At 42.1% G+C, this 57,671-nt stretch carries 55 protein-coding genes and 1 other annotated feature (1 of these 56 cut by a window edge); of the genes, 6 read left to right on the forward strand and 49 right to left on the reverse strand.

Annotated features, from left to right (window positions below; genetic code table 11):
• Window positions 1–1,572 carry the 3' portion of an Rqc2 family fibronectin-binding protein gene (locus ACIQXR_RS11990; RefSeq protein ID WP_402868224.1) on the forward strand. The gene continues 156 nt to the left of window position 1, outside the view, so 1,572 of the gene's 1,728 nt are visible here — the last part of the coding sequence; its start codon lies beyond the left edge, outside the window; its stop codon occupies window positions 1,570–1,572.
• 384 nt (window positions 1,573–1,956) lie between these two features.
• Window positions 1,957–2,706, forward strand: coding sequence for a hypothetical protein (locus ACIQXR_RS11995; RefSeq protein WP_402868222.1), 750 nt, complete (start codon window positions 1,957–1,959; stop codon window positions 2,704–2,706).
• Between the two features lie 283 nt (window positions 2,707–2,989).
• On the opposite strand, the gene pyrE is transcribed toward ACIQXR_RS11995, so the two are convergent.
• From pyrE to ACIQXR_RS12195, 40 genes are all read right to left on the reverse strand, one after another.
• A complete protein-coding gene (pyrE, locus tag ACIQXR_RS12000) occupies window positions 2,990–3,625 on the reverse strand; it encodes an orotate phosphoribosyltransferase (protein WP_402868221.1) in 636 nt (211 codons plus the stop codon).
• On the reverse strand, window positions 3,619–4,335 hold the full coding sequence (pyrF, locus tag ACIQXR_RS12005) for an orotidine-5'-phosphate decarboxylase (RefSeq protein WP_403080024.1): 717 nt from the start codon (window positions 4,333–4,335) through the stop codon (window positions 3,619–3,621). The genes pyrE and pyrF overlap by 7 nt, the downstream gene beginning before the upstream one ends.
• Window positions 4,307–5,248, reverse strand: a complete 942-nt coding sequence (locus tag ACIQXR_RS12010) for a dihydroorotate dehydrogenase (RefSeq protein ID WP_402868219.1) — start codon at window positions 5,246–5,248, stop codon at window positions 4,307–4,309. The genes pyrF and ACIQXR_RS12010 overlap by 29 nt, the downstream gene beginning before the upstream one ends.
• On the reverse strand, window positions 5,245–6,024 hold the full coding sequence (locus tag ACIQXR_RS12015; RefSeq protein ID WP_402868217.1) for a dihydroorotate dehydrogenase electron transfer subunit: 780 nt from the start codon (window positions 6,022–6,024) through the stop codon (window positions 5,245–5,247). Before ACIQXR_RS12015 ends, ACIQXR_RS12010 begins: the two co-directional genes overlap by 4 nt.
• Entirely contained in the window at window positions 6,021–9,227 is a 3,207-nt protein-coding gene (gene carB, locus ACIQXR_RS12020; RefSeq protein WP_403080025.1) for a carbamoyl-phosphate synthase large subunit, read from the reverse strand. Before carB ends, ACIQXR_RS12015 begins: the two co-directional genes overlap by 4 nt.
• On the reverse strand, window positions 9,206–10,312 hold the full coding sequence (locus ACIQXR_RS12025; protein ID WP_402868214.1) for a carbamoyl phosphate synthase small subunit: 1,107 nt from the start codon (window positions 10,310–10,312) through the stop codon (window positions 9,206–9,208). Before ACIQXR_RS12025 ends, carB begins: the two co-directional genes overlap by 22 nt.
• Window positions 10,309–11,595 (reverse strand): dihydroorotase, encoded by a 1,287-nt coding sequence (locus ACIQXR_RS12030; protein WP_403080026.1) that lies wholly within the window; start codon window positions 11,593–11,595, stop codon window positions 10,309–10,311. Before ACIQXR_RS12030 ends, ACIQXR_RS12025 begins: the two co-directional genes overlap by 4 nt.
• Window positions 11,558–12,493: an aspartate carbamoyltransferase catalytic subunit gene (locus tag ACIQXR_RS12035; protein WP_402868210.1), complete on the reverse strand. Its 936-nt coding sequence runs from the start codon at window positions 12,491–12,493 to the stop codon at window positions 11,558–11,560. Before ACIQXR_RS12035 ends, ACIQXR_RS12030 begins: the two co-directional genes overlap by 38 nt.
• A gap of 192 nt (window positions 12,494–12,685) precedes the next feature.
• Entirely contained in the window at window positions 12,686–13,996 is a 1,311-nt protein-coding gene (locus ACIQXR_RS12040) for a solute carrier family 23 protein (RefSeq protein WP_402868208.1), read from the reverse strand.
• A gap of 155 nt (window positions 13,997–14,151) precedes the next feature.
• The gene (gene pyrR / locus ACIQXR_RS12045) at window positions 14,152–14,694 is read right to left on the reverse strand and encodes a bifunctional pyr operon transcriptional regulator/uracil phosphoribosyltransferase PyrR (RefSeq protein ID WP_402868570.1); all 543 of its coding nucleotides are present in this window, start codon (window positions 14,692–14,694) and stop codon (window positions 14,152–14,154) included.
• A gap of 195 nt (window positions 14,695–14,889) precedes the next feature.
• Window positions 14,890–15,807 carry an RluA family pseudouridine synthase gene (locus ACIQXR_RS12050; RefSeq protein ID WP_402868207.1) on the reverse strand — a complete coding sequence of 306 codons (918 nt, stop codon included), beginning with the start codon at window positions 15,805–15,807 and terminating at the stop codon, window positions 14,890–14,892.
• Window positions 15,800–16,270 (reverse strand): signal peptidase II, encoded by a 471-nt coding sequence (gene lspA / locus ACIQXR_RS12055; RefSeq protein ID WP_402868205.1) that lies wholly within the window; start codon window positions 16,268–16,270, stop codon window positions 15,800–15,802. The genes ACIQXR_RS12050 and lspA overlap by 8 nt, the downstream gene beginning before the upstream one ends.
• Before the next feature lie 208 nt (window positions 16,271–16,478).
• A complete protein-coding gene (gene ileS / locus ACIQXR_RS12060; RefSeq protein ID WP_403080027.1) occupies window positions 16,479–19,244 on the reverse strand; it encodes an isoleucine--tRNA ligase in 2,766 nt (921 codons plus the stop codon).
• Between the two features lie 89 nt (window positions 19,245–19,333).
• Window positions 19,334–19,581 (reverse strand) — a binding site (T-box leader).
• A gap of 63 nt (window positions 19,582–19,644) precedes the next feature.
• The gene (locus tag ACIQXR_RS12065; protein ID WP_402868201.1) at window positions 19,645–20,160 is read right to left on the reverse strand and encodes a DivIVA domain-containing protein; all 516 of its coding nucleotides are present in this window, start codon (window positions 20,158–20,160) and stop codon (window positions 19,645–19,647) included.
• A gap of 85 nt (window positions 20,161–20,245) precedes the next feature.
• Window positions 20,246–21,019: a YlmH family RNA-binding protein gene (locus ACIQXR_RS12070; protein WP_403080029.1), complete on the reverse strand. Its 774-nt coding sequence runs from the start codon at window positions 21,017–21,019 to the stop codon at window positions 20,246–20,248.
• Window positions 21,020–21,171: 152 nt separating this feature from the next.
• Window positions 21,172–21,438, reverse strand: a complete 267-nt coding sequence (locus tag ACIQXR_RS12075) for a YggT family protein (RefSeq protein WP_402868199.1) — start codon at window positions 21,436–21,438, stop codon at window positions 21,172–21,174.
• Window positions 21,439–21,444: 6 nt separating this feature from the next.
• The gene (locus ACIQXR_RS12080) at window positions 21,445–21,912 is read right to left on the reverse strand and encodes a cell division protein SepF (RefSeq protein WP_402956212.1); all 468 of its coding nucleotides are present in this window, start codon (window positions 21,910–21,912) and stop codon (window positions 21,445–21,447) included.
• 15 nt (window positions 21,913–21,927) lie between these two features.
• Complete coding sequence (locus ACIQXR_RS12085) at window positions 21,928–22,605, reverse strand: YggS family pyridoxal phosphate-dependent enzyme (protein ID WP_402868195.1); 678 nt, start codon at window positions 22,603–22,605, stop codon at window positions 21,928–21,930.
• Window positions 22,602–23,435, reverse strand: coding sequence for a peptidoglycan editing factor PgeF (gene pgeF / locus ACIQXR_RS12090; protein ID WP_403080031.1), 834 nt, complete (start codon window positions 23,433–23,435; stop codon window positions 22,602–22,604). The genes ACIQXR_RS12085 and pgeF overlap by 4 nt, the downstream gene beginning before the upstream one ends.
• Window positions 23,436–23,504: 69 nt before the next feature.
• Window positions 23,505–23,774 carry a YlmC/YmxH family sporulation protein gene (locus ACIQXR_RS12095; RefSeq protein ID WP_402868193.1) on the reverse strand — a complete coding sequence of 90 codons (270 nt, stop codon included), beginning with the start codon at window positions 23,772–23,774 and terminating at the stop codon, window positions 23,505–23,507.
• 216 nt (window positions 23,775–23,990) lie between these two features.
• The gene (gene sigG / locus ACIQXR_RS12100; RefSeq protein ID WP_402868568.1) at window positions 23,991–24,812 is read right to left on the reverse strand and encodes an RNA polymerase sporulation sigma factor SigG; all 822 of its coding nucleotides are present in this window, start codon (window positions 24,810–24,812) and stop codon (window positions 23,991–23,993) included.
• A 109-nt stretch (window positions 24,813–24,921) separates the two neighbouring features.
• The gene (gene sigE / locus ACIQXR_RS12105; RefSeq protein WP_230158218.1) at window positions 24,922–25,641 is read right to left on the reverse strand and encodes an RNA polymerase sporulation sigma factor SigE; all 720 of its coding nucleotides are present in this window, start codon (window positions 25,639–25,641) and stop codon (window positions 24,922–24,924) included.
• Between the two features lie 57 nt (window positions 25,642–25,698).
• Complete coding sequence (spoIIGA, locus tag ACIQXR_RS12110; RefSeq protein WP_403080033.1) at window positions 25,699–26,625, reverse strand: sigma-E processing peptidase SpoIIGA; 927 nt, start codon at window positions 26,623–26,625, stop codon at window positions 25,699–25,701.
• Between the two features lie 491 nt (window positions 26,626–27,116).
• Window positions 27,117–28,280, reverse strand: a complete 1,164-nt coding sequence (gene ftsZ, locus ACIQXR_RS12115; RefSeq protein WP_402868187.1) for a cell division protein FtsZ — start codon at window positions 28,278–28,280, stop codon at window positions 27,117–27,119.
• 41 nt (window positions 28,281–28,321) lie between these two features.
• Window positions 28,322–29,620, reverse strand: coding sequence for a cell division protein FtsA (gene ftsA, locus ACIQXR_RS12120; RefSeq protein WP_402868185.1), 1,299 nt, complete (start codon window positions 29,618–29,620; stop codon window positions 28,322–28,324).
• Between the two features lie 225 nt (window positions 29,621–29,845).
• Complete coding sequence (locus ACIQXR_RS12125) at window positions 29,846–30,079, reverse strand: DUF1290 domain-containing protein (protein WP_403080066.1); 234 nt, start codon at window positions 30,077–30,079, stop codon at window positions 29,846–29,848.
• 377 nt (window positions 30,080–30,456) lie between these two features.
• A complete protein-coding gene (locus ACIQXR_RS12130; RefSeq protein ID WP_403080034.1) occupies window positions 30,457–31,233 on the reverse strand; it encodes a cell division protein FtsQ/DivIB in 777 nt (258 codons plus the stop codon).
• A gap of 113 nt (window positions 31,234–31,346) precedes the next feature.
• Entirely contained in the window at window positions 31,347–32,258 is a 912-nt protein-coding gene (gene murB, locus ACIQXR_RS12135; RefSeq protein WP_402956204.1) for a UDP-N-acetylmuramate dehydrogenase, read from the reverse strand.
• Window positions 32,259–32,620: 362 nt separating this feature from the next.
• Window positions 32,621–33,721: a stage V sporulation protein E gene (gene spoVE, locus ACIQXR_RS12140; protein ID WP_403080035.1), complete on the reverse strand. Its 1,101-nt coding sequence runs from the start codon at window positions 33,719–33,721 to the stop codon at window positions 32,621–32,623.
• Between the two features lie 168 nt (window positions 33,722–33,889).
• On the reverse strand, window positions 33,890–35,242 hold the full coding sequence (gene murD / locus ACIQXR_RS12145; RefSeq protein WP_403080037.1) for a UDP-N-acetylmuramoyl-L-alanine--D-glutamate ligase: 1,353 nt from the start codon (window positions 35,240–35,242) through the stop codon (window positions 33,890–33,892).
• Between the two features lies 1 nt (window position 35,243).
• The gene (gene mraY, locus ACIQXR_RS12150) at window positions 35,244–36,221 is read right to left on the reverse strand and encodes a phospho-N-acetylmuramoyl-pentapeptide-transferase (RefSeq protein WP_402868174.1); all 978 of its coding nucleotides are present in this window, start codon (window positions 36,219–36,221) and stop codon (window positions 35,244–35,246) included.
• Window positions 36,222–36,296: 75 nt separating this feature from the next.
• Window positions 36,297–37,769 carry a UDP-N-acetylmuramoyl-L-alanyl-D-glutamate--2,6-diaminopimelate ligase gene (locus tag ACIQXR_RS12155; protein WP_403080039.1) on the reverse strand — a complete coding sequence of 491 codons (1,473 nt, stop codon included), beginning with the start codon at window positions 37,767–37,769 and terminating at the stop codon, window positions 36,297–36,299.
• Between the two features lie 153 nt (window positions 37,770–37,922).
• Window positions 37,923–39,845 carry a stage V sporulation protein D gene (locus tag ACIQXR_RS12160; protein WP_402868170.1) on the reverse strand — a complete coding sequence of 641 codons (1,923 nt, stop codon included), beginning with the start codon at window positions 39,843–39,845 and terminating at the stop codon, window positions 37,923–37,925.
• A 120-nt stretch (window positions 39,846–39,965) separates the two neighbouring features.
• Entirely contained in the window at window positions 39,966–42,125 is a 2,160-nt protein-coding gene (locus ACIQXR_RS12165; RefSeq protein ID WP_403080041.1) for a penicillin-binding protein, read from the reverse strand.
• Window positions 42,125–42,481, reverse strand: coding sequence for a cell division protein FtsL (gene ftsL, locus ACIQXR_RS12170; RefSeq protein ID WP_403080043.1), 357 nt, complete (start codon window positions 42,479–42,481; stop codon window positions 42,125–42,127). Before ftsL ends, ACIQXR_RS12165 begins: the two co-directional genes overlap by 1 nt.
• Window positions 42,482–42,513: 32 nt before the next feature.
• Window positions 42,514–43,446 (reverse strand): 16S rRNA (cytosine(1402)-N(4))-methyltransferase RsmH, encoded by a 933-nt coding sequence (gene rsmH, locus ACIQXR_RS12175; RefSeq protein WP_402868164.1) that lies wholly within the window; start codon window positions 43,444–43,446, stop codon window positions 42,514–42,516.
• 50 nt (window positions 43,447–43,496) lie between these two features.
• Window positions 43,497–43,928 (reverse strand): division/cell wall cluster transcriptional repressor MraZ, encoded by a 432-nt coding sequence (gene mraZ, locus ACIQXR_RS12180; protein ID WP_402868162.1) that lies wholly within the window; start codon window positions 43,926–43,928, stop codon window positions 43,497–43,499.
• 277 nt (window positions 43,929–44,205) lie between these two features.
• The gene (bshC, locus tag ACIQXR_RS12185; RefSeq protein WP_403080045.1) at window positions 44,206–45,834 is read right to left on the reverse strand and encodes a bacillithiol biosynthesis cysteine-adding enzyme BshC; all 1,629 of its coding nucleotides are present in this window, start codon (window positions 45,832–45,834) and stop codon (window positions 44,206–44,208) included.
• A 109-nt stretch (window positions 45,835–45,943) separates the two neighbouring features.
• Window positions 45,944–46,336 (reverse strand): DUF3397 domain-containing protein, encoded by a 393-nt coding sequence (locus ACIQXR_RS12190; protein ID WP_402868159.1) that lies wholly within the window; start codon window positions 46,334–46,336, stop codon window positions 45,944–45,946.
• Window positions 46,337–46,340: 4 nt separating this feature from the next.
• Complete coding sequence (locus ACIQXR_RS12195; RefSeq protein WP_403080046.1) at window positions 46,341–47,222, reverse strand: 2-dehydropantoate 2-reductase; 882 nt, start codon at window positions 47,220–47,222, stop codon at window positions 46,341–46,343.
• Between the two features lie 453 nt (window positions 47,223–47,675).
• On the opposite strand from ACIQXR_RS12195, the gene ACIQXR_RS12200 reads away from it, so the two are divergent.
• The gene (locus tag ACIQXR_RS12200; protein WP_402868156.1) at window positions 47,676–48,161 is read left to right on the forward strand and encodes an N-acetyltransferase; all 486 of its coding nucleotides are present in this window, start codon (window positions 47,676–47,678) and stop codon (window positions 48,159–48,161) included.
• Window positions 48,162–48,198: 37 nt separating this feature from the next.
• On the opposite strand, the gene ACIQXR_RS12205 is transcribed toward ACIQXR_RS12200, so the two are convergent.
• From ACIQXR_RS12205 to ACIQXR_RS12220, 4 genes are all read right to left on the reverse strand, one after another.
• Complete coding sequence (locus ACIQXR_RS12205) at window positions 48,199–48,831, reverse strand: RsfA family transcriptional regulator (RefSeq protein ID WP_402868155.1); 633 nt, start codon at window positions 48,829–48,831, stop codon at window positions 48,199–48,201.
• Between the two features lie 79 nt (window positions 48,832–48,910).
• The gene (locus ACIQXR_RS12210) at window positions 48,911–49,669 is read right to left on the reverse strand and encodes an enoyl-CoA hydratase/isomerase family protein (RefSeq protein WP_402868153.1); all 759 of its coding nucleotides are present in this window, start codon (window positions 49,667–49,669) and stop codon (window positions 48,911–48,913) included.
• 140 nt (window positions 49,670–49,809) lie between these two features.
• Entirely contained in the window at window positions 49,810–49,983 is a 174-nt protein-coding gene (rpmF, locus tag ACIQXR_RS12215) for a 50S ribosomal protein L32 (protein ID WP_402868151.1), read from the reverse strand.
• Between the two features lie 65 nt (window positions 49,984–50,048).
• A complete protein-coding gene (locus tag ACIQXR_RS12220) occupies window positions 50,049–50,570 on the reverse strand; it encodes a YceD family protein (protein ID WP_402868149.1) in 522 nt (173 codons plus the stop codon).
• 217 nt (window positions 50,571–50,787) lie between these two features.
• Between ACIQXR_RS12220 and ACIQXR_RS12225 the strand changes: the two genes are divergently transcribed.
• Complete coding sequence (locus ACIQXR_RS12225; RefSeq protein ID WP_402868148.1) at window positions 50,788–52,011, forward strand: nucleotidyltransferase; 1,224 nt, start codon at window positions 50,788–50,790, stop codon at window positions 52,009–52,011.
• Between the two features lie 63 nt (window positions 52,012–52,074).
• Here ACIQXR_RS12225 and ACIQXR_RS12230 read toward each other — a convergent pair whose 3' ends face one another.
• Window positions 52,075–53,100: a SepM family pheromone-processing serine protease gene (locus ACIQXR_RS12230; RefSeq protein WP_402868146.1), complete on the reverse strand. Its 1,026-nt coding sequence runs from the start codon at window positions 53,098–53,100 to the stop codon at window positions 52,075–52,077.
• Window positions 53,090–53,887: a patatin-like phospholipase family protein gene (locus ACIQXR_RS12235; RefSeq protein WP_402868144.1), complete on the reverse strand. Its 798-nt coding sequence runs from the start codon at window positions 53,885–53,887 to the stop codon at window positions 53,090–53,092. Before ACIQXR_RS12235 ends, ACIQXR_RS12230 begins: the two co-directional genes overlap by 11 nt.
• 243 nt (window positions 53,888–54,130) lie before the next feature.
• Between ACIQXR_RS12235 and ylbJ the strand changes: the two genes are divergently transcribed.
• Window positions 54,131–55,360: a sporulation integral membrane protein YlbJ gene (gene ylbJ / locus ACIQXR_RS12240; protein ID WP_402868142.1), complete on the forward strand. Its 1,230-nt coding sequence runs from the start codon at window positions 54,131–54,133 to the stop codon at window positions 55,358–55,360.
• A gap of 39 nt (window positions 55,361–55,399) precedes the next feature.
• Here ylbJ and coaD read toward each other — a convergent pair whose 3' ends face one another.
• Entirely contained in the window at window positions 55,400–55,891 is a 492-nt protein-coding gene (gene coaD / locus ACIQXR_RS12245; RefSeq protein ID WP_402868140.1) for a pantetheine-phosphate adenylyltransferase, read from the reverse strand.
• A 12-nt stretch (window positions 55,892–55,903) separates the two neighbouring features.
• A complete protein-coding gene (gene rsmD / locus ACIQXR_RS12250) occupies window positions 55,904–56,467 on the reverse strand; it encodes a 16S rRNA (guanine(966)-N(2))-methyltransferase RsmD (protein ID WP_402868565.1) in 564 nt (187 codons plus the stop codon).
• Between the two features lie 468 nt (window positions 56,468–56,935).
• Here rsmD and ACIQXR_RS12255 point away from each other — a divergent pair, with 468 nt between their 5' ends.
• The gene (locus ACIQXR_RS12255) at window positions 56,936–57,325 is read left to right on the forward strand and encodes a DUF7147 family protein (RefSeq protein ID WP_402868138.1); all 390 of its coding nucleotides are present in this window, start codon (window positions 56,936–56,938) and stop codon (window positions 57,323–57,325) included.
• 40 nt (window positions 57,326–57,365) lie between these two features.
• On the opposite strand, the gene ACIQXR_RS12260 is transcribed toward ACIQXR_RS12255, so the two are convergent.
• On the reverse strand, window positions 57,366–57,641 hold the full coding sequence (locus tag ACIQXR_RS12260) for a YlbG family protein (RefSeq protein ID WP_402868136.1): 276 nt from the start codon (window positions 57,639–57,641) through the stop codon (window positions 57,366–57,368).
• Window positions 57,642–57,671: the final 30 nt, after the last annotated feature.

A 57,671-nucleotide genomic window follows, 5' to 3' on the forward strand; every position in this document is an offset into this window, starting at 1 on the left:
CACCCGAGCTATTCAAGGGTACAGCTGACAGAAGAAAGCTATGAAAATCCGAAAGAGGCACCAATGTTCTGCATGCTGCTCAGGAAGCATCTGGAAGGATATACAATCGAGGACATCTATCAACATGAGCTAGATCGGATGATCATCCTCGAAGTGAAAGGTAGAAATGAACTGGGCGATGTTTCCCAGAAACAGCTAATCATCGAAATTATGGGTCGTCACAGCAATATCATCTTAGTTGATAAAGAGCGGAATATGATTTTAGACAGCATCAAACATGTATCACACGCTGTGAACAGCCACCGGGCGATATTACCTGGCCAGGAATACATTCTCCCCCCAGAACAGGAGAAGCAAAATCCATTTGACTCCACTGACGATGATATAAGGAAATCGCTGGACTTTAATGCTGGAAAGCTTGACCGTCAGCTAGTAGCCCATTTCTCAGGAGTTTCACCCCTAGCGGCTAAAGAGGCCGTTTACCGTGCTGGTTTGGCGAACAGTTCGACACTTCCACCTGCTTTCTCTAGCCTCATAAAAGAGATTGCAGATCGAGAGTATGTCCCGACCATCAAACAAGATGGCAGTAAAGAAGTTTTCTATATGCTTTCCCTGAATCACCTGACGGGTAAAGAAAGGTCATTTCCATCCTTAAGCGAGATGCTTGACCGCTATTACTTTGGGAAAGCCGAACGGGACCGCGTCAAGCAAAAGGGCCAGGATATAGAACGCTTCATTACGAATGAAATAGAAAAAAACTCAAAAAAAATCGGCAAATTGGAACGTACGCTAAAGGAAACGGAACGCGGGGAACAATACCAACTGTTCGGTGAATTGCTGACAGCCAACTTATATCAAATGAAAAAAGGCATGAAGGAAATCGAGGTCATCAATTATTACAATGAAGATCAAGAGACTGTCGTTATCCCGCTTAATCCATTAAAAAACCCATCTGATAATGCACAGAAGTACTTTTCAAAGTATCAAAAGTCCAAAAATGCGGTCGTTGTCGTCCAAGAGCAAATCGAAAAAGCCCAACTGGAATTGGCTTACTTTGAAGCCTTGCATCAGCAATTGCAGTCTGCCTCACCAAAAGATATCGAGGAAATACGCGAAGAACTACAAGAAGAAGGGTACATCCGCCAGAAAAAGAAAAAGGGCATGAAAAAACCTGCCAATGCCAAACCGCAGCTTGAGACTTATTACAGTAGTGATGGAGACCTCATATTTGTCGGGAAAAATAATAAGCAAAATGATTACTTGACGAATAAATTTGCCCGTCGTGATGAAATCTGGCTTCATACGAAGGATATTCCCGGCTCACATGTCGTGATTCGGAATGAATCACCAAGTGAAAATACGATAAAGGAAGCGGCCGCTTTAGCTGCATTCTTCAGCAAAGCCAAGCAATCAAGCTCGGTGCCTGTCGATTTCACCCAAGTTCGCCATGTGAAGAAACCAAATGGATCGAAACCTGGGTTTGTCATCTATGAACAACAGCAAACCGTTTATGTTACCCCTGATGCCGATACGGTCATTTCTTTAAAAGAAGTGACACACGTAAAAGGATAAGTATTAATAAAAACAATACCCTGTGAACTGCACCCCGCTTGTTAGACATGACCTAACAAGCGGGGTGCAGTTTTTATTTTGGTTGAAGCATCATCTTAGAGATGGTAAAAGTGAATAATATACTAATAGAAATCGTAAAGAGAAGGGCCCTTTTGTCTCATGAAAAAACGATGCCTTGAATGTCACCAGGTCGAAAGTCTTGTTAAATAGTAAAACAAAAAAATAAATACATATTTTAGAAATCAAGATAGAATAAATACCTATTCAAAGATCTATGCTTCTCTAGTCCATCATTTGTAAAGCACTGAAGGTTTGATTTTTTCAACCAAATCCTTAAAAACTATGGTAATATAGTTCCTGTTGTAAAAGGGAGGAATTATTTCAATGAAAAAAATATGGAGTATGAGTCTTTTGTTGGTGGTTTTACTATTGACTGCCTGTTCAGGTGAGGAACAAACTGTTTCAACTGAGAAAGGTTCTTCTACCAATACAAAAGCTGAACAAAAAGATAAAAAAGAAGCGAAAGTAGAAATAATGCAAGAAACATTCGGTGCTTGGAAAGATTCTATTGATTCTGTTTGGGTGAACTATTCTGCCGAAGTGAAAAATACCGGAAATGCCCCTGCTTCGTTAAGTGATATCCAAATTAATTTTGAAGGGGAAGACGGAAGCGTCCTTGGTACGGCCAGTATGATAACGGCTACACCTGATGTCATCATGCCAGGTGAAACGGCGTATATTGGTGAATCCACTATTTTAGATTCTGTGAAAGACCCTAAATTGGTCAATAAAGCGTATTCTAATATAGATTTCGATACAACAGATGAGGAACCAGCCTATTTAAAAACGGAAAATGTTAAGTTGAACGCTTTGAGCGGTGATTTTTCAGATAATCCTTATTCTGTCACAGGGAATGTGATAAATGACGGGGATGAAAAAGCGGATGACATTCGTTTGGCATCTGGTTTATATGATGGAGAAGGGAAATTGGTAGGCGTATTGAATGGTTCATTAGATATTGGGTTGAATGCAGGTGGAAAAACGGCATTCGAACTGAACTATCCAGAACTTCCACCTACCGTCAAAGGAAAAGCGAAAGAAGTAAAAACTGTTGCTTACAGTTGGAAGTGGTAATTTAATAGTATAAAAAAGGTATTTTTTTTAAAAAGTGATAACTAGAATGTTTCCACATGAAACAAACTTTGGTACACCGCTTGTATTAGTGGTGTGCTTTTTTATGTTAATACGAACCCTGATCACCCTCCTTTTTACTTCCACCATAGCCAAAACTGCAATGGCATAGTATATGTGTCATGGGGGTACGGTACCAAAAAAGTATAAACAACACCCCATATTCAGTAGAGAATACGTGGTGCTGTTTAAGCGTACCTATCAAACATCAACCCATTAGCTCTATTTATGCAGAAATCCAGGCGGAGTCTTCGGGATTTTCACGCCATTTTTTTAGCTTTTCCAGTTCCCCTGCAGTAATATAGCCTTTTTCATTAGCCACTTTAATCAATGAGGAATAATCACTTAAGGAGTAGTTCGTAATGTTTTCAGCAGTAAACTTTTCTTTTCCCTTTTCTAATTCGTATGTAAAGATGGAAACGACCCCAAGGACCTCGCATCCTGCTTTTCTAAGAGCGTCTACTGCCGTGATGACGCTACCGCCTGTAGATATTAAATCTTCAACGACAACCACTTTTTGACCTGACAAAGCACGCCCCTCAATTTGATTGCCCTTTCCGTGTTCCTTCGCTTTCGAGCGGACATAACACATCGACAAATCCATTTTATCACTCACCCAAGCGGCATGCGGTATTCCAGCCGTGGCGGTGCCAGCGATTAGCTCAGTATCCGGGAAGTTCTGTTCAATCAATCCTTTCAATCCCTCGGCGATTTCATTCCGAACCGCTGGATAGGAAAGGGTTAAACGATTATCGCAATAAATGGGTGACTTGATTCCAGATGCCCACGTGAATGGTTCATTTGGCTGTAGGAATACCGCTTTGATTTCTAAAAGTCGTTCTGCAATTAATTGGTTTAACATCGAATTCCCTCCCAAGATGCCTTCATGTCTAAATATGTTTGTAATGGATCTTTTGCAGATGTGATTGCTCTACCTACCACGATTGCATCGGACCCTATGATCCTTGCCTGCTCAGGAGTTGCTATTCTGTGTTGATCATGTGTTGGTCCACCTTCATTACGGATACCTGGCGTAACCGTCATAAATTGGTCGCTGATATGTTCATGGATCCTTCTAACTTCATGCGTCGAGCAGACAACACCATCAAGGCCGGCCTGGCCTGAGAGCTTTGCATAGTGCAGTACTGCATCTTCAAGTGTTCCGTTGATGTTTTGTTCGAGATTCATTTGTTCCTGTGACGTACTTGTCAGTTGGGTCACCCCTATGCATAATGGGCGTTTTTTTCCGGTAGCCGTTCCACTATCAAGGCCTTCAAGTGCCGCTTCCATCATTCTGCTTCCGCCGGCCGCATGGACATTCACCATATCCACATTCAATGTAGCAAGCCCCCTCATTGCCATTTTGACCGTATTAGGGATATCATGAAGCTTCAAATCCAGAAAAATATCATGCCCTTGTTCTTTTACAAATGAAATGATTCCCGGTCCGTTCTGATAAAACAACTCCATCCCGACTTTAACTGCTAGTTTCTCCGATTGAAAATGTTGTAAAAATTGCTTCGTTTGAATCAGGCTAGGAAAATCAAGCGCGATTATTAACGATTGCTTCATTCTGCTTCCAACTCCTTCCGGTACATTGCGAAATATGCTCAAATCCTAACTCATCCAATAATTTGGGCAATTCTTCAATAATCGTCGGGCACACAAAGGGATCCACAAAGTTTGCTGTTCCCACCGCAACTGCGCTTGCACCTGCATAGAAAAATTCAATGACATCCTCCGCAGAAGAGATGCCGCCCATACCAATGATTGGAATCGAAACTTGCTGACTCACTTCATAAATCATCCTAAGTGCGACTGGTTTAATGGCAGGACCAGACAATCCACCAGTCTTGTTTGAAAGGATCGGCTGACCCGTTTTTAAATCCAACCGCATGCCGACTAGCGTATTGATCATTGTCAGACCGTCGGCCCCTCCCTCTTCAACCGCTTTGGCCATGGCTACAATATCGCTGACATTGGGAGAAAGCTTCACATAAACAGGGACCGAGGAAACTTCCTTTACTGCCTTAGTTACTTCCTTTGCAACTTCGGGAATCGTCCCAAAAGCGATGCCGCCTTCTTTCACATTCGGGCAGGAGATATTCAATTCAAGTGCCACAACATTCTCTGCCTTGCTTATGTCCCGGGCAACTTTCACATAATCGGCTATATGGGATCCGGCAATGTTTGCGATGATCGGCACATCATATTTATCGAGCCACGCCAATTCTTCATTGATGACTTTATCCAGACCCGGGTTTTGCAATCCGATTGCATTCAGCATCCCTGAGGAGGTTTCGGCGACACGCGGTGTCGGATTGCCAAAACGAGGCTCTGGTGTGGTCGCTTTAATCATGATGGCTCCCAATATATCCAAATCAAAGAACTGGCTGTATTCACGCCCGAATCCAAAACAGCCCGAAGCTGGCATGACCGGATTTTTTAAGTGTAAACCGGGTAGTTCTACCGATAATCTGCTCATAGTACCACCTCTCCTGAACGAAATACGGGTCCGTCACTGCATACCTTCTTATAACTAAAGCCTTCCGGATCGTCTGCAGTGTGACATACGCAGGCAAAACAAGCACCGATGCCACACCCCATCCTTTCCTCTAGCGATAGATAAAGCTTCTTGTCGCTATACCCCGCTTCCAGCGCCTTCAACATCGGCGTTGGCCCGCAGGAAAAGACCGTTTCAAATTCCGCACCCAGCTTCTCGATTACCGTCGTAACGAATCCTTTTGTCCCATATGATCCATCCACCGTTGCAATATATGTATCTCCTAATTCACTAAACTCTTCTTCATAAAAAACGGCAGCCATCGTTTGGAAACCAAGCACATGAATAACCCGAACGCCTCTGGCAACCAGCATTTTTGAGAGCTGGAACAGGGGAGGGACGCCTATCCCCCCACCGACCAACAATGCAATCTCCCCAGCTTTCGCTTCATCAACCGGAAAGCCGTTGCCAAGTGGGCCGAGAATATCTACCCCTTCCATCTGCTTCCGCTGGGACAATAATGTTGTTCCCTTCCCTTCAGCCCGGTAAATCATCGTGAATTCCTTTTTGCTTTTATTGTAAGAAGAAATCGAAATCGGGCGTCTTAGCAGCGGCTCGGTACCTTCCGTCGGTTTAATTTGGACAAATTGCCCCGGCTGCTTCATTTCAGAAACTAACTCACCTTGTAGGGTTAGCTCAAAGATAGATGGAGCCAGCTCTTTATGTGTCAACACCTTCATTGTTTCCTTCTTGATCATGTATAGCTCACCTCACGACTTTTTTTCGTCTTTCCCATGGCTTCCGTCGAGAATGTCATGGATTCGATCACTCTTAAAATGGCTTCTGCTGTATCCAATGATGTCAAGCAGGTAACTCCATTTTCAACCGATTCACGTCGAATCCTGAACCCATCCCGCTCCGGTTGCTTCCCTTTTGTCAATGTATTGATGACGAACTGGGCTTCGCCATGACGGATGACATCCAACAGATTCCTGCCTTCTTCTCCGATTTTTCCTACGACAGCAGTTGGGATGCCCGACTCTTCCAGCATATTCGCCGTTCCACTTGTGGCAATTAGCTTGAAGCCGATGTTATGGAAGCGTCTGGCTAATTGAAGTGCTTCCTGCTTATCTTTATCCGATATGGTTAACAAGACCGTTCCATGGCTTTGTATGGTGAAGCCGGAAGCGACAAGTCCTTTGTATAGGGCCTTTTCAAGTGTGCTATCTTTCCCCATGACTTCCCCAGTCGATTTCATTTCAGGCCCGAGTGATATGTCCACTCCTCTCAATTTAGCAAAAGAGAAGACAGGCACTTTTACATAGACCCCGGTTTGTTCGGGAACCATTCCTGACTGATACCCATGACTTTCAAGGCTTTGTCCCAGAATCACCTTTGTTGCGAGGTTCGCCATGGGTACATTTGTAATTTTACTTAAGAATGGAACCGTACGACTTGAACGTGGATTCACTTCAATGACATACACTTCGTCATTACTGATGACATATTGGATGTTCAGCAAACCAATGATTTTCAATCCTTTTGCCAATCTGGTGGTGTAATCGATGATCACTTCTTTTTGCTTATCCGTCAGGCTTTGGGGCGGATAGACGGCAATCGAATCGCCCGAGTGAACCCCTGCCCGTTCGATGTGTTCCATGATTCCAGGGATGACCACGGTCTTGCCATCCGAAATGCCGTCGACCTCCACTTCTTTACCCGTTAGATACCGATCAATCAGTACCGGGTGTTCCGGATTGATTTTCACCGCATTTTTCATGTAATGAAGCAACTCTTCTTGTTTGTAGACAATTTCCATCGCCCTTCCTCCGAGTACATAGGAAGGCCTTACTAAAACCGGGTATCCGATATCTTCAGCAATGATGATCGCTTCTTCGACGGACGTGGCCGTTTTCCCTTTAGGCTGTGGAATGCCCATTTCTTGGAGAGCTGTCTCGAATTTGTTTCGATTTTCCGCACGGTCCAGGTCTTCTAAAGAGGTACCGAGTATTTTCACACCCCGATGAACTAACCCCTCTGCAAGATTGATGGCGGTCTGCCCGCCAAATTGGACGATGACCCCTTCTGGTTTCTCCAAGTCGATGACATGCATCACATCTTCAAGTGTCAACGGCTCGAAGTAAAGCTTATCGGAAATACTGAAATCTGTTGATACCGTTTCAGGATTATTATTGATGATGATTGCTTCATAGCCCGCTTCCTTAATGGCCCACACGGAATGTACGGTCGCATAGTCGAATTCAACACCTTGACCAATTCGGATCGGACCAGACCCCAGTACGATGACGCTTTTTTTATCCGTTACCACCGATTCGTTTTCCTCTTCATACGTTCCGTAAAAATACGGCGTTTCTGATTCGAATTCTGCGGCACACGTATCAACCATTTTATAAACTGGTATGATTCCATGCTGTTTTCGATATTCATATACATTGATTTCAGCGACTTCCCAGATTTCCGAAATGGTTTTGTCGGAAAAGCCAAGCTCTTTAGCCTTCTGCAGGACTTCCGTGTCATAAATATGAGTACGTAACTCTTGTTCAAAGTCGATGATTTTCTTCAGTTTATGAAGGAAGAATAAATCGATTTGACTCCATTCGTGAATGGTTTCTATCGTTTTTCCTCTTCTTAATGCCTCACCGATATAGAATAACCGTTCATCTCCCGCTTTCCGGATTCTTTTTTCAATTAATTCATCATTGAAATTCTCACTCAACTCGAGGTGATATACCCCGGCTTCAAGGGAACGAACAGCTTTAAGTATCGATTCCTCGAATGTTCGGCCAATCGCCATGACTTCTCCAGTTGCCTTCATTTGCGTGCCGAGTCTACGGTTGGCACTTTCAAATTTATCGAACGGCCACCGAGGGATTTTCGTGACGACATAATCTAGCGCCGGTTCGAAGCTCGCATACGTTTTGCCCGTAACCGGGTTCATCATTTCATCTAGCGTCAAACCGACTGCAATCTTAGCCGCAAGTTTGGCTATCGGGTATCCTGTCGCTTTCGATGCGAGTGCCGATGAACGGCTTACCCGTGGATTGACTTCAATCACATAGTATTGGTAGCTATCTGGGTCAAGGGCCAGCTGAACATTACAACCACCCTCGATTTTCAAGGCACGAATGATTTTCAATGAAGTGTTCCTAAGCATTTGGTACTCTCGGTCACTTAGCGTTTGACTTGGTGCCGCAACAATCGAATCACCTGTATGTACACCGACTGGATCGAAGTTCTCCATATTACATACGACTATCGCATTATCATTGGAGTCTCGCATCACTTCATATTCCACTTCTTTAAAACCGGCAATGCTTTTCTCAAGAAGGCATTGATGGACAGGGCTGCTTTTCAAGCCGCCTTCAACAATCTCAATCAATTGCTCTTCGTCTTCACAGATCCCGCCTCCTGTCCCCCCCAATGTGAACGCGGGACGAACGATGACTGGATAGCCGACTCGTTCCACGAACGCATAGGCCTCATCCAAATTATGTATAATGTCGCTATCCGGAACCGGCTCATCGAGTTCATTCATTAACGTGCGGAACAAATCCCTATCTTCCGCTTGTTGGATGGCAGAAAGTTTCGTGCCCAGAATCTGGACGTTGCATTCTTCCAATATCCCCGCATTGGCCAATTCTACGGCCATATTCAATCCCGTCTGTCCGCCCAAAGTCGGAAGCAAGGCATCCGGACGCTCTTTGCGGATGATTTTACTAACAAATTCCAGGGTGATCGGTTCGATATAAACCGCATCAGCCATTTCACTGTCGGTCATGATCGTCGCGGGGTTTGAGTTGATCAGAATTACCCGGTAGCCCTCTTCTTTTAATGCGATGCATGCTTGAGTTCCTGCATAATCGAACTCAGCGGCCTGGCCGATTACGATTGGACCAGAACCAATAACTAAGATGCTTTTTATATCTGTGCGTTTTGGCATGTTTCTTCCCCCTTTGTAGTGGCAACTTCAATGTTCCGTAAAAATTCATCGAAAAGATAATTGGCGTCTTCCGGTCCTGGTGACGCCTCCGGATGGTACTGAACCGTAAAGGCCGGGTAATGTTTATGGCGTAAACCTTCGATGGTATCATCATTCAAGGCAGTATGTGTAACGGTAAGGTCGGTATGTTCGATTGAATCCGTTTCGACTGTGTAACCGTGATTTTGCGAAGTAATGGACACTTTTCCCGTACGAAGATCCTTTACTGGATGGTTGGATCCGCGATGACCGAATTTTAGTTTGTCTGTATCTGCCCCGTTTGCAAGCGCGAACAGCTGATGGCCCAGGCAAATTCCGAATAGTGGGACTTCTTTCTGGATTGTCCGAATCATTTCTAACGTTTCCCGAACGCTTTTTGGGTCTCCAGGTCCATTGGACAGCATCACTCCATCCGGATGATAGTTCATGATCTCCTGTGCCGTGATGTTATAAGGAACGACCACGACGTCACACCCACGTTTCGTCAACTCTCGTAAAATACCATGCTTCATTCCGTAATCGACTAGAACCACTCGCGGTCCCCTACCTGGACTTGAGTAGGCCGTTTTAGTAGATACCTGTTTCACTTGAGTGGTCGGGAGTACCGTTGCTTTAAGCTGGGCAATAACCTCATCGGCCTTCTTATTCATATTACAGAGCGCCCCTTTAAGAGCACCTGTCTTTCTGATGATCCTTGTCAGCTTTCTCGTGTCAATCCCGGAGATTCCAGGGATATTCTTCATTTTCAAATAGTCATCAAGTGATAATTGGTTGCGCCAGTTAGAAGGAAATTCTGCAGTTTCCTTCACGACGAATCCCGCTATGGCTGGATTGATCGATTCAAAATCGTCTCGGTTGATTCCATAGTTCCCAATTAGCGGATATGTCAAAGTAACAATTTGACCACAATAAGATGGATCAGATAAAATTTCTTGATAGCCTGTCATCCCTGTGTTAAATACGACTTCCCCGATTTTCTCCACGTCTCCACCGAATGCTTCGCCAATGAAAACCGTACCATCTTCTAAAATAAGCTGTCTTTTCATCCCTGAACACGTCCTTTTTCCCAAGATAACTTTCCTTCTGAAATCGTCATGACCGGCCACCCCTGACATTTCTTGTCATGGAAAGGTGTGTTTTTTCCCTTTGAAGCGAATTCTTCTTTATTGATCGCCTGTTTTGCATTCAAATCGATTAACGTGATATCCGCCACAACCCCTTCTTTTAGCTGGCCGAATGGAAGCGAGAAGCAATCAGCTGGTTTGATGGTCAGGAAGTCTACCAACTGTTTCAGAGTGATGATTTCTTTTTTGACCAATTCCGTATAAAGCAGCGGGAAGGCCGTTTCTAGACCTACAATTCCGAATGGAGCAAGCTGCATGCTTTGCTCTTTTTCCTCAACGCTATGAGGGGCATGGTCTGTTGCGATAAAATCGATGGTTCCATCAAGCAAGCCTTCGATTAAAGCATCACGATCTTCGCGTCCCCTTAAAGGAGGGTTCATTTTATAATTCGTATCAAGCCCTGGTATATCATCTTCTGAAAGTAATAGATGATGTGGGGTCACTTCCGCAGTGACTTTGATACCGGCACGTTTAGCGTCTCTTACGGTTCTTACCGATTCTTTCGTTGATATATGGCAGACGTGGTAATGGCAGCCTGCCGCTTCCGCAAGCAATATGTCACGGGCAATATGTACAGCTTCGCATACAGAAGGAATTCCATTGATTCCATTTTCTTTGGAGAATCTCCCCTCATGAACGGAGCCTTTATTGATTAAGCTATTATCTTCACAATGGGCGACCACAGCCATATCAATGGCAGCTGCCCGCTTCATCGCTTCAAGCATCATTCCTGCCTCTTGAATGCCAACACCATCATCCGTAAAGGCGAATGCCCCTGTCTTCTTCAGTGCTGAAAAATCAGTCAGCTCCTTGCCAGCTTCTCTAATCGTGATCGAAGCATAGGGCAACACGCGAACATGTGCCGTTTCTTCAATTTTTTTATTCAACGCCCCAAGGTGCTCCACAGTATCAGGTACAGGTCTTGTATTGGGCATGGCTGCTACTGTCGTAAAGCCACCTCTGGCCGCCGCCAAGGTTCCCGTTTCAATGGTTTCTTTATGTTCTCCCCCCGGCTCACGTAAATGTACATGTAGATCTATGAATCCTGCTGTAACAAGCAGCCCATCAGCATCTACTACTTTACTATCTTCCGTAGCCAGGTTCTCCCCTATTTTCGTGATGAACCTTCCCTCTATTTCTATATCTGCTTTCTTGAATTGATTTTGATTATCTAGCAATACTCCATTTTTGATGACAGTTTTCATGAGTGTTTCCTCCCTTATTTTTTTCAAGCACATTTTTTAACACAGCCATTCTGATAAAAACGCCATTTTGCATTTGTTTGAAGATTCTTGAGCGGCTGCATTCGACCAAATCACTGTCAATCTCAACTCCGCGGTTAATGGGGGCTGGATGCATGATGATGGCACATGGTTTCATCGTTTTTTCACGAATCTTATTCAAGCCAAACCTTTTCAAATACTCCCCATTTTCCACGTCATATTTATCACTATGCCTTTCATGTTGGATTCGGAGCAACATGACCACATCCGCTGTCGCTACAGCTTGATCGATATCTTCGTATTTCGCCAATCCATTGTTTACGTCAAACCATTCGGGAGGACCTGAGAATACAACTTCTGCACCTAGGCGGGTGAGTGCGTCTGCATTGGATTTAGCCACACGGCTATGCCTCACATCTCCAATAATCGAAATTTTCAGACCTTTAAAACTAGTAAACTCTTGCTTTATCGTCAATAAATCGAGCAGAGACTGTGTCGGATGATTTCCGCAACCATCACCCGCATTGATGATGGGGATATGTAATTTGCCTCTCAACTCATCAAAATAGTTGTCCTGCTCATGACGGATGATGAGAGCTTTGACTCCAATCGATTCAAATGTTTTCGCTGTGTCGTATAAGGTTTCTCCTTTTAACACGGATGATGTCCCCGCATCAAAAGGAATGACCTCAAGTCCTAATTTCCTTTCAGCCATTTCAAAACTTGATTTGGTTCGCGTGCTTGGCTCAAAGAACAGATTGGCGACCATCGTCTGCTGCATAGGCATCCAGCTCGTTCCATTGGCAAACCCCTCTGCCTCGTATAAGATCGTTTCGATTTCAGTTAAAGATAGCTCATTCATCGTCAATAATTTTTTCATCATTCCTGCTCCTTTCACAATCTTTTTTTGTGATGCGGGGCATAAAAAAAGCCCCGTCATTTAAGGACAGGGTGAAGGTCATAAAGACTTGGAGTAATCGGGAAATTCCCCCTTTCCTTTCCTCTTCCGTCTTTACTGCAACACCCTTCTAAGTCTCTCTGGACTTCTTTTAAAAGGTGATTTATTTAATGTTTATTTTTCAAAGATGTTTCCGGTCACTTTTTCTCTGTCCGGCAATACCAAGTTAAGTACAATCCCCACTATTGCTGATAGCGCCATTCCGGATAAAGAAACATTTGCGGATAATTGTACGAATGCTCCACCAATCCCAATTACTAAGATGACCGAAGCAATCATCAAATTACGTTTTTTATCAAAATCCACTTTATTATCAATCAACATCCTTAAACCGCTTGAAGCGATGATACCAAAGAGAAGAATGGAAATCCCCCCCATGACGGCCGTTGGTATTGATCCGATCACCGCTGAAATCTTCCCGTTGAAACCGAAGATCATAGCAGTCAAAGCCGCACCACCGATGATGTAGACGCTAAATGCCTTTGTCATCGTCAGGACCCCGATATTTTCTCCATACGATGTAAGTGGCGGTCCCCCGATAATGGAACCGATCATGATGCCTGCGCCGTCACCAAGGATGGATCGATGTAAACCCGGCTTTTCCAAAAAGTTTCTACCTACCACTTTACTTAATACCATTTGGTGTCCGATATGTTCAGATAAGGTGACGATGGCGACCGGGACCATGATGGCGATGACTTCCCATGAAAAGGTGGGTGTATAGGTTATTCCAGGAATCATGAATTCCGGCATTTCCCACCATTTTGCCGTTTCAATCGGTCCATAATCGATAATGCCTGCAATTGCCGAGCAGCCATATCCGACTATGATCCCCATCAATATTGGAATCAGGTTAAGGAAGCCTTTAAAAAACACGTTACAGATAATCGTAGCTGCCAGGGTGATGAGTGCTATGATGATGTAAGTAACGCTGTACTTGTCTTGCGGATCATACATGGCCATGTCAACTGCTGTCCCAGCGAGGCTCAGCCCGATTACTATGATGACGGGACCGACGACCACCGGTGGCAATAGAACCATCAACCAGCGTAAACCGACTTTATGAATGACCAACGCCACTATTCCATATATGAGTCCTGCTACAAAACAGCCGATCATGGCCGCTTCCGGTCCACCAAGTGACTTGGCCGCGATTATGGGTGCTATGAAAGCAAATGATGAACCAAGATAAGCAGGGATTTGGCCTCTCGTAATCAATAAGTATGATAATGTCCCTACCCCACTGGAAACCAATGCTACTGCAGGGCTCAGACCGACCAGGAATGGCACTAGCACCGTTGAACCAAACATCGCAAACAAGTGCTGGATGCTTAATGTCACCCATTGACCAAACCTTGGTACGTCTTCCACGTCGAGGATGATGTCTTTTCTTTCGTCTTCCATTTCTTTTCCCCCTATGAACATTGCATCTAAGCCACAAAAAAAAACCTCTTTGCAGCATATACAAAGAGGGTTTCACGGATGGGCCTGCCCTATACCTGTCAGGCTAAGGTCCCTTTCCATTTCACTCCCTTTGCCGGCCTCTCTGGACCGTTTTTAAAAGGGCAATATTTAATTTATCATTTCGCTAGTATGGTGACTTGATCGAGCTCGTCAACTTCCGTTAAAGTGACCGTAATCTTCTCGGATTGTGAAGTTGGAATATTTTTACCGACATAATCGGCACGGATTGGAAGTTCCCTATGGCCTCTATCAACTAATACAGCAAGTTGGATTTGCGAAGGTCTTCCCATATCCACCAAAGCATCCATAGCAGCTCTTACGGTTCTTCCCGTAAATAGTACATCGTCCACTAAGATGATTTTCTTATCAGTTATTGGGACCGGAATGTCCGAGCCTTTTACAACCGGTTCACCATCGTTCGTCTTTTTCGATAAATCATCACGATAAAGCGTTATGTCTAATTCACCTAATTGAATTACTTTATTTTCTATTTCACCGATGCGCTTGGCAAGTCGATCAGCAAGGAAGATCCCCCGGGTCCTAATCCCGATTAAGACACAATCCTCAATCCCTTTATTCTTTTCAATAATCTCATGTGCAATTCTCGTCAAGGCTCTGCTGATGGCCTTTTCATCGAGCACGATTGCTTTCTCATTCAAATGGACCACCTCAATTTCTTTTGAACTGTGAGAGCTCTCCTTCAACAAAAAATCCTCACACCAAGAAGGTGTGAGGATTTTCCTACAAAAGGGTATATGTTCCCCTTTTGCTATCCGTTTCCTTCTCAGTCTCTCTGGACTGTGTTAAAGGTTCTCATTAAGTTAATATAATACTATCTCATAAAAATGGTCTTGTCAAATACTACTTCTACGTAGTTGTTCGATTAGCTCCGTAAATTCTTTAGGAGCTGGCGCTTCAAACTCCATATATTCATTCGTCCGTGGATGAACAAAACCAAGAAGACCTGCGTGTAACGCTTGTCCGTCCAATTTCAACGTCTTTTTAGGACCATATTTAGGATCTCCCGCAAGAGGGAATCCGATATATTTCATATGAACACGGATTTGATGGGTCCGTCCTGTTTCAAGCTGACACTCTACTAATGTAAACGCGGTGAAACGTTCAACCACACGGAAATGAGTTACCGCATTTTTAGAGTTTGAATCCGTAACCGTCATGCTCTGACGGTCTTTTTTATCACGGCCTATCGGGGCATCAACCGTTCCAAAATCATGGGGAATCACTCCATGGACCACAGCTTGATACTTACGGGTTACTGTTTTATCAACAAGTTGCTGAACAAGTTTCTCGTGTGCCATGTCATTTTTCGCGACCATCAATAAACCTGATGTATCCTTATCAATACGGTGGACAATACCTGGACGCATAACGCCATTGATTCCAGAAAGATCCTTACAATGGGCCATCAACCCATTAACAAGAGTACCTGTTACATGCCCCGGTGCAGGGTGGACAACCATACCACTCGGTTTATTGACAACCAGTACGTCTTCATCTTCGTAATAGATATCCAAATCCATTTCTTCTGCGACTGCATCCAATTCCACAAGTTCCGGAATCAGCACTTCAATTTCGTCACCTATGCTACATTTATAATTGGACTTAATGGCAGCCCCGTTCACTAACACATGATCATCTTTGATCCATTGTGCAACTTGAGTGCGTGACCATTCCTCATTTAAAGTAGATAGAGCCTTGTCAATCCTTGTACCTTTTAGTGTTTCGTCGATGCTGTATAGCTTTTTATCCATTATCTTTCTCCTTAGCGTTTTTTTCTTCCAAGAACATGTGAATCACGAGCAGCACGACACCAATCGAAAGGGCGGCATCGGCAATATTAAATACCGGGAAACTATAGCTGAAAATATAAGTATGGACAAAGTCGACTACTTCCTGGCGAGCAACACGGTCAATGAAGTTTCCTATTGCCCCACCTAGCATAAGACCTAGGGAAACTCCAAGCAGACGGCTGTTCTTCGCCATTTTCTGAATATAATAGACGACTCCAATAATGACAGCGATGGTGATGATGTAGAAAAACCACATTTGACCTTGTAGAATTCCCCATGCTGCCCCACGGTTACGATGCGAGGTAATATATAGAAGGTTTTCAATAATTTCAATGCTTTCTCCGTACTCCATTTTTTTCACAATCATCCATTTTGTCAGCTGATCGAAAGCTATGACCAAAAGGGCAATTAAGTAATAAAACACATTTCTTCCCCCAAACTAATCAAATCTTCACTTTTGAATTGTAGCATAAACTAGAAATAATGACTAATACCAAAAGCATTACATCTAGCAGTTGGTGAAGAATATTAGAATAGAAAGGAACTTTATTCCGGTCTTTATTCAAATACGCTCTCATTTCAAATAAAAAACCGGCTCCCATATTAACTGGGAACCGGTCGTTCTAAAATGATTAATTCGTATAATGCTCTTTCACGACTGTTGCACAGCGTGGGCAAAGTGTTGGATGTTCTTCCACTTGACCTACATCTTGAGAAACATTCCAGCAACGTTCACAAGTTTCTCCTTCTGCTTTAGTTACCAGGATGGCCATATCCTCAAGTTTGACAGCTTCGGATGGGGCACTGGCCACATCGCCCGCGATATCAAATTCGGATACGATGAATAACTGTTCAAAGCTCTCCTCGATACTATCAAGAAGATTCCTTGTCTCTTCGTTTACATAAACGGTCACTTTTGCGTTCAGTGATTTCCCGATTACTTTTTGGTTACGTGCTTCTTCCAATGCTTTCAGGACATTATCACGAACATGCATGAATGCCGTCCATTTTTCCTCAATCGCTTCGTCATTATCCACAGAGATTTCCTCAGGCATCAATGTCAACTGTACACTCTCTTCCGTTACACCCGGAATGAACGTCCATACTTCATCCGCAGTATGAGACAGGATTGGAGACACTAATTTCGTTAAGCTGATTAAGGACTCATAAAGGACAGTTTGGATTGCTAAACGGTCTTTCCCGTTTGGCGCTTCACAATAAAGAATGTCTTTAGCATAATCAAGATAGAACGAACTTAAATCCTGCGTACAGAAATTGTTGACCATATTATAAATGGTAGCAAATTCATAATTTTCATAGCCTTGTTTTGATTGAGTGATCAGCTTATTCAATCTTACTAGCATATATTGATCCACTTCACGCAAATCTTCTACCGCCACTTTATCCGTTTCCGGATTAAAGCCATCCAGATTTCCTAGTAGGAAGCGGAATGTATTACGGATTTTACGATACACTTCGGAAACTTGTTTTAAGATAGGATCTGAAACCCGAACGTCAGATTGATAATCAACAGAAGCAACCCAAAGACGTAAAATATCAGCACCAAGCTGGTTCATAACTTTAGATGGAAGGACCACGTTACCAATAGATTTACTCATTTTACGTCCTTCGCCGTCTAATGCGAACCCATGGCTAAGTACACCTTTATATGGTGCTTTTCCTGTCACGGCAACACCTGTTGAAAGTGATGAGTTGAACCAACCGCGATATTGATCGGACCCTTCAAGATAAAGGTCAGCCGGACGTTGAAGTTCTTCTCTTTCTTCAAGAACCGCTTGATGGGAAGAACCGGAGTCGAACCATACATCCATGATATCCGTTTCTTTAGTGAAGATACCGTTTGGACTTCCTTCATGTGTAAAGCCTTGTGGTAGAAGATCTTTTGCTTCTTTTTCAAACCAGATATTTGAACCGTGCTCACGGAATAATTCTGAAATATGATTGATTGTTTCGTCCGTGATGATTGGTTCGCCATTTTCTGCGTAAAATACTGGAATTGGCACACCCCATGCACGTTGTCGGGAGATACACCAATCTCCTCGGTCACGGACCATATTGAATAGGCGTGTTTCACCCCATGCCGGTACCCATTTCGTTTCTTCGACTGCCTTCAGCAAATCATCACGGAAGTCCTTGATTGAAGCGAACCACTGTGCAGTTGCACGGAAGATCGTCGGCTTCTTCGTCCGCCAGTCATGTGGGAATGAATGTGTGATGAATGTAAGATTCAACAGGGCTCCCACTTCAGTTAATTTTTCGGAAATCGCTTTATTTGCTTTATCATAGAATAATCCAGCAAACTCCCCTGCTTCTTCAGTCATGACACCTTTTTCATCGACTGGGCAAAGAACATCCAAGCCATATTTCTGACCGATGATAAAGTCATCTTCCCCGTGTCCTGGAGCTGTATGAACACAACCTGTTCCAGCTTCAGTCGTTACATGCTCACCTAACATCACTAGTGATTCACGATCATATAGAGGATGCTTCGCTACAGCACGATCCAACTCACTGCCTTTTACCGTTTTCACGATAGTTGGGTTTTCCCATCCAAGCGTTTCTTTAACAGATTCCAATAAGGCTTCTGCCACTAAGTATTTTTCATTTTCCACTGCAACAACCACATAATTCAATTGTGGATGTAGGGAAATTCCAAGGTTGGCCGGAATCGTCCATGGTGTTGTCGTCCAAATGATGATTTTTACACCTTCATCAATGACACCTTTACCATCAGTCACTTCAAATGCTACATAGATTGAAGCCGAACGTTTATCTTGGTATTCAATCTCCGCTTCAGCAAGAGCCGATTCACTCGAAGGGGACCAGTAAACAGGTTTCTTCCCTTTATAGATATAGCCTTTTTTCGCCATTTCACCAAAAACCTTGATCTGTTGTGCTTCATATTCAGGCTTTAACGTAATATAAGGATTATCCCAATCCCCGCGAACACCAATCCGCTTGAATTGCTCACGTTGATTGTTAATCTGTACGTATGCATATTCTTCACATAGCTTTCTGAATTCAGCGACGCTCATTTCTTTACGGTTCACGCCTTTTTTAGTCAAAGCCGTTTCAATTGGGAGACCGTGCGTATCCCAGCCTGGAACATACGGTGCATGGTAACCGCTCATGGACTTAAAACGGACGATGAAATCTTTTAAAACTTTATTCAAGGCATGACCCATATGGATATCACCGTTTGCATATGGAGGTCCATCATGTAAAATGAATAACGGTCGCCCTTCAGTGTGCTCTTGCACTTTTTTATAGATGTCCATCTCTTTCCACTTTTCCTGAATTTCAGGCTCGCGCTTCGGAAGGTTGCCCCTCATTGGAAATTCAGTTTTAGGCATTAATAAAGTATCTTTATATTCCATTATAAAATTCCTCCATCCATCTATCCATAACTTCATTTGAGTTGATTGACCCGATTCGCAGACAAAATAAAAAGCCTTCTCATCCCTGAAAAAGGGACGAGAAAGCTTTGCTTCCCGCGGTACCACCCTGGTTAGAAAGATTCACAAAACGGCTGAATCCTTTCCTCTCGAGCATTCGTAACGTGAATGATACGCATCGTTTACTTGCTGCATAAGCAGGTTCAATTCAGAACTCAAGGGTGATGTTCAATTCCTTCTCTTATCCCGGGCTTACACCGTCCCCGGGTCGCTACATATAAGGATATGAGGAATTTACTGTCCCTGTCATCGTCTAATGTCATCATGAATAGTATTGTTAAAAAATTATATGCGAAAAAAGTGCTTGAAGTCAAGGAAACGTTTAATTTTCCTCATCTACTCCATCATTTAATTCTATTTCAGATGCATCCACTTCGTATTCAAGCAGATGATCCCAGTCGTCATTATCCAACAAATCGAGCTGTGCTCCGACAAGCATTTTAAAGCGAGTACGGAAAACCTTCGATTGTTTTTTCAAGTCTTCTATATCCATCGCTATTTTTCTTGCTTTCACAAGCGACTCATTGACAATCCGGTCAGCATTCTTTTCTGCTTCCTTGATGATCAGTTTGGCTTCTTTTTGGGCATTGCGCTTTAATTCTTCTGCAGCTTCCTGCGCGACAATGATAGACTTATTAAGCGTGCCCTCGATAGTCGTGAAATGACCTAAACGATCGAACGTCTCGTTCAATTTTTCTTCCATTTCTTTCTTTTCTCTTAGAATCAATTCATAATCTTTAATGACTTGGTCTAGAAATTCGTTAACCTCATCTTCATCATACCCTCGAAATACTTTACTAAATTCCTTGTTATGTATATCTATCGGGGTTAAGGGCATTGTTGCACCTCCAGAACAATTTCTACTCTATTACATTAAAACTCTATATTCGACAAAAAATATGTGAATCCTGCTAACAACTAAATTATTTTTTCCTACCTAATGAGATTCTCCACTTATCCTTTTTCGTTTTCCCATCGATTGAAGTGATTTTACATCGACCGAAACCCCTGATGGATAGAGTATCCCCCTCACGGCATTCTTCAGAAACGCTCTCCGTTTGCTTGAAATTAACCTTGGTTTTCCCCGACAATATCAACGTCTGGGCTTTTTGCCGGGAAATATTCAAAACAGCAGAAAGTACGCTATCAAGCCTTAATGAGCTAACGGTACTGACCTGCTCTTCCCAGTTGTCCTTCACCACAAGGATATCCTCAATCGGAATCCTTTTAATGGTTACGGAAGCATTGCCTATCTTATCCAGGTTTCCCGTAAGGTATGAATCCATTTCCCCTGTTGCAATAAATTGGACTTGCTCCTCTGTCACTATAATATCACCGAATTTTTCACGTTTTACCCCCAGTGACATCAAGGTTCCAAGTATTTGCCTGTGTTCAAGTGTAACAAATTTTTTTGGATAGGAGATATCATATAAGGAGATATTGAAATCAGATGATTCAGGAGAGTAGTAATCAGGATAAATGAGGGCACGTTTCCGTTCAACGAAATCACTCCCGCCGTGAAATTGCAGTAGCACATCCTGTTTGTTTCCTAATAGGGATGTGAGGATTTCCTGCTGACGCGGATCCAGAAAGTCAGAAAGTTTAGGAGCATAAGAATCTCTAACCTGGTCAATCCAATTCATTGCCTGGTCGATAAATTCCTTTTCCTCCGGCCTGAAATGTTGATATATACTCATGTAGAATGCATGCTCCTTACATATGGATAAATGGTTGTACACAAGAATGAATCGTAACATACACCTTCGTTACTACTACACAGCCAAGAATTCACCTAGCTGTGTAGTTACTGGCCATTCTATTATTTTACGTCTTTAGTATGAACTACAAATCATCCGAATAAGCTTTGTAGATAAAAAATCCCATAATTCTTCGCAAAATTTAAAACCAACAAGGCTACAAGTGGTGATATGTCGATCATGCCGAGTGGTGGGATGAATTTTCTGAACGGTTCTAAATATGGTTCGCAAATCTTTACCAGGAATTGGCCAATCGATGTTTCCCGGGCATTAGGGAACCAAGACATTAATATGTAAACAATTAATGCCATTGAATAAATTTCAACTAAATAATATAAACCTTGAAGCACTAGAGCCATTAACCATTACCACCTCGCTTCTTCGTACTCCTTATCCACTTCAAAACCGGTAATATTACCGGAAACATCAACGTTATCCGGAGTACACAAGAATATGTCTGTACCGATTTTTTGGATATCCCCACTGATTGCATATACAGTGCCGCTTAAAAAGTCGATAATCCGCTTTCCTTGGTCATGCGGGATTCGCTGAAGATTTACAACGACTGCACGACGGTTTTTCAAATGGTCAGCGACATCCTGAGCTTCTGCATAAGCACGAGGCTCCAATAATACTACTTTAGAAGATTTTTGCACGCTTTGCAAACTTACTATATTTTGATTTGGATTATTTCCTGTAGAAGCAGGTGGGGTCTGCTGTTTTGCAGGCTTTACCGCTTTACGCTCCATCTCCTCTTCCTCCACCACTTCGTCCTTATATTCATACTCATCATCCAGCGCGAAATAGGATTTAAACTTTGATACGAATGACATCTTTTACGTACCTCCTTATAATTCTTCGCCTACCAGTGCAGTACCAATCCGAATCATGGTAGAACCTTCCTCGATGGCAATCATAAAATCATTGGACATCCCCATGGATAATTCCGAGCATGGAGCATGAGTCAATTCCGCTTTTTGAATTTCCAGTTGGAGGTTTTTTAATGTACGGAAGCAACCTCGGAGTACCTGTTCGTCCTCTGTAAAAGGTGCCATTGTCATCAACCCAACGACCTTCACCTTGTCAAAAGCCCCTAGTTCTTTAATAAATTCAAGCGTCGACTCTGGATTCAGACCGTGTTTAGACTCTTCACCAGAAACATTGACCTGCACTAAACAGTTTATCGGCTCTTTTGAACGTTTTTGTATTTCTTCTGCCAACGATATACGATCCAAAGAATGAATATAAGCAACTTTATCAATGACATTCTTAACCTTACGTGTCTGCATGGAACCGATATAATGCCAGTTCGGTGTATCCTTCAACACTTCATATTTATTCAATAAACCTTGATCGCGATTTTCACCTAAATCAGTGACACCGGCTTCCAATGCCTCTTTTGCCCTCTCGATGGAAACATATTTTGTAACCCCGATTAATTTGACATCTTCCCGATGCCTGCCACTATTTTTACACGCTTCATTTATTTTTTCTTCGATGTTTTTTAGATTTTCTGCAACTTTCATCGCTTTTCAAGATCCTCCTTCCAACCAATAAAGCTCATCAACCTACCACTTTTCCCATTATCCCGGCGATGGGAAAAAAATAAATCCTCATCACAGCTTGTACAATATGAAGTCACAGCAATCTGCTCCCTCGGGATTCCAGATTTATCCATGATCATGGCGTTCAGTTCTTTAAGATCTAGTTGATATTGTCCTTCACTAATTAAATTATAGGGCTTCTCGTCATTTTCTTCCAGCAAATTCCGCACTAAATCTATGACTTTATCATCTACAACATAACATTTCGAACAAATAGAGGGCCCAACTACGGCAAATATTTCTGATGGTTTTATACCTTCATGTATCCACGCCTCTACCATATTGTGCGCAATGCCATTAACGGTTCCCTTCCAGCCGGCATGTGCCACCCCAACCATTCCATGTGTAGGAGCATAAAAATATAAAGGCACACAATCCGCATAACAAAGGGTCAGTAGGACATTTTTATCTCTCGTATAAAAACCGTCTGTCGCCCTAAAACCAGAAGGATAGTCAGTGGCGCCTTTCCCACAATCCCGAGTCGTTACTTGCTGGATATGAGTTTCATGAGTCTGCTCGGCCCCTACCCAATGATTAAGCGGAAAAGATAGTTTTTCAGCAAGAATTCGGCGGTTTGCCTGTACATCCCCTATCTTGTCCCCAACATGAAAGCCGGTATTCAATGATGTAAAGCAGCCAGAACTGACTCCTCCGTTTTTCGTTGTAAAGCCCGCCACAAGCTGGAGATTTTGTTGTCTCCAGCTATCAACAAGCAAATATTGATCTTCGACTAAAACAAAAGGTTCTTTCATGCTTTCATTCCTCTTTATTTTTAGTTTAGTGTATCATAAATATCCTTCTAATACCCTCTAAAGGTACCCCTATAACCGTTCATCTTTCAGCTCTGTTTGAAATATCGTCTGATGTTCGACAAGGATGACATCCGCCCCAATTTTTTTTATTTTTCGCCAAGGAATCACGATATCTTGCTCCCTCCCAAAAAAGCCCATTAGCCTGGTACTATTCGAAACAATGATTGCTTCAATCATTCCCGTCCCCGTATTGATTTCTAAGTCTGTCATATTCCCCAATTTCTTTCCATCTGCTATATTGACGATATCCTTAATTTGAAATTCAGAAATTCTAGTCACGCCATTCAGCTCCTCCTGAAATGTGTTTCTCCAGATAAAAAACCTTTTTTTATGTATATGACTGGTTTTGTTCAAGAATGAAGGAATCGGGAAATAAAGGTCTTTATGCAGTGGCTTGAGCAAACTAAAAAAAAGCCGCTACGGCTAGGTTGCTGATTGGCGGGCAAGAGAATCATCCCTTACCCGCTTCAGTCAACTGTTACTCGTGCTCAGCTTTTACTGTTGAATGTTTTTATTCATTTGCTTGATTGCCGCTTTTTCCAAGCGGGAGACTTGAGCTTGTGAAATGCCGATTTCCTCGGCTACCTCCATTTGGGTCTTCCCTTGGAAAAATCGTTTACGAAGGATCATTTTTTCACGGTCATTCAACCGTCTCATCCCTTCGTTTATGGCTATCTCATCAATCCAGGTACTATCCTTATTTTTTTCATCACTTAATTGGTCGAGTACATAAATCGGATCCCCGCCATCATTATAAATCGGTTCGAAAAGGGATACTGGATCTTGGATTGCATCTAACGCGAAAACAATTTCTTCGTGCGGTAATCCTAACACTTTGGCGATTTCTTCAGCTGTGGGCTCACGTAGAGTCTGGCTGATAAGTTTTTCCTTAACCTGCAATGCTTTATAAGCAATGTCCCTTAAAGACCGGGAAACACGTATTGGATTATTATCACGAAGATACCTTCTGATTTCTCCAATAATCATTGGTACAGCATACGTTGAAAACTTTACGTTCTGACCCAAGTCAAAATTATCTATCGATTTCATCAACCCTATACAGCCTACCTGAAATAGATCATCTACATATTCTCCTCGATTGTTAAAGCGTTGAATGACGCTCAAAACGAGTCGAAGATTCCCGTTTACCAGTTTCTCTCTTGCTGAAAGCTCGCCACCTTGCAATTCTTTAAAGAGTTTTCTCATTTCATCATTTTTCAAAACCGGTAATTTCGATGTATCCACACCGCAGATTTCAACCTTGTTACGAGACAAAATTCTTCCCTCCTCACAGGAGTGCTGTACAAAAAACAGTATTTCCGCGGGAGGGAAAAATATGCATAGGGTATTTTTGAAAAATCAAAACATCTCTTCATCCAAGCACAAGAAAGTACGGTCTCAAAAGCTTTATACTCGAAATATTTTTTTACACCATTTTATTAAATTCTTTTCTTAGCCGTTTAATAATTCTTTTCTCCAACCTTGAAATATAGGATTGGGAAATCCCGAGCATATCCGCAACATCCTTTTGCGTCTTTTCTTCTCCGCCAGCAAGTCCAAATCGAAGTTCCATTATTTGTTTTTCACGATCAGAGAGCTGCGTCAGGGCTTTCGTTAGTAGCTTCCGATCCACATTCGCCTCTAGATCCTTAGTGATGATGTCATCATCAGTCCCCAGAACATCTGAGAGCAGGAGTTCATTTCCATCCCAATCGATATTCAAGGGCTCATCAAAAGAAACTTCCGAACGGATTTTATTATTTCTCCTTAAATACATTAATATTTCATTCTCGATGCATCTCGAAGCATATGTAGCAAGTTTGATTTTTTTCTCGGGATTGAATGTATTGACTGCCTTAATCAAGCCAATGGTCCCAATGCTAATTAAATCTTCGATATTGATTCCCGTATTCTCAAATTTCCTTGCAATATAGACGACAAGCCTTAGATTCCTCTCGATTAAGATAGAGCGGGCAGCTTCATCGCCTTTTGGTAACTTATTGATCAATATTGCCTCTTCTTCTTTTGAAAGTGGGGGCGGGAGCGCCTCACTTCCTCCTATATAAAATATTTCGTCCGTCTTCAATCCGAGCTTGAACAAGAGTTTGTACCAAAAATAGGTGAGCCGAAGAATAAATTTCTTCAAAATAATTCTCCCTTCTAAAATAGACGAATTGTGGAGCAAAATTGAAAGAGCAAAATGTTATGAGGCATTTTTCACCGGAATCCCGGTTAACATTTTTGGATGGACGATAGATTGATAGCTATTGTCCGCAGAAAGTTGCTGAAAGGTAAACGACACAAGGCCCTGCTTGACTTGATACTCGTTTTCCCCTTGGGATATTTTAATGAAGTCCGGCTTGATGGCCGTTAGCAATTGATGTTCATGCCCCACCACTTTATATGGAATTACGCGCATACGGCCCGTCCATGTATATTCAGGCTGTTCTTCCTGTCGGACCAGGATGTCCGGATTCTTGAACAATTCAACCATATCCGAAGGGATTCCAGCTTCATCTCCAGAAAGTGAAATGATCATAACAGGCGAACGGGTTATTGGATCATATAATTGATTCCCACTGTCCACAAGCCCCTGAAAAGTCCCTTCAAACTCTGATACTTTCACCGTGACTGACACCAGTTGCTCATGCGTTAGTTTTGTCATCTCCATTCCTTCTAGAGTACGCTTGGAAAATTGCCAGGCAAGCGGGAAGCCAACCATCACAAAAATCCAGCTGACGGGGTCACCAAAACGATTGATTCCGGCATATTGACCAGGGTTTTTGGAAACGATTTGATATTCGAATAGATAGTGAAGGCCAAGGAGGATCCCACCTGATAAAAACGTGACAAAGTATAAAGTGGCTAATGACTTCAGGAAATGGTTGAATCTGATGAACCCAAAGGTGGCCAGGACCATAAAAAGAGAAAATGCGATTTTTATATAAAATTGGTCAGCCATTGCGTAAAAAGGGGTAAATGCCAATACGATGATTAGAGAACCTATCAGCCCGCCCGCACAAACCCGCCAAAGGGCGACTCGCCGTTTGAGAATGATTGCAGTCCAATATAAGAGGAGGCAGTCAAATAACCAATTCAATAACCAAATCACATCTAAATATAAGGTCAAACACTCACCCCTCCTTTTAGAATCTAACCTTCCACTAGCAAAAAGTATAACGCACCTGATAATAGAAAGTGTGTCACTTTTTGTACAGGAAACTTAAGAGTTTTTCAGTCTTTTTTAGCCTTTTTGTAGAAAAACAGCTATTGATTTTTTCAATACTGCTTCATACCAGTTACGCTCCCTCATTTAAAGCTGTCGATTTATGGGTTGTAGAAGATAGAATTTCTTTCAGCTTCTCTTCTCAGAGTTCCATTGTTATAAAGGACCTTCTCCAAATTCAAGTTGGAAATCCATTATCCATTCCAGCCGCCTTTACGTCCTTTCATGAATTTTATGGATCAGGGCATAGCCCAACTGTTCAAACAGGTGGAGAGCAGCTCTTAGGGCCTTAAAAGTCCATATGGCGATTAACCAGTAATAATCAATCGAAACATCTTTCCGAAAAAAGCAAAAAAAGGGCCGCTCCCATAGGGAACGACCTTTTCTCTTTCAAATTAACGCCTTCTATTACGATTGCGTAGGAAGGTTGGAATATCCAAAGCTTCCTCACCTTGTCCTTGATTATTATTCCTTGTAGGCTGTTCGTTCACTTCTTCTCTCTTCACTTCACGATTTACACTAGGTGTAGGCGCTTGTGTTTGAGGTCTCGTTTGCTGTTGTTGCTGTCCAAGTGTTGAACGACCCGGAGCTCGCATGGACGTTTCAGCTTCGGTAAAGCCCGTCGCAATAACTGTAACAACAATTTCGTCCTTTAAGTTTTCATTGATGACAGAACCGAAAATCATATTTACCTCTTGATCAGAAGCGGTGGCCACAATATCGGCTGCCTCTTGGACCTCGAATAAACTTAGGTTCGTTCCACCAGTAATGTTCAATAGAACCCCTTGAGCCCCATCGATGGACGTTTCAAGCAACGGACTGGAAATCGCTTTTTTAGCTGCTTCAGCGGCGCGGTTTTCTCCAGAGGAGATCCCGATACCCATCAGGGCCGATCCACGATTTGACATGATGGTCTTAACATCGGCAAAATCCAAATTAATAAGACCAGGAACAGCGATCAAATCTGAAATCCCCTGTACCCCTTGACGAAGGACATTATCCGCTTCCCGGAATGCTTCAAGCATAGGTGTGCTTTTATCAACAATTTCAAGAAGTCGGTCATTCGGAATGACGATAAGCGTATCGACCGATTCTTTCATGGAGGCAATGCCACCTTGCGCCTGGGTTGCACGTTTGCGTCCTTCAAACGTGAAAGGACGTGTAACGACACCAACTGTCAGTGCACCAAGATCTTTAGCAATACCCGCGATAACTGGGGCAGCACCCGTACCAGTTCCGCCGCCCATTCCAGCCGTTACGAAAACCATATCAGCGCCTTTTAGCGCTTCTTCGATTTGTTCTTTACTTTCTTCCGCCGCTTTTTTACCTACCTCAGGATTCGCACCAGCACCCAATCCTCTAGTAAGCTTACCGCCGATTTGCATTTTAACTTCTGCTTTTGATAAATTAAGTGCCTGCGCATCAGTATTGACAGAAATAAATTCGACACCTTGTACACCATGTTCGATCATTCTGTTTACCGCATTGTTACCGCCGCCGCCAACACCTATAACCTTTATCGTTGCTAATTGTTCTAAATTAGAATCAAACTCCAACATGACAATCCTCCTATTTTGACGAAATTCCCGATTTTTTGTTTTTATTCAAAAAAGTAACCCAAGATTTTTTTGAATTTCGATTCACCTTTTTCACCTTGTTTTTTAGCCGTGTTCTCTTTATGTTTCTGAGAGGACTTCTGGCTCCGCTGGTCATTATTCTCTTGTGCCTGACCAGCTGGTACAGGAGTTTTATTTGTGGTGTTCTTTTGCATTCTCTCTTTCTTGCACGCATGTTTAATTAGACCGACAGCTGTCGTATATTGCGGTTCTCTGACACCAATATAATTTGGTTCGGCTGTCCTGACACGATTTTGGAATACATACTGAGCAAGTTCCAGTACTCCTGGCATCTTAACGGCCCCACCGGTCAATACGAACCCTCCCGGTACTTCCTGAAAACCAAGTCTTCTCAAATCATCTTGTATTAACTCGAAAATTTCGGTCAACCTCGCCTCAATTATATCTGAGAGCATCAGCTGGTTACATGGTTGTTGCTGGTCGCTGCCGATGATGGGTATCTGGAATACTTCGTCTTCTGACGCATCATCATAAAAGGCATGGCCATGCTTAATTTTAATTTTTTCAGCTTCCTCCATGGTAGTCCTTAGTACAATGGAGAGATCCTTTGTAAGCGTCTCCCCGCCTATAGGAATCACGGAAGTATATTGTAGATAGCCTTGCTCGAAAATCGCTAGAGTGGTAGAACCTCCCCCAATATCGACAAGCGCTACTCCAAGTTCCTTTTCATCCTTCGATAAAACCAGCCCACCTGCTGCCAATGGCTGAAGGGCAATATCCGTTATTTCTAACCCTGCTCGTTCCACACACCGCAAGGAATTATGTAAAATTGTCCGAAGACCTGTTATTAATATGCCTCTCATTTCCAGACGGACGCCAATCATGCCCCTTGGATCGCTAATTTCATCCAACTCATCAACTTTATAATGAATCGGCACCACATCGATAATTTCCCGGTCCGATGGTATGGTAATTAACTCAGCGGCTTCTCTAACACGGAATACATCGTGTTCATTAATCTCTTTATTTTCACTAGATACGGCTACTACCCCATGGCAAGGCTGAAGCGTTACGTGGTTCCCGCTGATACCGACGATCACTTTTTTAATTTCCATTCCTATCATTCGTTCAGCTTGCTCTACGGCCTTTTGAATGGATTGGACTGTTTCATCTATATCGACGATGGAGCCTTTCTTTAGCCCTTCTGATTTTACATTTCCTACGCCTATGATATTTAATGTGTCATTGACCATTTCCCCAATGATTACTTTTACACTGGATGTACCGATGTCAAGACTTACGTAGATTTCGTTGCTGTTCATTCCATGGCACCTCCTTCAGTTTATACATATATTAGTAGAATAGCATTATCCTATCAAAAGACCTATTCATTTTAGAATAACAGACCTAATTACAACTCGCTAATATTATAATAAAGTGTCATCTCGTATTATTAAGAGAAAACTCGTAGGTTTACAATCTTTATAATAGTTATCGTTCGTCTCTTAGTATCTAAATGTCTTACCTAAACTTAATACTGACTTAATCTATTCGGCATTTATACCGCAATTCCCTCTAATAATATAGATTTTTTCCATTTTTTTCAGAAAAAAATCTCTTATCCAACTGTATCCTTTGAATTTCACCCGTATTTTGAAAGTTTCACACGTAAATACAAAGATTCCAGCTAAATACAAGTCTACACCAAGATGTACACCTAGAAAAGTCAAACTTGCAGATAAAACTATTATTAAATAAGAATACAACGGCCAATACCACATCTTCACGGAAAGTTTGAAACGTCCCCGCAACTCCCCACATTAAAAATTCCGCATGCAACAAAGACTACAAAATGAATATCAGGTCCAACTAAAATCCATGGATTTTAGCACTCAAGAGAATCAACCAGTTGGGCCATGGTCCCCTATCCCATTAAAGGCGGAGAAGGCCCCATATATGTATAGTTCTTGGAGTCTCATTTTTACTGGCACTATCAGCAAAATCACCTGCAGACCCACATTATTCACTTCTATTTTTAGCTAAAACCGGATTACATTCGGTCATCCTGTACTTGCCTTTTCTATGTTGGTCAAACACTTATTCTTTTCCGAAAATGTACGCTAACTTTAGTTCAATCATTGTTGTTAAAGCAACGGATTCACTCCGGCCCGTCTTCCTTTTGTTCAGACTCATCAAAGGCTTTAAAGTAGGAACCGACCTCTAGATCGATGACTCCCTTTACCTCGGGATCCAATTGGCTGATAATGGATGGATAGTGTATCATTTTCTCAGATAGAGTACGACTTGTCGCACTAACTTCAAATCCATCATTCATGTACATAACAATATGGTATTTATCCGTTTTAGTCGGGTCATGGTGAATTTCGGAAATAGCATTTTGTATGGCCACAGGAAGCTTGTCCAGTTCCTCCAAAAGTAACTTTAATGCTTTACCCTCTTTGAAACCAATTAAAACAGGGGCAAATACTGGATTTTCACCACTCTCTAACTCTTTTAGGATGTCACCGTTTTCCAATATCGGAGCGAATTTACCATTCATGGATAAATAGGCAATTCTAGTATGCTCAGAAACCATTATTTTAACGGAATTAGGAAAAACAGGTACAACACTGGCACTTTTTATATCCGGATTTTTTTTTATGTTGGCGGCAGTCTCTCCCGTGTCAACTTTCCAGATGCTTCGGTCTTTCTTGATGTTACTTAATTTAATAATTTGCTTGGAAGTAATATACTGGTTTCCCTCTACCTTTATGGACTTCACATAGCTTAGCGGGGATAAAAAATATAATACACAAGCAACCAAAATGAAGAAAAGGGAAAGCAATAGAACAAGTCGTCTATTTGCTTTGCTCTTTCTAATTTGCTTTAGCTTAGGAATGCGGTCCTCAATGGAAACGATTTTCCCCTTTTCCACCTATTTCACCTCTTCCTAAAATGGATGATTGGTGACACTCACCAAAAAATAAGAAATAGAATTTTTCAAGTAACACATTATACCACAATATTTGGATATGAAGAATGAATATCCTATTGTTTTCTCCCGATGATTTCTACTTCTGTTTCCAATTCAATTTCATACTTGCTATATACCGTATCCTTCGCGTGTTGAATCAGAGCTTCCACGTCTGCCGCACTTCCATTACCAGTGTTGACGATGAAGTTTCCATGCATAGGGGAAATTTGGGCCCCGCCTATCGAATGCCCCTTAAGGCCAGCATCCTCCACTAACCTTCCTGCATGTCTTGGCAGTGGATTCCTGAAAATGCTTCCAGCACATGGCAAGTTATATGGTTGGGTATCTTTACGATAGTTTTTGTTATTCTGCATTCTCTCGACGATTTCACTTCGGTTACCCTCTTCTAATTGAAAGATGGCCTCCAGCACGATACCAGGTTTTTTCTTTTGAAGGAGAGATGTTCGATACGAAAACTCCATTTCCTCCTTAGAAAGCCAAGCCAAGGTTCCATCTTCAAATAGGACATGCACTTGCTTAAGGATGGCACTCATATCCGAATCGTGTGCACCTGCATTCATATACACAGCACCACCAACGGAACCTGGAATTCCACTGGCAAACTCCAGCCCGGCATATCCCTTTTTACTAATCTTCACTGATAAACTTACAAGGGAAACACCAGCTCCAGCCTTCACTTCCGTCCCATTGATTTCAAGATGATCCAGACCTTTACCTAACTTCAGTACCACACCTTCGATTCCATCATCGCTGACAAGGAGGTTTGAACCTCTTCCTATTGCTCTCCATGGCAAATTATTATCTTTGATGACCTTCATCGCTTTTTCAATATTTTCAATGGAGGATGGCTCGATGAATAGATCCGCGGGTCCACCAATTTTCATTGTCGTATGATTAGCAAGTGGCTCATGTTCCAGTATCTTGCCGATTTGCATGTCGGTTAATTGTTGTATCGCTTTATCCATGATTAACCTCCTTGTGCACCTAGATTTTAACATTATAAGTTTCATTTCCCCACCGTAATGAGGCCTCTAATTATGCAATATCAAAAACACTATTTGTTTAACTTGAAAATGAGCAAGAGTAAGCGCCTCTTCGGTCGAACCCTCTTATACTATAGTCTAAACAAGGCCGTATTGCCAATATTTATTGTAGATATCCCCACATTCCTCTTTGGTAATATTTAAGCACCATTTCATTTTTTTCAAAATCTTCTCATACGGGGCCTGGCAAATCACCGGCAACCATTCCAATCCATCCATTCCACCAAAAAAGAAGCCCGATTTTATGACGGGCTTCCTCTTTAAGAAATGTATATCATCTTGCTTTAAAACCTTGAATACCGACTGATATTCAGCAGTACGCCAATGGCCATCAACATGAGTGTCAGGGAGGAGCCACCATAACTTAATAGCGGCAAGGTGATACCTGTAACCGGCATTAAACCAGTGACCACGCCAATATTGATCATGACTTGAATAGCTACCATTGCAATGATCCCGACCGCTACCAGGCTACCATATAAGTCTGGCGCACCAAGGGCGATCCGTATTCCACGCCATAGCATGAGAGCGAATAATAAAATCACAAGTGAACCTCCAATGAACCCTAATTCTTCAGATAGTATCGCGAATATAAAGTCGGTTTGCGGTTCTGGTAAATAGAAAAACTTTTGACGACTTTGTCCTAATCCGAGGCCGAACAACCCACCGGGGCCGATTGCATAAAATGATTGGATCATTTGAAATCCACTTCCGAGCGGGTCTTCCCAAGGATCGAGGAAGGAGGTAATCCGTTTTATCCTATATGGGGCCGATAAAATAAGGCCGACAAAACCAGCTACTCCGAGTAGGGCTAGGCCAACAAAATGACTGATTCTCGCACCTGAAATAAAAATCATCACGATACATGTTCCAACCATCACTGTTCCTGTACCGAGATCAGGCTGTAACATGATAAGCCCAAATGCTAAAAATACAATGCCCAACGATGGCATCATCCCTTTTTTAAAGGAAGTGATCAGTTTTTGTCTTTCCGATAAGAATTTAGCTAAAAAAGCAATCATCGCTAACTTCATGAATTCGGACGGCTGTACGGAGAAAGCTCCCACGCCAATCCAACTCCGGGACCCGTTTCTTGCCATCCCGATACCTGGTACCAAAACGGCCAACAGTAAGATGAAGCAGATAATAATTAGCAATTTGGCCCAAGTGCGCCATGTCCAGTAATCGACATTCATGATAAAAAACATGGCTACGACACCTACACAGGCAAACAGCAACTGTCTTTTAGCAAAATAAAAGGAGTCATCGAATTTATAGTCTGCCCAAATTGCACTGGCGCTGTAAACCATAACTAAACCAATTGTCAAAAGGCTTAAGGTGACGATAATGAGAATAAGATCAGGATTGGATTTTTTTAATGGCACGGACATCCACCTCTAGGAAGTTTTTCGAGCCTGTACGAATATAAAACACTACCTGATATGCCACTTTTTTAGTGGCACTTAAGTCAAAAAAAAGCGATAACGGCTCATTATCGCTTTTTTTTCAAGGTGTCAACGTAGAAGCAGGTTCACTTCCTTCTGCGAAAGCTCTTACTTAAGTTTATGCACAGCCTCCATAAACATGTCTCCTCTTTGTTCAAAAGTTTTATATTGATCCCAGCTTGCACAAGCAGGAGAGAGGAGGATGCAGTCGCCTTCATTCGATAAATCAAAAGCAACAGGTACGGCCTTTACTACATTATCGACACGTTTTATATGGGTTATTCCTAATTCTTTAGCTATCCGTTCAATTTTCTCTGCCGTTTCACCAAATGTGATGACCGCTTTGACGTGTTTCATAGCCGGTTTCAACTCGTCGAATTCATTACCTCGGTCCAATCCGCCAGCCAACAAAATAACCGGTTCAGTGAATGAAGTAAGCGCCTTGGATGCTGCAAGGATATTCGTCGCTTTGGAATCATTATAAAATTTACGTTTTTCAATCGTTGCAACATATTGCAGACGGTGCTCCACACCGCCGAAAGTCGTCAAAACGGTATGAATGGCCTCATTAGACACACCTTTCAATTTCACTGCAGAAATAGCAGCCAGCACATTTTCCAAGTTGTGTTTTCCCGGGAGGGCAATATCCGAAACGGCAATCACTTTTTCACCGCGAAAATACACCGCTCCGTCTTCTACATAGGCCCCATTCTCATGCTTCACTTCTGTAGAAAATGGTACAAGTTCTGCCTTCGTCTTCTTGGTCATGTTTTTAACATCCACTTGATCTGCATTGAAAATCATGAAATCAGAAGCCGTTTGATTTCTTGCAATCGCCGCTTTTGCCTCAGCATATTCTTGTTTGGAACTATGATAATCCAAATGGGCATCATACAAATTCGTCACGATTGAGATTTCTGGCCGGAATTCTTCAATTCCCATCAATTGGAAGGATGACAATTCAATGACGATCGTATCTGCAGCTGTTGCCTTTTCAGCAACACCGGATGCTACCGTTCCAATATTTCCAGCAATAAGTGGTGACTTCTTACCAGCTTGCATCATTTCGAATATTAACGTAGTAGTGGTCGTTTTCCCATTTGTACCCGTGATTCCCAAAAATGGTGCTTCACTTATTTGGTAAGCGAGTTCTACCTCTGTGATGACCGGAATGCCTTTCTCCAATGCACCCTTAACAAGCGGGTTGCTATAAGGAATGCCTGGGTTCTTCACAATGAATTCGAATCCCTCATCCAATAGCTCAATCGGGTGGCTGCCACAAATGACTTTTATCCCTTGTTCAAGAAGCCCTTGTGCTTCCGGATTTTCCGATAGTGGCTTCATATCATTGACTGTTACGAACGCACCTAATTTATGTAGAAGCGAAGCTGCCGTGACTCCGCTTTTTGCCAAACCTAATACCAATACTTTTTTCTCTGAATATTTTTCTGTCTCTTTCAATTTATATCCACACCTCTAAATAGATTCCGAGTACCGCACACAATAATCCAACTGTCCAAAACGTCACGACCACGCGCCATTCAGACCAGCCAGAAAGCTCATAATGATGATGAAGCGGGCTCATTTTAAATATACGCTTACCTCTAAGCTTAAACGATCCTACTTGTAAAATGACGGATAGAGTTTCAATGACGAAGACTCCACCAATAATGACCAACAGCAATTCAAGTTTGGTTAATAGAGCAATCGTAGCAATCGCTCCCCCTAAGGCTAGCGATCCTGTATCCCCCATAAACACCTTTGCTGGGTGGGCATTAAAAACTAGAAAGCCTAAGACTGCGCCGACGATTGCCACTGAGAATATCGCCACATCGTATTGTGACTGGCTCCAAGCAAGTATGGCAAAAGCACCGAAAGCAATCGCGGACGTTCCTGAAACGAGACCATCCAATCCATCAGTCAAATTGACGGCATTAGAAAAACCTACCAACCAGAAAATCACGATAATTAGGTACGCCCAACCAAAATTAATGGAAAAATCAGTACCTGGAATCGTCAATTCAGGGTTAAAGCCGTCAGTCTGTTTGAAAACGAAGTAAAAAATGACGGATATCACGATTTGGCCTAGAAGTTTTTGCTTTGAAGTCAAGCCTAGGTTCCGTTTCATGACGACTTTGATAAAATCATCCAAGAACCCTAGTAAACCAAATCCTAAGGTAACGAATAATAATAAGTACGTTTCAGTGGATGGTTCTGAAAATTTAAATGTCATAACTAATGTGGCGATGGTGACTGATAATAGAATCACCAAACCGCCCATAGTAGGCGTTCCTGTCTTCTTTAGATGGGATTGTGGGCCTTCCTCCCTGATACTTTGCCCAAATTTCAGCCTTCTTAAAAACGGTATGAAGATTGGTGATAGAAGAACCGTTACTAAAAATGCCATCAAAATTGTATAAAAAATTACTTGTTCCAACATTCCTACTCCCTCATTCCTAACACAATTCAAATATACATTATCATTGTTGCTATTTCTTTGTTTGTCGGGCGTGAATTAATTTGCACCCAATTTTGTTTGAATTGCTTTTTCTGCTTCTTCACGATCATCAAAGTGAAGGATGGCATCTCCGACCAATTGGTAAGTTTCATGCCCTTTTCCTGCAATTAAAATGACGTCTCCCGCTTCGGCTTTTGAAACGGCATACTCAATCGCTTCTCTTCGGTCCACTATCACCGTATATTCTTCTCCTTCAACTCCCGCTTCCATATCACGAAGGATTTGCAGTGCATCCTCGCTGCGCGGATTGTCGGAAGTGAAAATTGGGTCAGTTGCCAATCTGCAGGCAATCGCTGCCATGATGGGCCGTTTTGTCTTATCCCGATCTCCACCACAACCTACAATCACAAAAATTTTACTTTTTGCAAACTCCGCTACGGTCTTCAAGACATTTTCAAGACTATCTGGTGTATGCGCATAATCAACTATGACGGGGAAATCCTGATTCGCCATAATAAGCTCAAAACGACCGGTAACACCCTTTATTGATTCAATTGATGCTATCGTCTCATCTAGGTTAATTCCCCCGCATAAAGCCGCGCCAATGGCAGCAAGGACGTTATAAACGCTGAATTTCCCAATTAACTGCAACTTAACGTTACGCGTATCCTTGCCAGCTTTTAGAGTGAAAGTAGTGCCTTGAGCGCCAATCTGTATATCACTCGCCCTAATGTCAGCATCTTTATCAATTCCGTATGTAACAACTGTAGCGGCAGTCGCCTTAATAAAATCGGCTGTTGCTTCATCATCCGCATTTAGGACTGCATATTTAGGGCGATTTTCCAATTGCGCATTGCCCAGCTGGGAAAATAACAATGATTTCGCATGTTTATATCGCTCCATCGTTTTATGGAAATCTAAATGATCTTGCGTTAAGTTAGTGAATACTGCTATATCATAGTCACATCCATGAACACGGCCAAGTTCAAGAGCATGCGAAGAGACCTCCATGATGGCCGTTGAGACACCAGCTTCAGCCATATCATGAAAAGCCTTCTGAAGCGTGACACTGTCTGGCGTCGTATTCTTCGTTTCAAATACTTTATCGACGATTTTTGTATACATCGTACCGATCAAGCCCGTTTTTTTCTTTTGATCTTCGTAAATCTTTTCAAGCAAATGGCTTGTGGTCGTTTTTCCGTTCGTACCGGTGATTCCTATCAGGTTCATCCTTTGGGTTGGGTGACCGTAAAATGCATCAGCGAGAACGGCCATGGCCCTACTTGAGTCACGGACAACAATCACAGGTACATTTAAGTTAAGCTGTCGTTCAGCAATGACAGCTGCAGCCCCATTTTCTACGGCTGATTGGGCAAAATCATGACCATCCACTGTATAACCTTTTATGCAAACGAATAAACTTCCGTCTTTAACTTTACGGTTATCATTTTCAATGGAGGTAATCTCCGGATTTTCTCCTTCATGCGCATCCAAGGAGTGTAAATAAGTTAGTAATGCGTGAAGCTTCATTTTTCCATCCCTCTCAACTTAATTTGAGGATTAATTATATGTGATTAATTTTGGCTTGTCGAGAAACCAGCTTTTATTATACGGGGTTTAATCGACTCCGTAAACAAAGCGGCTGATTTTTTTCAGCCGCTTTTCACTATTCTTATTTTATACTTATTCTGTTTGTTCGCCAAGATAAATTCTAATTGTTGAACCTTCTTTTAATTTCACTCCTGCATCCGGAGCTTGTTTTATGACTTTATCCCCCTTACCGGCCATGTCTATCTTAAGGTCCAGAAGTTGGGTTTGTAACTCTTTTTTGCTCATTCCAACAACATTTGGTACCTCGATCATCACCGGATCGGTCCAGACTTTTTCTTTTTCAATCTGGTTTTTCCTTGGTTTGACACCCATCGCCCTTAGTGAATCCTCCATGATGTTCCCAACAATCGGGGCAGCGACCACACCACCAAATTGAACGGTCCCTTTCGGATTATCCACAGCGATATACACGACGATTTGGGGATCATCCGCTGGGGCGACACCAATAAATGAGAGTATATAATTATTGTCTAAATATCTCCCATTCTCGGCTTTTTGGGCTGTTCCTGTTTTCCCCCCGACCCGATACGATTCCACGAAAGCTCCCTTACCGCTTCCTTTTGCCACAACGGATTCAAGTGCTTCCCGAACTTTCTTCGAGGTTTCTTCAGAAATCACCTTTTTTTTCGCCTGTGGGGTTTTCCGCATGACCACTTCCCCCGTTTTCGGGTCGACCAATTCTTTTGCAATATAAGGGGTATATAGTGTCCCTCCATTCACAGCTGCCGATACAGCCGTGACCTGCTGGATGGGCGTGACGGCAACACCTTGTCCAAAAGCCGTGGTTGCCTGTTCAACGGGACCAACACGATCCATATTGAACATGATCCCCCTACCTTCCCCAGATAAATCAATGCCCGTTTTTTGACCGAAACCAAAATCATTTATATATTGGAACAATTTATCTTTACCAAGCCGGTTCCCTAGCTCAACGAAACCCGGGTTGCATGAGTTTTCTACGACTTCCAGAAAAGTTTGGTCACCATGACCTCCGCTTTTCCAGCAATGCAATGTAGAACCTGCAACCTCCACATGGCCGGGATCATAAAAATGGTCGTTTTGTAGATTCACCTTTCCTTCCTCTAGAGCAGCGGCAAGGGTGATGATTTTAAAAGTTGAACCTGGCTCATAAATGCTCCATACCGGCAAGTTACGGTTATATACTTCTGCAGGTACATCTTGGAATTTCGCTGGATCGAAGGTGGGCCTGCTTGACATGGCCAGTATTTCGCCCGTCTTCGGATCCATTGCAATGGCTATGAGTCCATCTGGATCATAAGTGGCCTCCGCATTATCCAGTTCCCGTTCCACAATGGTCTGAATTCGGCTATCAATCGTCAGTTTCAAATTATCTCCGTCTACTGGAGCCTTGAAATCATCCGCCATATTCTCAAGTCTTTTCCCTTTTGCATCCGAATAAAATTTCACGAACCCTCTTTCTCCATTAAGTTCCTTATCATACGATAGTTCGATTCCCATCAATCCCTGGTTATCCGAGCCTGTGAACCCCAGTACATGTGATAAGTACTCACCGAATGGGTAATGCCGCTTGGAGTCTTCCGCGATATATATACCTTTTATGCCGAGGGCCTTGATTTCCTTTGCCTTTTCATGAGAAATTTTCCTCCCCTCGGGAATCCTGGCGCTCATCGCCGGTTTGGTTAACCATTCAAAGGCTTTCTCCTTCGTGATATTCAATATGGAAGCTAGCTGTTCCGAGGTTTCACTTGGATTCTCTATTTGTCGTGGGATGACATATACTGTCGGTGCTGAGATGTTCGTTGCCAACTCGACTCCATTTCGATCCAATATTTCACCACGTTTGGCTTCAAAGGGGATATTCCTACTCCACGAATCCTTAGCTAAGCTTGTCAAATCATTTCCTAGATAAAACTGAACGATCCCTAGGCGAATGTCAATGATAAAAAAGACGACTAATCCTATTGCCAATGCGATTGCGAGCCGTTTTCGGACGGTAACATTTGAAACACGCAAAAACAGGCACCTCCATTTCATACATGCTCAATATATATGCTTGTCTACTTGGTGGTAGAATAAAAACATGCAAGAAAAAGAGTGACCCATATGAGCCACTCTTTTTCTTGCATGCTTATTTTACTCTACAGTCGTCTCTTTTGTTGGCGAATCCTTCGGTGGCTTTTCCGGCTGCCTTAATTCGACTTTGAAAGAGTCTCCTTCTTTAACCTTTGTGCCACCTTTAGGACTCTGTTTACCCACATATCCTGTGCCTGACGTATTCAGATTAAGCTTGGCAATGCTAGCTACCTTCATAACATCACGCAGTGACCAACCAGCCATGTCCGGAACCTTCATTGCCCCTTCAGGACGGAGAATAATTTTTTCCCCTTGAAGAAGGGAACTACCCGATTTAGGGGATTGGTCGAGAACTTTCCGTCCCGTTCCGATTACTTCCACTTCATATCCTAACTCCTCGAGTTCTTTAACGGACGAATTAATAGGTTGATCCGTATAGTCTTCAATCTTGTTAGTTTCCTGCTTTTTCAAATCGGATGGCTTTATGTTTAAATACATGAGGCTGTTTTGCATGACCGGGTTAAATATTTCAGAAAGAGGATCAGCTCCTACATAGGAAACACCTAATTTCGGTTGTTTGACAGCCACATATACGACAAGTTGCGGGTCATCGGCTGGAGCCATTCCCAAGAAGGAAAAGAAATAGTTGTCCTTACCTTCAAGATATCGACCAGTCGGCCCAGGAATCTGCGCAGTCCCCGTTTTTCCGGCTACGTCATACCCATCGATCGCGTACTTCTTGCCCGTTCCTTTTTTTGCCGAGACGACCGTTTCTAAATATTTACGAACTTGTTTTGCCGTCTCTGCCGAAATCGGTTCCCCCGCCACTTTCGGTTTGGTCGTTTTCAACACTTTTCCGGTATCTTGATTGGAAATGCTTTTAATGACATAGGGTTGCATCATCTTTCCGTCATTAGCTACCGCTGAAGCCGCTTGTATCTGTTGGATTGGTGTCACCGTTGTCCCTTGCCCAAACGCGGTAGTGACTTTTTCCATTTTATACTTATATTGAATCTTGCCTGTAATCTCATTCGGCAGGTCTATTCCCGTCTTTTTATCAAAGCCAAACTTCGTCAAATAGTCGCGGAATGTATCCGCACCTATTTTATCCATGGCTAAGGTTGCAAAAGCGACATTGGAAGACCGTTGAACCCCTTCAAGAAAGGACATGGTCTTGCCTGGCTCGATCCCGCTATGGTCGCCTATGGAACCTGTTGCAGCCTTGTATCTACCTGTTGTAAAACTATCATTGGGATTAAAGACCCCTTCTTCTACAGCCGCTGCTAGAGTAAATGTTTTAAAGGTGGATCCGGGTTCATAGGTTTCTTCAATGGCCAGGTTGCGCCAAGTATCCGTAAGCCCTTCCTTCGTCGTCGGATGGAATGTCGGCCTTTGGCCCATCGCCAATATTTCGCCTGTTTTAGGATTGGAAACGATGGCGATGATTTGTTCCGGTTTATATTTCCCCTGGACTTTATTCATGGAATCTTCCAGGAATGTTTGTATTTTCTTATCGATTGTCAGCGAAACATTATTCCCATTATGGGGAGCTGATACCTTTTCCTCCGCCCCTGGCAAGATCAATCCCCAAAAGTCACTTTCATAGGTCAGCTTTCCATCCGTTTCCTGCAATTCTTTATTAAGGTACTTTTCGATACCGAATTTCCCTGTCATCTCTTCTGTTTCTTCATCCTTTTCTACATATCCAATCAAATGAGAAGCAAAGACCCCATTTGGATAGAAGCGTTTGTTCGTTCTTCCAAACGTGATTCCTGGCAACTCTAATTTTTCGATTTTCTGTTTGGTGTCCTGCGTCAAGTCTTTTCCAGCACTCCCAAACTCCACTTGATACGCCCCTTTTTTTGATAGGCGTTCATAAATGGCCTGTTCATCCATATCTATATATTTAGCAAGCTTACTCGCGGTCATTTCTGGGTCTTTCACCCGTTCGCTTTCTTTTTCGCTCAAGATGGCACGTAAGATATAGGAGGAAGTATCCACAGCGATGACGTCTCCCTTAGTATCTAGAATACTGCCACGTTTCGCTTCAATAACCTGCTCTTTCTCATATTTCTTATCGATTTTTGAAGCAAGTACCTCTCCCCCGGCTGTACCCGTCACACCAATATATAAAAAGCGGCAGATTAATACAAAGAAGAGCAGGCTGAATACGAAGAATAATCCAGCTGCTCCAAGCTTCATATTTTTTTGTTTCTGCATCAGTTCTGCACAACCTTCACGTTATTATCATCCAATCCAAGGCCTAATTTGGCAGCGATTGCCCAAATGCGCTCATATCTACTAAGTTCGTCGACCTGCACCATTAAATCATCATTCAATTTACCTTGTTCTTCAATGGTCGCTTCAACCTGCTGGATTTCTTTATTCGTTTCATAAATGGCAGCTTGATTGGAAACTATCTTCACACACGCAAAGGTAATCATGATAGCAATGGCGCATAGTAATAACACTTCACCAATCGATATTTTCGCTTTACGGATGACAACAGTTTGCTGGGATTGTTGCTGTTGATCTACATATTGCTTTTCTTGTATTTTTTTTGCTATGGCACTCATTCATGCTCCCCCTTACTGTTTTTTTCTGTAGTTTACTGTTTTTCGGCAATCCTTAATTTCGCCGAGCGTGATCGGTTATTACCTTCCAGCTCTTCTTCCGAAGGTAAAATCGGTTTTCTTGTAATTAATTTCAGAGTCGGTTTGAATTCATCAGGGATGATCGGTAGGCCATGCGGAAGATCTGGTAGGGCGCTGGCTTTTTTAAATACCGTCTTACATATCCGATCTTCCAATGAATGGAAAGTGATGACAGATATTCTTCCCTCGGGATTCAACAGGGATATCGCTTGTTCAAGGGAATCCTCAAATACGCCCAATTCATCATTTACAGCGATTCTGATTGCCTGGAATACTCGTTTCGCAGGGTGTCCACCTTTACGTCGGGCCGGGGCAGGAATTCCTTCTTTAATTAATTCCACTAACTCAAATGTCGTTTCAATCGGTTTTATTTCACGGGCCGCTTCTATTTTCCGGGCAATTTGCTTGGAGAATTTCTCTTCCCCATACTGGAAGAAAATCCTGAGCAAGTCATGGTAAGACCATGAATTCACCACATCATAAGCTGAAGTCGCCGCACTTTGATCCATCCTCATATCCAGTGGAGCATCGTGATTGTAGCTGAATCCACGTTCAGGTGTATCTAGTTGTGGAGAGGACACACCTAAATCATAAAGGATCCCATCTACCTTATTGACTCCACGAGCATTCAACTCTTCTTGAAGATATTTAAAATTATTAGGAACAAGTACGACACGGTCCCCATAGCTTTCTAATTTAGCTTTAGCATTCTGAATCGCCGTTTCATCCTGATCAAAAGCATACAATCTGCCTTTGTCAGAGAGCTGTGACAGCAAGTATTCGCTGTGACCTGCTCCTCCTAAAGTACAATCTACATAAATTCCATCAGGTTTGATGTTCAAGCCATCAACCGTCTCTTTTAATAACACTGTTGTATGTTGAAACATGTTAGACATCCTTCCAATCGGTAATTGAGTCACTCTATTCGAGGGCAGCCTTAAATTTCAAAGCCAATCATATTTTCTGCTATCTCAGCGAAAGAATCCTCTGAAGCTGAAAAATAGTTTTCCCAAAGGGATTTGCTCCAAATCTCAATTCGATTGGTAACACCAAGAATTACACATTCTTTTTCCAATTGGCCATATGAAGTAAGCGGCGTGGGAATATTAATTCGCCCTTGCTTATCAATTTCGCATTCTGTTGCAGCGGAAAAGAAAAAACGGGTAAAGGCACGAGCGTCTTTTTTGGTTATGGGCAGGGCTTTCAGCTTCTCTTCCAATAGCTTCCACTCATTCATAGGATAACCAAATAGGCATTGATCGAGTCCGCGGGTAAGCACAAATTGTTCCCCTAGGTTGTCCCTGAATTTCACCGGGACAATCAGACGGCCTTTTATATCGATGTTATGATGGTACTCTCCCATGAACATACCCACTACCCCCACATTCTAATCTCAATGTACCACATTCCCCCACCTTTCTCCACTTGTTTTTACTTTCGCCTTTATTGTAAAAATCCCCTTCTTTTACATAGAAGTTTATTTAGCCAATATTCTTATCGAAAACCTCTCTTCTTCTCGAATGGTCACAAACTAAGAGAGTGTTCCTCCTTTCCTGTCGAAAGTTTTCGGAAAACAAAAAGAAGACAGGCGAATTACCTGTCTTTAATCTTCTTTATATCCTCCACTTTTCTCCACCGCGGAGACCTTACAAGTAAATCAGTTTATGCTGGTTATTAAACTGATAGTCCAGTTTCATGATTTCCTTTATAAAATCGGGTCCATATTGATTCAAGTAATAAAAAACATTCCAGGTTCTCTCTTGGGGAGATTCCAAAGGATACAGCGAATTGGCGATACGTTCGTATTTTTTCAAGACGAACGAGTGACGTTCTTTCGTCCGTTCCCCAATCTTACCGTTCATGAATGCTAGTTGTTTCTGGATAAATTCAATATTTTTATTTAGAATCGGTTCAAGCCCCTTATCCAATGAAACAGCATGCATCGATAACTTTTGATGGTTCTCTTCAAGTTGGGATTTCATCGTCTGGAATAAGTGATCGACCGTTTCATCTTTCATAGAATCGAGATAACGCTGTACGGTTCTTCCCGTCCCTTCGGTTAGCACTGTCTTCAACGTTATTTCCGTTTCATCCAAGTCCGTCTGGATACCCCGCTCAACGATAGTTATATTCAATCTTGGGATGATGGGTGGCATCTTCATAGCAAATAGTTCAAATGCTCGTTTCAATTCTGCCCAATAGGCAATTTCACCCGGTCCAGAAATGAAGGCTAGAACGGGAAAGAGCATTTCCTGCATGAGTGGGCGCGTAACGACATTATTACTTAATTGCTCTGGATGGGTTTTCGCCATTTGCAAGAGTTCCTGCTCCGAGAAAGAGAGCTCACCATTTCTGGCAGTGAACCTGCCCTCCGACCGTTTAAGTAAGCAGCGATCTTTTTTGGCAGTATCGTAATAAAACAGATTGGCTGGCTGTTCTCCCATTTCAATCATTTTGGAATAACCTTGTTCTTGCATGAAGGTTTGTTGCTTTCCAACCTCTTCCGCAATCTTTTCGCTTTTTCCTATCAACGACTCAAAAAAGCCTGTTTCTAATTTTCTAAGTGCTGGATCACCTGCGTCAACAAGCAAGAGGCCATATTCTTGGAACCATTCGTGAATCAAACGAGCAAAAAAGTCGACGAATGTATTCGATTGCTTAACGGTTTCCTTCATATCAATAAGGAGTTTATTCGTAAAGGCGGTTTCCCCATATGTTTCAATGATTTCTTCGAACCATTGCTCCATCTTTTTTTCATCGATTTCTATATCTGTGATCATGGTCTTGAAAGGCTGATATGAAGGATAAGATTTTTTATCCGGTTTACCATTTTTCATGACATACACATGGTTGACCTCAGCTAGGTCATGATCTTCTCCAGCTATCCAAAACACAGGAATGACCGGTTTTCCCAGTGACTTCCTTTGTTCTAGTGCAAGCTTGATGATTGAAATCACTTTATGTATCGTATAAAGGGGACCAGACAACAAGCCCGCCTGCTGTCCTCCAACGACAACGACCGAATCATCACGTCGTAATTCTTCAATGTTTTTATTAACAGCCTCACTGCTTGAAAAACGAGACATATATGTCTGTATGTAATTCGATAATGCTTCTCGTGAAAAAGTCCTGTTCATCAGCTCTTGATATCTATTGCGATAGATGTCCGGGTTGGACAAGTCATAGTGAAAATAATCTTCCGTTTCAAGCTCGCCCTGTAAATAGTCCGATGCGAAACGGTTTAATGATGGTAACGCGAGATCTTTCATCTCCATGTATGTTCTCCCTTTCTCTGCAACTACAATTCTTTTTAGAGTATAACATTCTGTTTTAAGAAAACAAAAAATGTTGCCCAGGAGCAGAAAATTGATGCTTTGCCATTCATTATGCAGTAAAGATTCTAGTAATTCTCGTAATAAATCCTATAGAAAATAAAAGAAGGTACGCGCAAAAAAAGAATGCGAAGTTCACTCTCCAAAATCCTTTCAATACTTTTTGAAAAATGATTTCTCCTTTAACTTGATAATGGACAAGAACAACAACGAATGCATTGGCTATCATGATGAGCATGATCACCCAAAAAATATGTATGTCCCAAATTGTCACTATTAAATAATGGACCGATAATACAAAAAACAAAGTACTCATATCCATGGCAAATTGAACGGAACGCTTATGGTTCCTTGTGAATTGCTTGGCACTAATAAAAAATATGACATAACCTATAAATGGAAGTGTAATGAAAATCGCGGCAAGACTTGAAACAAAGTTTGGCATACCCTCATCCCCCTTGGAACTCTTTTCCTTTGATCATTGCATAAAGAGAAGACGTTAAACATGCCTTTTTCTCTTTTCGTATTGCCTCCGAAATGATATAACCTAAGATTGCGTCGATTTCCGTTTTTCTTCCAAGTTCAATATCTTTCAGCATGGAAGATCTATTTTCTGAGGTCTTCGAACACACGGATTTTACGTGGTTAAAAGATTCCTCTGCATCTGGTAATTCCAGTACAGACGATATTTCAACAAATAGTTCCTGGAATAATCGGTAATAAAACGGATTACTGATCAAACGCCCATTTTCCACTTCCAATAACGCGGTCAGAGGGTTGATTACAGCGTTAACGATTAACTTGTCCATTAGCATGGCATGGTAGTCCTCACACTTACGGAATGGAAAGTAGTCGTTGTTCGCATCCAGAAATGGAAGTACATTCAAGTCCCCCCTGAAAGACGCAACTCTGGTTATACCAAACCCGGTATGTTCCACTGTATTCGGGTCGAGCTTCAACGCCCCATGTTCCACCACACCAACACAAACGGTCGCTGACTTCAACTCCTTTAAATAAGAAATGTGCCCATAGCCGTTCTGCAAAAACAACAAAGGTACATCCATCCCCTCGATCACTGGCAGGACTTGCGGTATATGATACTGTTTAACCGCGACTAGGATTATCTCTTCTCCCCTTATTCCACTTTCGATTGCGTTGGATGTTATATTTCTTTTCCTGGTCACTCCATTCACGATGCAACGGAGACCCTCACTATTAATACATGATGCCTGTTCCTCTGTACGTGTATAAATCGTTACACTGTGCCTCTCACTTAAATAAGAGGCGAATAACAATCCGACGGAGCCGCCTCCAATTACGCCGATTTTCATATTACCCTTCCTAACTTTTCTCATATACTGACTATTTTAACACATTTTCTTTTTTCACTACCTTGCTTTTTCCATATCAAGGGGGACCAACAAAATGCTACAAACAAATCGTTATCACCATTTCCGTCTTTCAACAGCTAATTGCACAAAAACACAAAAACATAGAGAAGTATAAATACGCCAGCCATGGGTATAACTCCTTCTTCACGAGCTAAATTAATGGTATATTATATATGAAAAGTTGTGGATTCCTTAAAGTTTTTAAACACAAACGAATGATACCCTATCTTTATTCTTTGATGATCGATATAAAGAAAAGGAAAGGGATAATGATCAAACGGCTTGTTAGACTCGATTTAGTGAGGAAAGGTTTTAATGGTGACTGTAGTTAGGGTTACTTGTTGATTTAAAAGCATGACGGGAGTAGTTTATCAGAATGAGGGGGAGTTTTATATGGAATACAAGGTGGAACGGTTACTTGTGAATTTTAAGACGCTTGAGGAGTTCAAGAAGTTCAAGGAATATGGGATGCAAGAATTATCCATGCTCGATGATTTAGAGGGGAATATCATTGAGAACGACAGTCAATCGCCTTTCTACGGCATCTTTTATGGTGACATGTTGGTTGCTAGAATGAGCCTATACAAAAAAGATGCTAAATTCGACCGATATTTTGATAAAACAAAAGACTTTCTTGTCCTCTGGAAGCTCGAAGTTCTTCCCAACTACCAAAACAAAGGGTACGGCAAAGCTTTAGTCGACTTCGCCAAAAGCTTTAATATGCCAATCAAAACGAATTCCAGGGTACACTCCCAAGCTTTCTGGGAAAAGATGGGCTTCTCTCCCGCATCCTATGAAATGGATCGTGACTACGGAGAAAATCCTTTGATTTGGACCCCCATTGAAAAACAAGATGAAATCATAGATACACAAGAATAAATGAAAAATGCGGGCGGATTTTTTCCACCCGCATTTTTCATTTATTTACCCTTTCCAAGTTACCGTTCTTATCCATTTGAAAACTCACCTTTGGATTTAACTTTTCATCTTCTAGGACACTGAGTTTTCTAGCCCGCTCCATAATTTGCATGAGAGCCCGATAATCTTCTTCCACTACTCTTAAATTATCCCGTAATAACTCATTCTCTTCCCGCAGCCTTTCATTTTCCTGTTCAAGATTATAAGAATGCCGGGCATTCCTTTCCATTTCTTCCCTATCAATTTTAAAGGTTTCATCCACCTTCGTTAAATATGAAATAACGTCTTGGAGAGGAGTAGATGGCGATGATGGCAATTCCCTTTTCCACTCAGCTGCTACCTCTTGTTCGTTCGGGACTTCTTCATTCTCAACAGCTTCCCCTTCGAAACCATTATCCCGCATGGCCTGTTCTTTTCTCTGCTTTTTAGCCAACTCAATTCCTGACTTATATTGCTTTCTGACAAAAGAATTCCAACGAAAACCGCAGGCTGCAGACGTTCTTGTTAACTGTTTCCCCACCTCTTCAAATGCCTTCAGTTGCGTACTGCCTTCCCTAATATGCCTTAGCACCACTTCAGCCAACAATAAATCCTCGTCCTGTGTCCATGCATCTTGTCTCGCAATCGTCATCTCTCTACCTCCAAGCAAGTTTTACTTCATGATATGCACTTGATAGGAAAGATAGACGGAATATAGAAGCGATAAAGATTTATTTTTTTTTATTTAAAAAACGGCTGACTGCGTCATGATGGGCTTCCGTTGCCCATAGTTTGGAACATTCACGGATTTCCGCATCCATTCTTTCTTTCAGGCCTCCATCTTCCCATTTCTTAACCAGTATTTTTTTATAAGCCATTAAAACCCCGGGTTCATGGCGTAGGAAATGTTGGGGAAATCCTTCCCAGTCTTCCATATCAATTATCTCGTCTATGAAACCAAATTCCTTTGCATCCTCGGAGCTATGTACTTTAGCATCAAGCAGTAACTTCATCGCTTTTTGTTCCGGAATTTTTTCAAACAAGAGTGACGCTGCCCCCCAGCCTGTTGTTATCCCTAGCGTTCCCTGAACAAACCCTAACTTTATCCCCTTTTTCGCCAATCTGAAATCACAAGCCGTGGCAATTTCACACCCGCCTCCGACAGCGCTTCCGTTGAGTAGGGCAATTGTAGGTTTCGGAAAGATCGCCAGTTCATACAGGATTTTCCCCATCCTCGATAGCATGGCAAAAGCCTCTTCCTCTGTATAAAGATTTTGAAATTCACTTAAATCGCCCCCCGAGCAGAAAGCCTGGGAGCCCTCTCCCGTCAAGAGTAATACTTTGACATCCTTATCACTAGCCGCTTGTGATAAAGCTATTCCTAGTTCATCCATCAACTGAAAATTAACCGCATTTCTTTTCTCAGGTCTATTAAATGAAATCTTCAAGTATCCTTTTGCATTCTTTTCAACGATTAATGTGTTATACACGTGAACACCTTCTCCATGTCTCTATTTATTCTAAATATTCAATTAAATTAATTTGTAAAAAAAGCGCAGAGATTTATCTCTGCGCTTTGATTAGCGTGTTGCATAATCAAGAAAGCAATGCTTTCGAGTAGGTCAAGAAATTATTTTGCGACAACTTCTTTTCCTTTATATGTTCCACATTCTTTACACACGTGATGTGAAAGAGTCATTCCACCACAGCTCGGGCATTCTACCATACCAGGTACTTGAAGCTTGAAGTGCGTACGACGTTTTCTTTTTGCAGTTTTCGACGTTCTTCTAAAAGGTACAGCCATTATTCCCACCTCCTTAAAAAATATAAAAAAGCTGGAAAAATCGGATTAGCGATTTTTCGTTCCAATTAAGATTCTTTATTGTTGTCAAAAAAGTCGGCAAGCTTTGCAAATCTAGGATCAACCTTATGTTTAGTTTCTTCTTCAGAAATAACAGCCCAGTCTTTCCCGGATTGAGGAGCAGCTTCATTAGGATCGACATCCTCACAAAAAACCTGCATCGGAATTTCTAGCAATAAATTTTCTTTAATTACCGGTATAAGATCTACAACATCGCCTTCCACCACAGTAACGTCTTCTCCGTAGAAATGATCGCCATCTGCTTTTAAAAGAAAGGTTTCCTTTGTATCAATATCAATCGGATATTTCACGTCTACCAGTGTACGGGAACAAGGTAATGTTAATTCACCTGTAAGATGTAAGTGAAAAGTAATCTCGGTCGAGTTGATATCAGCTCTTCCTGTTACTCTAATTGGAGAAACGTCGCGTATTTGCTTGTCTCTTTCCTTAATGTCTAAGACATCCACCAATTCATCTAACTGCAAATTTTTGTCCCGAATTTTTTGAAGTTGACTAATTGTCCATTTCATATGAAATCACCTCAAGGCAACAAAAATAATTATAGCTTTCAATTATAAGTTTGTCAATATTTTTTCTTTACACTATAATGTAGTCATCCTAACTGATTTGCCAAGTTTAAAATCATTTCAAACAAAAAATCAGGACGAAACATTCTAGTTCTCTTACTTGAAATACTATTTTAGCACTAAGTTGGAAAAATACAAAGTTTTTCTCTGAGGTGATTGAATGAAATCTTGCGGTTTAGTAGTCGAATATAATCCATTTCATAATGGCCATGCACTCCATGCCAGAGAAAGCAGACAAAAGACAGAGTCGGATATAGTGGTTGCTGTGATGAGCGGACCGTTTTTACAGCGAGGTGAACCGGCGCTTGTCAGTAAGTGGTCACGAACGGAAATGGCCCTACTGGGTGGCATTGACCTTGTCATTGAACTTCCCTATCCCTTTGCTGTCCAAAAAGCGGAACTATTCGCGAAAGGTTCCATATCCCTTCTCGAATATTTGGGCTGTGACTCCTTCTGTTTCGGCAGTGAAGATGGCCGAATCGAACCCTTCATCGAGGCCCATGGCATTCTATCTGAAAATGCCGAAACATATAACGAAACTCTTAAATCTTTGATGGAAAAGGGAAACAGTTACCCTGCAAGTGCATCAAAGGCATTCCAAGCGATAAGCAAGAACACGGAGATGTTGGATTTAACAAAGCCAAATAATATCCTTGGTAAAGAGTATGTTAGTACGGCCCTATCCAATGGATTCTCGATTGAACCCTATACGATACAACGGGTGGCCGCTGGCTACCATGATGTCCAGCTATCTTCAAGCCCCATCGCGAGCGCAACAGGGATCCGCAAGGCGCTACTAGAACAAAAACAGGAATTAGAGGCAGTGGGGACTTATATCCCCCCTTCAACCTTGCATGGGCTTCAACATTACCTAGCCACCTATCATGCTTTACATGAATGGAATATGTATTGGCCTTTATTGAAGTATCGGATTCTCGCATCCTCCCTGACAGAGTTGGCCGACATCTATGAAATAGAGGAAGGAATCGAGTATCGGATGAAGGAAATGGCAAAGGAAGCTATGAACTTTCATGACTTCATGACCGCCATGAAAACAAAACGCTATACCTGGACCCGAATTCAACGGATGTGTGTCCATATTTTGACCAATACGTTAAAAGAAGATATGATTCATGCCGAGGAACCTTCTTATATCAGGTTGCTTGGCATGAATCATAGGGGGCAAGCTTACCTTCGGAAAGTAAAAAAAGAGTTGCCGGTCCCGCTCATATCCAGGCTTTCAGCCTATCAAGATCGTCATATCGATACGGACATGCGAGCTGCACAGGTATATGCAATGGGGCTACGCGAACCTTATCAAACGGCGTTAATGAAGAGGGAGTTTGAAGCTCCAATCATAAAAACCAATTCGTTGGACACATGAAAGGCAGATCCTCTCCCTATCACACAAAAAAGCGCAAAACAGTTAGACTGCTTGCGCTTTTTTTCATTTTTTCGTTTCCTTGATCTTGGATAAATACTCTAATGCGTCATCAAAACTATCCACGGGGATGATTTTCATTTTCGTTTTAATGTCCTTCGCTGCTATCATCGCCTCTTCATAGTTCGACCCTGACGCGCCATTTTCATTAGGGGCAAAAAAGATTTCGGCTCCGGAATTATCAGCTGCGACAATCTTCTGCTGGATTCCGCCGATTGGACCAACCGTCCCATCATCCGTTATGGTTCCTGTCCCCGCTATATCGTAGCCTTTTGTAATATCCCCCTCTGTTAATTGGTTGTAAATTTCAAGGGAGAACATCAATCCAGCTGAGGGCCCACCAATTTGATCCGTATCGATCGTAACGGTCGGCTTCGTGATAACCTTACGATAATCATCAAGGGAGATGCCTATTCCTACCCTACTGGAATCATCCTTGAATGTTTTTAAAGGAATCGTGACCTTTTTCTCTTCACCTTCCCTTTTAAACACCAAATCAATCTCGTCTCCAGCTTTCTTACCATTGATATAGTCCATGAACTCTTGGGCTGACTTGAATCTCACACGATCGACTTGTATAATCTGATCTCCCGCCTTCAATTCCTTCGCTGCCGGCATTTCTTCGAGTACATCCAGAACATATACACCTAAGTATTGATAATCTACCTCTTTGCCCGCTTTATCATAAGCAATCTTAATTGCGTTATTTTTAGACCCGTCCATTAAATGCAACTGCCTGACATTATATTCTTCGTCTGTTTCATCTTGACTACGAATCGAGGTCTCCGGATAAATTTCCTGGTACTTACTCCACTTAGCTAATAAATAGGAGTAAATATTCGCCTTCCCCATCCTTACGGTAGTCAACATGAAGCTCCCTTGCTCTTCGTCCGCACCCGATACTTGAATAATCGGCTCCAATTCTTTAGCCATTCCTGGTTTCGTCACATAATATGGGAGAGAATATAACGCCGAGGCTATAAGGAGTATAGCGGCCACCAGGATAGTGCGTACAAACATTTTACGATTCATCTACATAAGACTCCTTCCAAGCACTGATACTTTGCTTAATCTGATCTACCTTATCCCTAGCAGCATCTTCTCCAATACTAATTATTTCCTGTATATTTGTAAATGCCTTTGAACTGTATTTTTCCACTCTTGGTCGGATGATGACATCCGAGGCAACTACTCTACTTTCCACCAATTCCATTTGCAAGATGTCGAGACTTTGCATGATAACGTCATATATCGAATTTATTTCTACGTCCTGTTTCACATGTGCAACATCCACAGCAATGATAATATCCGCTCCCATTTCCTTTACGACCGAAACCGGGACCCTATCTATTACCCCTCCATCGACAAGGAGTCGATCTCCAATTTTCTCAGGAACGAAAATTCCCGGGACCGAGATACTGGCTCTTACCGCAGGGGCTAGCGGTCCTTCACGAAATACGACCTTTTCCCCCGTCCTGATATCCGTGGCAACAACAGCCACCGGTATATCCAAATCTTCAAGATTCTTGCCGTATGTGAAAACCCGGATTAAATCCTTCGTTCGTTTACCTGAAATAAAGCCCATTTTTGGTATCGTAAAATCCAAGTAATATTTACGTTTAAATGCTCGCGAAAGTGTATAAAGCCTCTCAATATCTGAACCCGCGCCATAAAAGGTAGCCACCATCGCTCCCATACTGCTTCCGGCGATCATATCTATTGGAATGCCTTCTTTTTGCAACACCTTAATTACTCCAATATGTGCAAAACCTCTCGCTCCCCCCGACCCGAGTGCTAACCCGATCTTTGGATGCGGCATAAAAATCTCCCCTCACTATAAAAGTTCAATTCTTTTCAAAATCGTACTCATACAAAGTTATGGTCTTAAACAGTTTTATAGAAGCATATTGTTTATATTGACAGTAAAACAAGCCAAACAACAGAAGATTCAGATAACTTTCCGAAGCATATAGCCTTTCACTGTATCTATTATCTACATTTTATCATGTTTTACCAGTAGACCCTACGCTATTCGTAACCCTTTTAGGAGGAGGCTCAGAACTTGCTTAAATCAAAATCTAAAACAATAGTATTAGCCATCACGGTTACCATGATGGCAGTTGGCTTAGTCATCTTCCCCCAGGAATCCTTTGACGCTTCTAAAGGTGGATTAAATATGTGGTGGAAAATTGTTTTTCCCTCCCTCCTTCCTTTCTTGATTTTTTCGGAGTTATTAATTAGCTTTGGCGTAGTCAAGTTCATCGGTGTGATACTCGAACCTTTCATGCGACCCTTATTCCGCGTACCCGGTGTTGGAGGGTTTGTATGGGCTATGGGGCTTGCATCAGGTTTTCCGGCAGGAGCCAAATTCACGGTAAGGCTCCGTCAAGAGAAACAAGTCAGCCAAATTGAAGCGGAAAGACTCGTTTGCTTCACTAATTCATCCAACCCTCTGTTCCTATTCGTTGCAGTTGCCGTAGGATTTTTCCACAATCCCCACTTGGGCATCATCCTGGCACTTGCCCATTATTTAGGCAATCTGTGTGTAGGGATTTTGATGCGCTTTTATCGGAGAAAAGAGGAAAAGGGGAAACTCCAGCCCAAAAGCACAGCTAAACTGCCTTCCATCAGACAAGCCTTTAGTCAAATGCACCGCACACGCTTAAAAGAAACCCGGCCGTTTGGAACGTTGCTTGGTGATGCCGTTCTATCCTCCATTCAAACGCTCCTTATGATAGGTGGATTCATCATCCTATTTTCTGTTGTCAATCGACTTTTATTTCATATGAATATAACCAGCCTGCTTGCGACAGGAATCGGAGGGATATTGCATCTCATGAAATTTCCCGATTCTTTAAGCCTTCCATTCATCTCAGGCATGTTTGAAATGACACTTGGATCTAAATTAACCAGCAAGATAGAAAATGCGACCCTCCTGCAACAGACAATCATGACTAGTTTCATCCTTGCTTTCAATGGATTTAGTATTCAAGCCCAAGTGGCCAGTATCATCGCAACGACCGATATTCGTTTTATGCCATTTTTCCTGGCCAGAATTGCACATGGCTTCTTTGCCGCCATTATTACCGTTATACTCTGGGAACCCTTCTATAGAGGCACTGATTACAATGGAAATGTAATTAATGATTTCCCGGTCAATGGATTTACAGGAGAACGTGCACATTCTCTTTACCAATACATGTTGGATTTTGGTCCGCTTCTCACACTCGCTTTTCTCATGATTTACATCATCTTATTCGCTAAACGTCTCATCAGCGACTTTCATAAATAAAAAAGAGCACAGTCCACGAAGCGGGCCATGCTCTCTTTCCTATGCTTTTTGTTCTTCGTACTTTTGTGTCAAAGCTTTCTGAACAACAGGCGGTACTAATTCTGTTATATCCCCACCATATTTCGCTACCTCTTTTACGATACTGGAACTTAAGAATGAATATTGATTTTTCGTCATGATGAAAAATGACTCAATATTGTTGTTCAAAAATCTATTCATCGAGGTTCCTTGCATCTCATATTCAAAATCTGAAGTCGCCCTCAAGCCCCTGATAATTGCATTGGCGGAAACGCTTTCAGCATAATCGACCGTCAATCCCTGGTAGGAATCCACCTTAACATTCGGCATATGAGCCGTTGCTTCAGTGATTAACTTCAATCTCTCTTCTACAGTAAACAGTGAATGTTTTGCTGAATTGTTCACAACAACTACATAGACCTCATCAAATACGTTAGCTCCCCTTTGAATGATATCAAGATGGCCAAAAGTAATCGGATCAAAACTTCCCGGACAAATCGCTATTTTCGACATTCATCGTTCCCCCTATTCGTGTACGTTCCCCCACTGATAAATCGTTACCGCAATACTCCCATATACTTCTTTTCTCTTGATTGTAAAGTCGCCAATTTGTTCTGGCAACGAAACATCATCGCCATGCTCACAAACAATATACCCCATATCGCTGAGCAAGCGGTTTTTATGTATCTCTTCCAATAAATCCACGAGCTTTTGCTTTTTATAAGGTGGATCAAGAAAAATCAAATCAAAGATCATTTCTCTTTTCACCAACGCCTTTAATGCACGTTCTGAATCATTTTTATAAACCTCAGCACAGTCCGTGAATTTACATAGTTCCAAGTTCGCCTTGACAGTTTGGTTAGCTTTAAAATCGCGGTCTACAAAGATAGCTCGATCCATCCCCCTGCTCAAGGACTCGATTCCCAATCCACCACTGCCGGCAAACAAGTCTAAAACAATCCCGCCCTCAAAATAAGGACCAATCATGTTAAAAATGGATTCCTTGACTTTATCCGTAGTCGGCCGGGTTCCTGTACCCGGTACAGCCTTAAGTGGTCTTCCTTTGCAACTTCCGGAAACGACCCTCATCATTCTCACCACATTTTATGACAAATTTCTGTTACTTTCCTATCCTAACATATTAGAAATTACTAGCCAATAACAAAAGCCAAATACACCCGTTTAAGCGAGAACAATTTAAATACATTCCCCCTTTAAATAAAAAGGGCATATCCTCCTCATTAAAATCTCTAATAGTTTGAATAGATAAGCTGATTTTGGTCATAATGAAAATAACAACATGACTTATTAAGTGTTGTTGCCAACCGCGGAGAAGGCTTACGTTTCCCCATAAGTCTTCCTCCGGTTTCTCCTCTCCCTTTGCCTTCTGGTCCTTAATTAGACATAGAAGGACCCTGCATGAAAGTGCAGGGTTTTTTTTATGAAACTGCCGTTATCATGGGCTTTTTAGAACCGATTCAGCTTTAAGTTGGCTCTTCTCTTTTACGGGATAAAATGATAAAGTAATGAAAGATAAGTTAGTGAGGAGAGGTTTAATTGATTCAACGTTTTATAGAACTTGGACAAGGTTATTCAGATATATATGAACTGATCGAGGTAGGGCGCAATCAGCAACACCGTGTAGCTAGGATGCTGGCCATGCATACTACGCTTGATGATAAAAAGGTAACTTCATTGGTTATCGTCATGCAACCAACAGATCCGGGAAAATTCCAACCTCTATATATTTGCCGTGAGGGGATCCCAAACCCTCATTTTACCGCCAATAAACGATATCAACTATTTGAAGATCTGGCTAAAGAACTAGACAGACCAATTATAGAAATAGATGTGAAGTCTTCAAAACTTTTCGCCGAAATAGAATTGTACTATCAGCACTTGATAGGTATTTTGCGTATGAATAGATACCTACCGCCATTGGGCTGAAGAGATGAAAAAAAGTGCTGACTCCTCGAGTCAGCACTTTTTAGATACCCATTTTATAATCGTATTCCTTAGCCTTATCCGGTTTAGAATTTTCGAATTCCATTTTAAGGAAAGGTTTATAAGAAAGATCAACCTTTTTGACAAAGGAGTAATTATTCAGCTTTTCAACCAATGGTTCAACTTCATCCATGTTCGTATAAAGGACGACATATTTCAGCTTCTTTGAAACGTAATGGATATTTCCAAACTTCCTAAGCATTTTGGCTTGTTTTAATGTATGTAAATAGACGATAATTCCTTGTCTTGCTCCAAGCATATCAATAACTCCCTTTTATAAAGGCTTTAA

The sequence above is a fragment of the Peribacillus sp. NPDC097224 genome (assembly GCF_044761985.1).
In the GTDB taxonomy this organism is placed as follows: Bacteria; Bacillota; Bacilli; order Bacillales; family DSM-1321; genus Peribacillus.

Excerpts from the sequence above, each read along its gene's own strand:
- ACIQXR_RS11995 (WP_402868222.1), top strand. The coding sequence starts at position 1,957 with ATGAAAAAAATATGGAGTATGAGTCTTTTGTTGGTGGTTTTACTATTG.
- pyrE (WP_402868221.1), bottom strand. The coding sequence starts at position 3,625 with ATGTTAAACCAATTAATTGCAGAACGACTTTTAGAAATCAAAGCGGTA.
- pyrF (WP_403080024.1), bottom strand. The coding sequence starts at position 4,335 with ATGAAGCAATCGTTAATAATCGCGCTTGATTTTCCTAGCCTGATTCAA.
- ACIQXR_RS12010 (WP_402868219.1), bottom strand. The coding sequence starts at position 5,248 with ATGAGCAGATTATCGGTAGAACTACCCGGTTTACACTTAAAAAATCCG.
- ACIQXR_RS12015 (WP_402868217.1), bottom strand. The coding sequence starts at position 6,024 with ATGATCAAGAAGGAAACAATGAAGGTGTTGACACATAAAGAGCTGGCT.
- carB (WP_403080025.1), bottom strand. The coding sequence starts at position 9,227 with ATGCCAAAACGCACAGATATAAAAAGCATCTTAGTTATTGGTTCTGGT.
- ACIQXR_RS12025 (WP_402868214.1), bottom strand. The coding sequence starts at position 10,312 with ATGAAAAGACAGCTTATTTTAGAAGATGGTACGGTTTTCATTGGCGAA.
- ACIQXR_RS12030 (WP_403080026.1), bottom strand. The coding sequence starts at position 11,595 with ATGAAAACTGTCATCAAAAATGGAGTATTGCTAGATAATCAAAATCAA.
- ACIQXR_RS12035 (WP_402868210.1), bottom strand. The coding sequence starts at position 12,493 with ATGAAAAAATTATTGACGATGAATGAGCTATCTTTAACTGAAATCGAA.
- ACIQXR_RS12040 (WP_402868208.1), bottom strand. The coding sequence starts at position 13,996 with ATGTTCATAGGGGGAAAAGAAATGGAAGACGAAAGAAAAGACATCATC.
- ACIQXR_RS12050 (WP_402868207.1), bottom strand. The coding sequence starts at position 15,807 with ATGGATAAAAAGCTATACAGCATCGACGAAACACTAAAAGGTACAAGG.
- ileS (WP_403080027.1), bottom strand. The coding sequence starts at position 19,244 with ATGGAATATAAAGATACTTTATTAATGCCTAAAACTGAATTTCCAATG.
- ACIQXR_RS12065 (WP_402868201.1), bottom strand. The coding sequence starts at position 20,160 with ATGCCCTTAACCCCGATAGATATACATAACAAGGAATTTAGTAAAGTA.
- ACIQXR_RS12070 (WP_403080029.1), bottom strand. The coding sequence starts at position 21,019 with ATGAGTATATATCAACATTTCAGGCCGGAGGAAAAGGAATTTATCGAC.
- ACIQXR_RS12075 (WP_402868199.1), bottom strand. The coding sequence starts at position 21,438 with ATGGCTCTAGTGCTTCAAGGTTTATATTATTTAGTTGAAATTTATTCA.
- ACIQXR_RS12080 (WP_402956212.1), bottom strand. The coding sequence starts at position 21,912 with ATGTCATTCGTATCAAAGTTTAAATCCTATTTCGCGCTGGATGATGAG.
- ACIQXR_RS12085 (WP_402868195.1), bottom strand. The coding sequence starts at position 22,605 with ATGAAAGTTGCAGAAAATCTAAAAAACATCGAAGAAAAAATAAATGAA.
- pgeF (WP_403080031.1), bottom strand. The coding sequence starts at position 23,435 with ATGAAAGAACCTTTTGTTTTAGTCGAAGATCAATATTTGCTTGTTGAT.
- ftsZ (WP_402868187.1), bottom strand. The coding sequence starts at position 28,280 with ATGTTGGAGTTTGATTCTAATTTAGAACAATTAGCAACGATAAAGGTT.
- ftsA (WP_402868185.1), bottom strand. The coding sequence starts at position 29,620 with ATGAACAGCAACGAAATCTACGTAAGTCTTGACATCGGTACATCCAGT.
- ACIQXR_RS12125 (WP_403080066.1), bottom strand. The coding sequence starts at position 30,079 with ATGTGGTATTGGCCGTTGTATTCTTATTTAATAATAGTTTTATCTGCA.
- murB (WP_402956204.1), bottom strand. The coding sequence starts at position 32,258 with ATGGATAAAGCGATACAACAATTAACCGACATGCAAATCGGCAAGATA.
- mraY (WP_402868174.1), bottom strand. The coding sequence starts at position 36,221 with ATGTTGGAACAAGTAATTTTTTATACAATTTTGATGGCATTTTTAGTA.
- ACIQXR_RS12155 (WP_403080039.1), bottom strand. The coding sequence starts at position 37,769 with ATGAAGCTTCACGCATTACTAACTTATTTACACTCCTTGGATGCGCAT.
- ACIQXR_RS12165 (WP_403080041.1), bottom strand. The coding sequence starts at position 42,125 with ATGCAGAAACAAAAAAATATGAAGCTTGGAGCAGCTGGATTATTCTTC.
- ftsL (WP_403080043.1), bottom strand. The coding sequence starts at position 42,481 with ATGAGTGCCATAGCAAAAAAAATACAAGAAAAGCAATATGTAGATCAA.
- rsmH (WP_402868164.1), bottom strand. The coding sequence starts at position 43,446 with ATGTTTCAACATACAACAGTGTTATTAAAAGAGACGGTTGATGGCTTG.
- mraZ (WP_402868162.1), bottom strand. The coding sequence starts at position 43,928 with ATGTTCATGGGAGAGTACCATCATAACATCGATATAAAAGGCCGTCTG.
- bshC (WP_403080045.1), bottom strand. The coding sequence starts at position 45,834 with ATGGAGATGAAAGATCTCGCGTTACCATCATTAAACCGTTTCGCATCG.
- ACIQXR_RS12190 (WP_402868159.1), bottom strand. The coding sequence starts at position 46,336 with ATGCCAAACTTTGTTTCAAGTCTTGCCGCGATTTTCATTACACTTCCA.
- ACIQXR_RS12195 (WP_403080046.1), bottom strand. The coding sequence starts at position 47,222 with ATGAAAATCGGCGTAATTGGAGGCGGCTCCGTCGGATTGTTATTCGCC.
- ACIQXR_RS12200 (WP_402868156.1), top strand. The coding sequence starts at position 47,676 with ATGGAATACAAGGTGGAACGGTTACTTGTGAATTTTAAGACGCTTGAG.
- ACIQXR_RS12205 (WP_402868155.1), bottom strand. The coding sequence starts at position 48,831 with ATGACGATTGCGAGACAAGATGCATGGACACAGGACGAGGATTTATTG.
- rpmF (WP_402868151.1), bottom strand. The coding sequence starts at position 49,983 with ATGGCTGTACCTTTTAGAAGAACGTCGAAAACTGCAAAAAGAAAACGT.
- ACIQXR_RS12220 (WP_402868149.1), bottom strand. The coding sequence starts at position 50,570 with ATGAAATGGACAATTAGTCAACTTCAAAAAATTCGGGACAAAAATTTG.
- ACIQXR_RS12225 (WP_402868148.1), top strand. The coding sequence starts at position 50,788 with ATGAAATCTTGCGGTTTAGTAGTCGAATATAATCCATTTCATAATGGC.
- ACIQXR_RS12230 (WP_402868146.1), bottom strand. The coding sequence starts at position 53,100 with ATGAATCGTAAAATGTTTGTACGCACTATCCTGGTGGCCGCTATACTC.
- ACIQXR_RS12235 (WP_402868144.1), bottom strand. The coding sequence starts at position 53,887 with ATGCCGCATCCAAAGATCGGGTTAGCACTCGGGTCGGGGGGAGCGAGA.
- coaD (WP_402868140.1), bottom strand. The coding sequence starts at position 55,891 with ATGTCGAAAATAGCGATTTGTCCGGGAAGTTTTGATCCGATTACTTTT.
- rsmD (WP_402868565.1), bottom strand. The coding sequence starts at position 56,467 with ATGAGGGTCGTTTCCGGAAGTTGCAAAGGAAGACCACTTAAGGCTGTA.
- ACIQXR_RS12260 (WP_402868136.1), bottom strand. The coding sequence starts at position 57,641 with ATGCTTGGAGCAAGACAAGGAATTATCGTCTATTTACATACATTAAAA.